General features: G+C 40.0%; 42 protein-coding genes and 1 tRNA gene (2 of these 43 running past the window's edge). 37 read left to right on the forward strand and 6 right to left on the reverse strand.

Annotation, left to right across the window (positions count from 1 at the left end; all coding sequences use genetic code 11):
* The 6 genes from glgP to Epro_RS00730 form a co-directional block, all read left to right on the forward strand.
* Positions 1 to 1,238: the 3' portion of an alpha-glucan family phosphorylase gene (glgP, locus tag Epro_RS00705; protein WP_052569672.1), read on the forward strand. Its footprint begins 1,366 nt before the window's first position; only the last 1,238 of its 2,604 coding nucleotides appear in the window; the start codon falls outside the window, past its left edge; its stop codon occupies positions 1,236 to 1,238.
* Between the two features lie 120 nt (positions 1,239 to 1,358).
* Entirely contained in the window at positions 1,359 to 2,033 is a 675-nt protein-coding gene (locus tag Epro_RS00710) for an HAD family hydrolase (RefSeq protein WP_052569674.1), read from the forward strand.
* On the forward strand, positions 2,011 to 2,511 hold the full coding sequence (locus tag Epro_RS00715) for a TIGR03546 family protein (RefSeq protein ID WP_052569676.1): 501 nt from the start codon (positions 2,011 to 2,013) through the stop codon (positions 2,509 to 2,511). The genes Epro_RS00710 and Epro_RS00715 overlap by 23 nt, the downstream gene beginning before the upstream one ends.
* 11 nt (positions 2,512 to 2,522) lie before the next feature.
* Positions 2,523 to 4,427 carry a TIGR03545 family protein gene (locus Epro_RS00720; protein ID WP_052569678.1) on the forward strand — a complete coding sequence of 635 codons (1,905 nt, stop codon included), beginning with the start codon at positions 2,523 to 2,525 and terminating at the stop codon, positions 4,425 to 4,427.
* A 98-nt stretch (positions 4,428 to 4,525) separates the two neighbouring features.
* Complete coding sequence (locus Epro_RS00725) at positions 4,526 to 6,727, forward strand: heavy metal translocating P-type ATPase (RefSeq protein WP_193352839.1); 2,202 nt, start codon at positions 4,526 to 4,528, stop codon at positions 6,725 to 6,727.
* Positions 6,728 to 6,743: 16 nt separating this feature from the next.
* Positions 6,744 to 7,016 (forward strand): metal-sensing transcriptional repressor, encoded by a 273-nt coding sequence (locus Epro_RS00730; RefSeq protein WP_052569679.1) that lies wholly within the window; start codon positions 6,744 to 6,746, stop codon positions 7,014 to 7,016.
* Between the two features lie 28 nt (positions 7,017 to 7,044).
* On the opposite strand, the gene Epro_RS00735 is transcribed toward Epro_RS00730, so the two are convergent.
* Together Epro_RS00735 and Epro_RS00740 are read right to left on the reverse strand one after the other, a co-directional pair.
* Positions 7,045 to 7,569, reverse strand: a complete 525-nt coding sequence (locus Epro_RS00735; protein ID WP_052569680.1) for a DJ-1/PfpI family protein — start codon at positions 7,567 to 7,569, stop codon at positions 7,045 to 7,047.
* Between the two features lie 10 nt (positions 7,570 to 7,579).
* On the reverse strand, positions 7,580 to 8,086 hold the full coding sequence (locus Epro_RS00740; RefSeq protein WP_052571538.1) for a peptidylprolyl isomerase: 507 nt from the start codon (positions 8,084 to 8,086) through the stop codon (positions 7,580 to 7,582).
* Between the two features lie 237 nt (positions 8,087 to 8,323).
* Here Epro_RS00740 and Epro_RS00745 point away from each other — a divergent pair, with 237 nt between their 5' ends.
* The 25 genes from Epro_RS00745 to Epro_RS00865 all read left to right on the forward strand — a co-directional run bounded on the left by Epro_RS00745 (position 8,324) and on the right by Epro_RS00865 (position 49,202).
* The gene (locus Epro_RS00745; protein WP_052569681.1) at positions 8,324 to 10,978 is read left to right on the forward strand and encodes a valine--tRNA ligase; all 2,655 of its coding nucleotides are present in this window, start codon (positions 8,324 to 8,326) and stop codon (positions 10,976 to 10,978) included.
* Between the two features lie 29 nt (positions 10,979 to 11,007).
* Positions 11,008 to 14,556 carry a beta strand repeat-containing protein gene (locus Epro_RS00750; protein WP_052569682.1) on the forward strand — a complete coding sequence of 1,183 codons (3,549 nt, stop codon included), beginning with the start codon at positions 11,008 to 11,010 and terminating at the stop codon, positions 14,554 to 14,556.
* A 1-nt stretch (position 14,557) separates the two neighbouring features.
* Positions 14,558 to 15,157, forward strand: a complete 600-nt coding sequence (locus Epro_RS00755) for an XTP/dITP diphosphatase (protein WP_052569683.1) — start codon at positions 14,558 to 14,560, stop codon at positions 15,155 to 15,157.
* A 56-nt stretch (positions 15,158 to 15,213) separates the two neighbouring features.
* A tRNA-Pro gene (locus tag Epro_RS00760) sits at positions 15,214 to 15,287 on the forward strand.
* Between the two features lie 152 nt (positions 15,288 to 15,439).
* On the forward strand, positions 15,440 to 15,658 hold the full coding sequence (locus Epro_RS07080) for a hypothetical protein (protein WP_158408972.1): 219 nt from the start codon (positions 15,440 to 15,442) through the stop codon (positions 15,656 to 15,658).
* A gap of 436 nt (positions 15,659 to 16,094) precedes the next feature.
* On the forward strand, positions 16,095 to 23,882 hold the full coding sequence (locus tag Epro_RS00770; protein WP_052569685.1) for an OmpA family protein: 7,788 nt from the start codon (positions 16,095 to 16,097) through the stop codon (positions 23,880 to 23,882).
* A gap of 457 nt (positions 23,883 to 24,339) precedes the next feature.
* The gene (locus tag Epro_RS00775) at positions 24,340 to 24,972 is read left to right on the forward strand and encodes a septation protein SpoVG family protein (protein WP_144412016.1); all 633 of its coding nucleotides are present in this window, start codon (positions 24,340 to 24,342) and stop codon (positions 24,970 to 24,972) included.
* Positions 24,950 to 26,305 (forward strand): GGDEF domain-containing protein, encoded by a 1,356-nt coding sequence (locus Epro_RS00780; protein ID WP_052569687.1) that lies wholly within the window; start codon positions 24,950 to 24,952, stop codon positions 26,303 to 26,305. Before Epro_RS00775 ends, Epro_RS00780 begins: the two co-directional genes overlap by 23 nt.
* Positions 26,298 to 27,641, forward strand: coding sequence for a GGDEF domain-containing protein (locus Epro_RS00785; protein ID WP_052569688.1), 1,344 nt, complete (start codon positions 26,298 to 26,300; stop codon positions 27,639 to 27,641). Before Epro_RS00780 ends, Epro_RS00785 begins: the two co-directional genes overlap by 8 nt.
* A gap of 116 nt (positions 27,642 to 27,757) precedes the next feature.
* Positions 27,758 to 28,861 carry an ABC transporter ATP-binding protein gene (locus Epro_RS00790; protein ID WP_052569690.1) on the forward strand — a complete coding sequence of 368 codons (1,104 nt, stop codon included), beginning with the start codon at positions 27,758 to 27,760 and terminating at the stop codon, positions 28,859 to 28,861.
* 100 nt (positions 28,862 to 28,961) lie between these two features.
* On the forward strand, positions 28,962 to 30,302 hold the full coding sequence (locus Epro_RS00795; RefSeq protein WP_052569692.1) for an NAD(P)-dependent malic enzyme: 1,341 nt from the start codon (positions 28,962 to 28,964) through the stop codon (positions 30,300 to 30,302).
* Entirely contained in the window at positions 30,299 to 31,138 is an 840-nt protein-coding gene (locus Epro_RS00800) for a fumarate hydratase (RefSeq protein WP_052569694.1), read from the forward strand. Before Epro_RS00795 ends, Epro_RS00800 begins: the two co-directional genes overlap by 4 nt.
* Positions 31,135 to 31,656 carry a FumA C-terminus/TtdB family hydratase beta subunit gene (locus Epro_RS00805; RefSeq protein WP_052569696.1) on the forward strand — a complete coding sequence of 174 codons (522 nt, stop codon included), beginning with the start codon at positions 31,135 to 31,137 and terminating at the stop codon, positions 31,654 to 31,656. The genes Epro_RS00800 and Epro_RS00805 overlap by 4 nt, the downstream gene beginning before the upstream one ends.
* Positions 31,657 to 31,669: 13 nt before the next feature.
* Complete coding sequence (locus tag Epro_RS00810; protein ID WP_052571541.1) at positions 31,670 to 32,446, forward strand: type III pantothenate kinase; 777 nt, start codon at positions 31,670 to 31,672, stop codon at positions 32,444 to 32,446.
* 20 nt (positions 32,447 to 32,466) lie between these two features.
* Positions 32,467 to 33,249, forward strand: coding sequence for a hypothetical protein (locus tag Epro_RS00815; protein WP_052569698.1), 783 nt, complete (start codon positions 32,467 to 32,469; stop codon positions 33,247 to 33,249).
* Positions 33,250 to 33,353: 104 nt separating this feature from the next.
* Positions 33,354 to 33,638, forward strand: coding sequence for a co-chaperone GroES (groES, locus tag Epro_RS00820; RefSeq protein WP_052569700.1), 285 nt, complete (start codon positions 33,354 to 33,356; stop codon positions 33,636 to 33,638).
* Positions 33,639 to 33,748: 110 nt separating this feature from the next.
* Entirely contained in the window at positions 33,749 to 35,377 is a 1,629-nt protein-coding gene (groL, locus tag Epro_RS00825; RefSeq protein ID WP_052569701.1) for a chaperonin GroEL, read from the forward strand.
* 127 nt (positions 35,378 to 35,504) lie between these two features.
* Positions 35,505 to 36,191: a YggS family pyridoxal phosphate-dependent enzyme gene (locus Epro_RS00830; protein WP_144412017.1), complete on the forward strand. Its 687-nt coding sequence runs from the start codon at positions 35,505 to 35,507 to the stop codon at positions 36,189 to 36,191.
* Positions 36,178 to 36,990: a pyrroline-5-carboxylate reductase gene (proC, locus tag Epro_RS00835; protein ID WP_052569705.1), complete on the forward strand. Its 813-nt coding sequence runs from the start codon at positions 36,178 to 36,180 to the stop codon at positions 36,988 to 36,990. Before Epro_RS00830 ends, proC begins: the two co-directional genes overlap by 14 nt.
* 34 nt (positions 36,991 to 37,024) lie before the next feature.
* Positions 37,025 to 37,288, forward strand: coding sequence for a DUF167 domain-containing protein (locus Epro_RS00840; RefSeq protein ID WP_052569707.1), 264 nt, complete (start codon positions 37,025 to 37,027; stop codon positions 37,286 to 37,288).
* A 31-nt stretch (positions 37,289 to 37,319) separates the two neighbouring features.
* On the forward strand, positions 37,320 to 40,109 hold the full coding sequence (gene ileS, locus Epro_RS00845) for an isoleucine--tRNA ligase (RefSeq protein ID WP_052569708.1): 2,790 nt from the start codon (positions 37,320 to 37,322) through the stop codon (positions 40,107 to 40,109).
* Positions 40,106 to 40,576 carry a signal peptidase II gene (lspA, locus tag Epro_RS00850; protein ID WP_052569710.1) on the forward strand — a complete coding sequence of 157 codons (471 nt, stop codon included), beginning with the start codon at positions 40,106 to 40,108 and terminating at the stop codon, positions 40,574 to 40,576. The genes ileS and lspA overlap by 4 nt, the downstream gene beginning before the upstream one ends.
* Positions 40,576 to 41,349: a prolipoprotein diacylglyceryl transferase gene (gene lgt, locus Epro_RS00855; protein WP_052569712.1), complete on the forward strand. Its 774-nt coding sequence runs from the start codon at positions 40,576 to 40,578 to the stop codon at positions 41,347 to 41,349. Before lspA ends, lgt begins: the two co-directional genes overlap by 1 nt.
* Before the next feature lie 11 nt (positions 41,350 to 41,360).
* Positions 41,361 to 42,260: an RluA family pseudouridine synthase gene (locus tag Epro_RS00860; RefSeq protein WP_052569714.1), complete on the forward strand. Its 900-nt coding sequence runs from the start codon at positions 41,361 to 41,363 to the stop codon at positions 42,258 to 42,260.
* 360 nt (positions 42,261 to 42,620) lie between these two features.
* A complete protein-coding gene (locus Epro_RS00865; protein ID WP_082121447.1) occupies positions 42,621 to 49,202 on the forward strand; it encodes an OmpA family protein in 6,582 nt (2,193 codons plus the stop codon).
* A 264-nt stretch (positions 49,203 to 49,466) separates the two neighbouring features.
* Here the strand turns inward: Epro_RS00865 and rsmG are convergent, their stop codons facing one another.
* Genes rsmG through mnmG form a run of 4 tightly spaced genes read right to left on the reverse strand, consistent with a single transcriptional unit; the run spans position 49,467 to position 53,139 of the window.
* Positions 49,467 to 50,276 (reverse strand): 16S rRNA (guanine(527)-N(7))-methyltransferase RsmG, encoded by an 810-nt coding sequence (rsmG, locus tag Epro_RS00870; protein ID WP_052569717.1) that lies wholly within the window; start codon positions 50,274 to 50,276, stop codon positions 49,467 to 49,469.
* 4 nt (positions 50,277 to 50,280) lie between these two features.
* On the reverse strand, positions 50,281 to 50,589 hold the full coding sequence (locus tag Epro_RS00875) for a SemiSWEET family sugar transporter (RefSeq protein ID WP_052569719.1): 309 nt from the start codon (positions 50,587 to 50,589) through the stop codon (positions 50,281 to 50,283).
* Positions 50,571 to 51,371, reverse strand: a complete 801-nt coding sequence (locus Epro_RS00880; RefSeq protein ID WP_052569721.1) for an EFR1 family ferrodoxin — start codon at positions 51,369 to 51,371, stop codon at positions 50,571 to 50,573. Before Epro_RS00880 ends, Epro_RS00875 begins: the two co-directional genes overlap by 19 nt.
* The gene (gene mnmG, locus Epro_RS00885) at positions 51,352 to 53,139 is read right to left on the reverse strand and encodes a tRNA uridine-5-carboxymethylaminomethyl(34) synthesis enzyme MnmG (RefSeq protein WP_052569723.1); all 1,788 of its coding nucleotides are present in this window, start codon (positions 53,137 to 53,139) and stop codon (positions 51,352 to 51,354) included. The genes Epro_RS00880 and mnmG overlap by 20 nt, the downstream gene beginning before the upstream one ends.
* A gap of 168 nt (positions 53,140 to 53,307) precedes the next feature.
* On the opposite strand from mnmG, the gene gmk reads away from it, so the two are divergent.
* The 6 genes in view from gmk to priA are tightly spaced (at most 9 nt apart) and all read left to right on the forward strand, a layout consistent with a single transcriptional unit that may run on beyond the window.
* Complete coding sequence (gene gmk, locus Epro_RS00890; protein ID WP_052569724.1) at positions 53,308 to 53,907, forward strand: guanylate kinase; 600 nt, start codon at positions 53,308 to 53,310, stop codon at positions 53,905 to 53,907.
* Between the two features lie 9 nt (positions 53,908 to 53,916).
* A complete protein-coding gene (locus Epro_RS00895) occupies positions 53,917 to 54,195 on the forward strand; it encodes a hypothetical protein (RefSeq protein WP_052569726.1) in 279 nt (92 codons plus the stop codon).
* 2 nt (positions 54,196 to 54,197) lie between these two features.
* Positions 54,198 to 54,740: a flavoprotein gene (locus Epro_RS00900; RefSeq protein ID WP_052569728.1), complete on the forward strand. Its 543-nt coding sequence runs from the start codon at positions 54,198 to 54,200 to the stop codon at positions 54,738 to 54,740.
* A 1-nt stretch (position 54,741) separates the two neighbouring features.
* Positions 54,742 to 55,407, forward strand: a complete 666-nt coding sequence (locus Epro_RS00905; protein WP_052569730.1) for a phosphopantothenoylcysteine decarboxylase domain-containing protein — start codon at positions 54,742 to 54,744, stop codon at positions 55,405 to 55,407.
* On the forward strand, positions 55,355 to 56,134 hold the full coding sequence (locus tag Epro_RS00910; protein WP_082121448.1) for a uracil-DNA glycosylase: 780 nt from the start codon (positions 55,355 to 55,357) through the stop codon (positions 56,132 to 56,134). The genes Epro_RS00905 and Epro_RS00910 overlap by 53 nt, the downstream gene beginning before the upstream one ends.
* Positions 56,131 to 57,671, forward strand: partial view of a replication restart helicase PriA gene (priA, locus tag Epro_RS00915; protein WP_052569732.1) — the 5' portion only. The gene runs 445 nt beyond the window's last position; 1,541 of the gene's 1,986 nt are visible here — the first part of the coding sequence; it begins with the start codon at positions 56,131 to 56,133; its stop codon lies off the right edge, out of view. The genes Epro_RS00910 and priA overlap by 4 nt, the downstream gene beginning before the upstream one ends.

The following is a 57,671-nucleotide window of genomic DNA, read 5'->3' on the forward strand; positions in this document are numbered from 1 at the left end:
CGGATCATACAATATGGCAGAGAGTGGCTCATATTCCCGATGCGGAACTTTGGAGAAGTCATGAAAGAAGAAGAGAAAGGCTTGTGTCTTTTGCCAGAGCGCGCCTTAAACACCAGCTTAAGCGCAGAGGTCTTTCCGAAATTATGTCAAGTTACGCCGACGAAGTTTTAGATCCGGAAGCGCTCACAATAGGTTTTGCGAGAAGATTTGCTTCCTATAAACGCGGCAATTTAATTTTTAAAGATTTGGAAAGAATTAAAAAAATTATTACCAGCAAGGAACACCCCGTCCAAATTATTATCGCCGGAAAAGCGCATCCGCAAGACGGCGTTGGAAAAGAAATAATAAAACAGATAGTAAGCCTTGCAAACGATCCCGAACTTAAATATAAAGTAGTGTTTTTGGAAGATTACGATATGAATGTGGCGCACTATCTTGTGCAGGGCGCCGACATATGGCTTAATAATCCTCTGCGTCCGGAAGAAGCGTCGGGAACGAGCGGTATGAAAGCCGCGGTTAACGGAGCTTTAAATTTCAGCGTTTTAGACGGCTGGTGGTGCGAAGGATATAACGGTGACAACGGTTGGACTATAGGTTCTATAGACGAATATTCCGACAGAGAGTATCAGGACGAAGTTGAAAGCAAAGCCATTTACGACACTCTTGAAAAAGAAATTGTTCCGCTGTTTTACGCCAGAGGCATAGACGGCATTCCAAGAGGCTGGACAAAGAAAATGAAAATGTCCATGCAAACGCTCGGACCCGTTTTCAACACAAACAGAATGATTGAAGAGTATGCTAAAAAGTTTTATATAACTTCGGCGCTTTCGCATGAAAAATTGAAAAAAAATAAATTTGAAGCGGCTAAAAAGAAAGCCCAGTGGCTTATAAACGTGCGCAACAACTGGAAAGACGTTCACGTCGTAAAAGTTGAAGATAACATAAACGGCGAAATAAGCGTTTTCGGCGATATGTCTGTTACAGCGAGGGTTTATATAGGCTCTTTAAATCCTGAAGACGTCAGCGTTCAAATTTTCAGCGGTTTTATAAATTCAAAGCAAGTTGTAAGCTCTCAAGAAACTTATGAAATGAGGCTTGTTTCAAAAGAAGGCAACGATTTTATTTTTGAAGGGAAGGTTTTTGCCGACAAAGTCGGACGCTGCGGATATACCGTTAGAATTCTTCCGCAATGCGGCGGAGAAGTGCAGTATATATCCGAACTTATAAAATGGCAATGAAAAAGAAGATGAGATGTTAGGAAGATAGGAAGTTAAGTAACGGCGAGCTATATGGAGTAGTAAGGAGTAAATTTTGTTAATTCCGCTTTTTACTATTTATATTTCACTTTGTGTTTAAAAATGAGCTATGAATTTTTAATATTTGATTTAGACGGGACGCTTGTAGATTCGCAATACGATTTGACTACGGCCGTAAATTTAATGAGGAAAGATTTTGGACTTGCGCCTTTTCCCGTTGAAAAAGTCAGTTCGTATCTCGGAAGCGGCGTGAATGCTTTAATAGCAAAAGTTTTGCCTGAAAAGCCAGATAATGTAAATGAAGCGCTAAGGCTTTTTACGGAGCATTACAAAAAGCATTTGCTTGACACTACAAAACTTTACGATGGCGTTAAAGAAACTCTTGAAAAATTAAAAGATAAAAAAATAGCGTTGCTTTCAAATAAAACAGAAATTTTTTGCAGAGAAATTTTAACCCGTTTGGACATTGCAAAATATTTTTGCGAAATTTTCGGCGGAGATAGTGCCGGCGTAAAAAAACCAGATCCGAAACCTATTTTAGATTTAATAAAACTTAGCAACGCAGATGCGCGTAAAACGGTTATGATAGGCGACAGTGCGAACGATTTTAAGGCGGCAAAATCTGCAAACGTAGATTCTATAGCGGTTTCATACGGATATTTAAATTTAGAGGGAATAAAAACTTTTTCTCCGACCTACATAGTTAATAAGTTTGACGAAATAATAAAAATAACAGAGAAGCAAGGAGGGAAGAGTGTTTATAGTAAAAATACTTAAAGATATTTTTAAAGTTCTTCAAACCGACGTGTCACCCAATCAGGTTGCGTTCGGCGCGGCGTTAGGAATTTTTCTCGGTTTTGTTCCCGGAGTTTTGTGGAAGTGCATATTTTTCTTTTTAATAATGATACTGCGCGTAAATATCGGCGCGGCGTTTGTTTCGTGGACGGTGTTCGGGCTTGTAGGTCTTTTGTTAGATCCGATAGCGGATAAAATAGGGTACTTTATTTTAAATTTAGGTTTTCTTTTTAATTTATTTACTTCGCTTTATAACGCAGATATTGTTCCGTTTACAAAATTCAACAACACGGTGGTTATGGGCAATCTTGCCCTTGGCGTTATTCTTTTTTACCCTGCGTATTTCTTCTCGAAAAAATTCATACTTTATTACAGATCTCACTGGCGTGAAAAAATTGCCAAATGGAGAATAGTAAAACTTCTTACGGCAAGCTCAATTTCTTACACGATTTTTAAATAGGCGGTATAAAAATGAAAATATTCAGAACGGCTTTTGTAATTCCTGCTGTTATAATAGTAGTTTTAGTGTGGGTTTTCTTCGCGTTTTATTTTGATTTCTATTTAAAGAAAGGAATTATTGCCGGCGGCGAAGCGGCGTTTGGCGCGAAAGTTGAAATAGGCTCTCTTAACACTACGTTTACAAAACTTTCAATAAATATAAACGCAATGAAAATAGGCGATAAAGACGACGAGTTTAAAAATCTTGCCGATATTGACAATATAAATTTTAAAGTCAGATTTATTCCTCTTTTGTCAAAGAAAGTGATAATAGACAACATGAGCGTTAGCGGGTTTAAATGGTCAACCGCAAGGAAAACTTCGTGCAAGCTTCCGGAAAAAAAGAAGAAGAAGAAGTCCGATGAAAACAGCTTGCTTGCCAAAACCATGAAACAGATAAAAGATAAATCCGAAGCGGAATATAACGCATTGCCGTCAGTGCAAAAATTCGGCGAAATACAAGAGCAGATAAAGGATTTTTCGCCGGAAGGCGCTATAGATATGGCGGGCATAAAATCCGTCGGCAAACTTAAAGATTCTTATGTTGGCTTAATGGGTAAATACGATTCTTACTCAAAAACCGTAAACGGTCTTGACACTCAAAAGCAGATTGATTCCGTAAAAGAATCTATAGATAAACTTTCAAAAATAAGCGTTAAAACTCCGGCGGACATTGCTGTTTTGCGCGAAAATATTACGCTTCTTAACGAACAAAGAAAATCGCTTGAAACCACATATAACGATTTAAAAAATGTGCAAGCAGGTTTGTCAAAAGATATTGCAGACCAGCAGAAAGCGCTTAAAGATGTAAATGCGCTGATAAATCAAGACGTTGACAATATAGCTTCAAAACTATCTATTCCGTCGCTTGATTTTAAAAATGTCAGCAGAACGCTTTTCGGCGATGTGTGGGTAAATAAAGTTGACTCTGTTCTCTATTATATGAGTATAGCCAGAAAGTATATGCCGCAAAAATCCGAAGAAGATAAGAAAAAAGCTCAAGCGCAGGAAAGATTAAAAGGAAGAGAAATAACTTATCCTTTGAAGGGAACGCTTCCGTCTTTTTGGATAGCAAATATTTCCATGTCGGGAACATCCGGCGGAGAAGGTAAAGATATTCCAAACCCCGTAAGCTTTAGAGGCGTTGTGCAAAATATAACTTCCGATCAAAAACTTATAGGTAAAGCCATGACTTTTGAGCTTTACGGAGATAATACAAACCAAACTTTTAAAATCAACGGCAAGTTTGACCGTCTTGGAAATGTCGCGCAAGATGTTATAACGGTTGTTATGGACGGCGTAGATGCCGCCGCTCTTGGGGTTGCGGATACGGATTATACGCCTTCGTTTGCAAAAGCGAAAGCTAAAATTAATGCGGAATTTGCTTTGAAAGGAAACGATTACACAACTAAAGCCGGAGTTGTTGTTACGGGTTTAACTTATGACGCGGCTTCTAAAAATTTTAGCGGCGCCAACGCAGCTACCGTAAAATATGTAAACGCTTTGTGGAACGGCATAGATTCCGTAAGCGTTCAGGCGAAAACGGAAATTATTGAAAATAAAGGTTTTAACATGAGTTTCACTTCCAACATAGATTCTCTACTTGGTTCAAGATTTTCAAATATTATAAACTCTGCCGCAGGAGACGTAAAAGATAAAATAAGACAGGAAGTTACAAGCTATGTAAACGATCAGAAAAAAGTTCTTCAGTCTGATGCGGATAAATATAAATCCGGACTTCAGTCGGAACTTGAGCCGAAACTCAGAGATGTTCAGAAACAAATTGACGATGCGAAATCGTTGATAGCGCAGAAAGAAAACGAGATTAAAAAACAAGCCGTTTCTTCTTCAGGGCTTGGGTCTTTGTTTTCAAAATAAACGGCAGACTTTATAAAACGGGGCGTCTTTGAAGAAAGACGTCCCGTTTTTTTTATTTACTCTTGATACCCCAATGGGGTATATACTATAATATAATCATGAAAGAAAAATATAACATAACGGGAATGAATTGCGCCGTTTGCAGCGGGCATGTTCAAAAAGCCGTATCAAAACTTATCGGGGTTAAAAACGCCAAGGTAAACTTGTTGCAAAATTCCATGTCTGTGGAATATGACGAAAGTAAAACCGGAAAAGAAATTATAATACAAGCTGTTAAGAAAGCCGGATATGGCGCTTCTTTGCAAGCTTATGTTTCCCAAGCCAATACTGTTGAACTTGCCGAAACCGAGAAAACAAAAAAACAGCTTGTATGGTCCGTAATATTTTTAATTCCGCTTTTATATTTATCTATGGGGCACATGGTTGGGCTGCCGGAATTGAATTTGCTCTCTTCGCATCATAATTTTTTGTATTTTGCTCTTGCCCAGTTTTTGCTTGCGCTTATCATAGTTTTTATAAATAGAAATTATTTTCAAAGAGGTTTTAAAAGTTTAATAAATTTAAATCCTACGATGGATTCTCTTATAGCTATAGGTTCGTCGGCGGCTGTAATTTACGGAATCTATTCTATTGTAAAAATATTCGCAGATAATGCGGCGGCTCATTTTGATTTGTATTTTGAATCTGCCGGAACAATTCTTACTTTTATTACAATCGGCAAATTTTTTGAAGCGCGTTCAAAAGTAAAAACCAACGACGCTGTGAAAAGTCTTATTAAACTTGCGCCTAAAACCGCGCTTTTGGATAAGGGCGGGAAAGTAATAGAAATAGCCGCTGAAGATATATCTGTAGGCGATATTCTAATAGTTAAGTCGGGAAGCGCCGTTCCGGCGGACGGCGTAATTACGGAAGGTTCGGCTTTTATAGACGAGTCGTCTATTTCCGGAGAAAGCGTTCCCGTTGAAAAAATAAAGAGCGGTAAAGTAACCGGCGCAACAATAGTTAAATCCGGATATTTTAAAATGAAAGTTTTGCGCATAGGCAAGGATACGGTTTTGTCTCAAATTATTAAGCTTGTTGAAGAAGCGGGTTCAAGTAAAGCAGACATAGCTAGACTTGCAGATAAAGTAAGCGCGGTTTTTGTGCCGGTTGTAATTGTAATTGCATTGGCGGCATTTGCCGCATGGCTTATAATCGGCGCGGGTATAGAGTTTGCAGTTTCCATAGGAATTGCAGTTTTGGTGATAAGCTGTCCTTGCGCTTTGGGGCTTGCAACTCCTACGGCTATAATGGTGTCTATGGGCGTAGGCGCCAAACGCGGAATTCTTTTTAAAAACGCGCAAAGTCTTGAAACCGCCCGCTTAATAAACGCTGTAATTTTAGATAAAACGGGAACTCTTACCGACGGCAAATTAACCGTAAGCGGAATTTATCCGTATGAAAAAACATCGGCTAAAAAACTTTTATCCGTTGCGGCGTCCGTTGAAAGTTTGTCCGAACATCCTCTTGCAAACGCCGTAATGCGTAAAGTTGCAAAACTTAAAATTTCTTATGCAAAGGCGCGCAAATTTTTTCAAATTCCCGGAAGAGGCGTTAAAGCTGTTGTCGGCGGAAAAACTGTTCTTGCCGGAAATGCCGCGTTTATGAAAGATGAAAAAATAAAATTTAAAAATGCAGCCGATGTAAAGGGAACGTCTTTATTTTTTGCGGAAAATAAAGTTTTTCTCGGAGTTATAACTTTTTCGGATTCCGTTAAACGCGAAAGCGCAAATGCCGTTAAAAAACTTAAATCTTTAGGATTAGACGTAGTTTTGCTTACGGGAGATAACAAATACAGCGCAAATGCCGCTGCAAAGCAGGCGGGTATAGATAAAGTAATTTACGGGGTTTTGCCGGCAGATAAAGAAAAATATGTGAGAAGTTTGCAGGCTGAAAATAAAAAAGTTGCCATGGTGGGCGACGGAGTAAATGACGCGCCGGCGTTAACTGCCGCGGATTTGTCAATAGCCATAGGCGCGGGTACGGATATTGCAATAGACAGCGCGCAGGTTGTTCTTATAAAAAACGATTTAAACGATGTTGCTGCAGTTATAACTCTTTCAAAAGCAACTGTAAAAAATATAAAGCAGAATTTGTTTTGGTCGTTTTTTTATAATGCATGCGGCATTCCTCTTGCCACCGGAGTTTTTTACGGCGTTTTGGGATGGAAATTAAACCCTATGTTTGCGGCGGCAGCTATGAGCTTATCTTCAATATTTGTAGTTACAAACGCGCTGCGTTTAAGATTTTTTAAATCATAAAAATAAGGGGAAATAAATGAAAGCCGATAAAAAGAAAGTGCTGCGTCTTTTAAATACCGCCCGAGGGCAAATAGACGGCGTAATTAAAATGATTAATGACGATAAGTATTGCGTGGATGTGGTAAATCAAATTATGGCAAGTTCGGCGATTTTAAAAAAAACCGCAAAAGATGTTTTGGAAGGACATTTAACTTCATGCGTTGCGGAATCTTTTAAAAGCGGGAAACAAAGCGACAGGGAAGAAAAGATTGAAGAGATAATAGATATTTTTTCAAAATTAAGTAAATAAACGCTGTAAAACAAAAGAGCCTGAAACTTTAAAAAGTTTCAGGCTCTTTATTTATAGCTTTAAGAAGCGTTTTGCCAAACTCTTCTGCAGTTTCGTAATTTGCCGCTGTTATAATGTTGCCGTCTGTTTCAACGTTTTTTTTGCTGTAAATTGCTCCGCCTTTTTTTAAGGCTTCTATTCCGTCAGGGAAAACCGTAGCTTTTTTGCCTTTCAGTATTCCTGCATTTGCAAGTATTGTAGGAGCTATGCAAATTGCGGCTGTAATTTTTTTATCAGTATAGAAACGGTTTGCAAGTTTTAAAGCGCTGCCGTCTTCAAAAAAAACGCTTGCTCCGCTACCGCCTATGTAAACTATAGCGTTAAAATCTTCCGGTTTTACGTCTTCAAGAAGAATATCGCTTTTAGCTTTTAAACCGAATTTGCCCGTTATTTCCCCGGTTTTATTGCTTGCCGTAATTACTTTAACTCCGGCATCTTCAAGAATCTTTTTAGGTATGTCGTATTCTTCGTCTCTGAAAACTTCAGGGGCGGTTATAAAAACTGCTTTTTTCATAACTGCGTCCTTATTTTTTCTCTATAGTTACGCTTTTCAATATTATAGGTTCTATAGGTTTGTCCGAAAAATCAACTTCGGCTCTTGCAATTTTTTTAACAACTTCAAGGCCTTCTACAACTTCTCCGAAAATGGTGTGGTTGCCGTTAAGCCATGGTGTTGAAACTTCGGTTATAAAAAACTGAGATCCGTTTGTGTTGGGACCTGCGTTTGCCATTGCCAAAAGTCCGGGTTTGGTAAACTTGAGCGCTGGGTCTATTTCATCTTCAAATTTGTAACCCGGTCCGCCGGTTCCCGTGCCGAGAGGGTCTCCGCCTTGTATCATAAATTGGGGTATAACTCTGTGGAAAATAAGTCCGTCGTAGAATTTCTTCTTTGTTTGCTTGCCTGTTTTCGGGTCTGTGAACTCTCTTGTTCCTTCGGCAAGCTCTACGAAATTTGCAACAGTTTTAGGCGCATTTTCGGGAAACAGCTTAATTTTAATGGTTCCGTAAGACGTGTTAAAAATAGCAAACATTGCTTTTTTCTCCTTAGAAGCATCTTGTTTTTTTGTCTGCGCAATTGCAGAACCTGCGAATGTAAAACTCAATACGGCTGCAAATAAACATAAGAAATATTTTTTCATTTTTTTATTATACAAATCTATCGCGCATTTTGCAAAAGAGCAAGCCGTTTTATTTCAAAAACGAGCAAATTTTTGTATAATCTACAGATTGTTTTTTAATATTTTTTATAGTAAAGGAACAAAGGCAACATGGAAAAAGTTTACGATTCAAAAAGCGTGGAGCAGAAGTGGCGTAAGTATTGGATAGAAAACAAAACGTTTTCTGCCGTCTGCGATAAAAATAAAAAACCTTTTACAATAGTTATACCTCCGCCTAACGTTACGGGTTCTCTTCACATGGGGCACGCGTTAAACAATACTCTTCAGGACATTATAATAAGGTTTAAAAAACTTTCAGGATTTAATACGCTGTGGGTTCCGGGAACAGACCACGGCGGAATAGCCACGCAAAACGTAGTTGAAAAACTTCTCAAAAAAGAAGGTAAAACAAAATACGACCTTGGCAGAGAAAAGTTTTTAGAAACTATGTGGAAGTGGAGAAACGATACCGGCGACACAATTTTGCAGCAGCTAAAACAGCTTGGCTGCGGTCTTGATTGGGACAGAACCGCTTTTACCATGGATGAAAGCCGCTCAAAATCAGTAAAAAGAGCTTTTATTGACCTTTTCAATAAAGGTCTTATATACAGAGGCAAAAGGCTTGTAAACTGGTGTCCTCGCTGCGCGACGGCTTTATCCGATATTGAAGTTGAATACGCCGACGAAAAAAGCAATTTGTGGCATATAAAATATCCTTTCAGAGATAGCGAGGGTTATGTTATAGTAGCCACAACTCGTCCGGAAACTATGCTTGGCGATACTGCCGTTGCGGTAAGCCCTGACGATGAAAGATATGCAAACGTTGTCGGACAAACTATAAAACTTCCTATAGTAAACAGGGAAATAAAAATTGTTTCGGATTATATTGTAGAAAAGTCTTTCGGCACGGGCGCGGTAAAAGTTACGCCGGCTCACGACGCAACGGATAATGAAATATCTAAACGCAATAATCTTGAAATTATAGAAATTATAGACGCCGACGGAAAAATGATAAACGTTCCGGAAAAATATAAAGGGCTTTCGGTAAAAGATGCAAGACAAGCAGTGGTTAAAGATTTGGAAGAAGGCGGATTTTTAGTAAAAATTGAAGACTACTCTCATTCGGTGGGAAGATGTTACAGATGTTCTACAACCATAGAACCTTTGATGAGCGAGCAGTGGTTTTTAAATGTAGGCGACATGTCAAAAAAAGCCGTTTCCGCGGCAAATGAAGAGAAGACAAAATTTTATCCGTCTTCGTGGAAAAAACCTTACGTTTTGTGGCTTGAAAATTTAAGGGACTGGTGCATAAGCCGCCAAATTTGGTGGGGGCACAGAATTCCCGTTTATTATTGCGTTGACCAAAAAGGCAATAAAAATACAAATTGCAAACCTATAGCAGCCGCGGAAACTCCAAAAGAATGTCCTAATTGCAAGGGAATAAAATTTGTTCAGGATGAAGACGTTTTGGACACATGGTTCTCATCGGCGTTGTGGCCTATTAGCGTGTTTAATTGGGGAGAAAATCCGGATAATGAAGATTTAAAATATTTTTATCCTACTTCTGTTTTGGCTACAGGGCATGAAATTTTGTATTTGTGGGTTGCCAGAATGGTGCAGTTCGGGCTTGAATTTATGAAAGAAGTCCCCTACAGCCATGTTTTTATTCACGGAATAGTTCGCGATAAACAGGGCAAGAAAATGTCAAAATCGCTTGGCAACGTTATAGATCCGCTGACAATTATGGAGCAATACGGCACCGACGCGTTAAGGTTTGCTTTGGCGCAGGCGGCCGCTCCCGGAAGAGATATGCAGATTTCCGACGAGTCGTTTTTAGCCGCAAGAAATTTTGCAAATAAAATATGGAATGCGTCGCGCTTTATAATAATGAATTTGGAAGGCATTGATAAACTTGATGAAACCGTTAAACCGTCAGAGCTTGCCGACGAATGGATTTTGGCGGAATTTGAAAACGCGCGCAAAAAAATAAGCGCCGCTTACGAGTCTTACGATATGGACTGCGCCGCCAGAGAACTTTACGATTTCTTCTGGACAAAATACTGCGACTGGTATATAGAACTTTCAAAAATAAGAATGATGTCGGAAGATATTGCCGTTAAAAAACAGGTTCTTTCAATACTTATAAAAATATTAAAATCTGCGTTGCAGCTTATGTCGCCGGTAATGCCGTTTATTACGTCTGAAATATGGGAAATTTTAAATAAAAAAGATTCTGCCGTTATTGCGGAAACAACTTTGCAGGACGCTTTTGAAATTCCTAATAAAGAATCCGTCGTTGAAAAGATGTCGTTAATTCAGGACGTAATAACAAAAATAAGAACGTTGAGAAGCGAAATGAATATTTCTCCAGCGGTGCAGGTTGAGGCAATATTTAACATTTCAGACTCGTCAAAAGAAAATATTTTAAAAGATAACGAAAGCTACGTTAAACAGCTTGCAAAAATAAGCGCTGTAAAAATAGGTAAAAATTTAAAACGCCCTAATAATTCCGCGCTTGCGGTAGCGGGCGGTTTTGAAATATTTTTGCCGCTTGAAGGGCTTATAGATATAGAAAAAGAAAAGGCAAGACTTGCTAAAGAAATACTTGCTGCCCGTCAGGAAATAGACAGAACTAACGCGAAACTTTCCAATGAAAATTTTATAAAAAGAGCGCCTGCGGCGGAAGTTGAAAAAATAAATATAAGGCTTAATGAAGCAAAACTTAAAATAGAAAAAATAGAAGAAAGTTTAAAATTTTTAGGATAAAATTTAAAAAATAAATATTGCGGGGTAGTATGAAAAAAATTGTATTAGGCGTTTTTTTATTTCTTGCGGCTGTTTGCGCGTCGTTTGCCGACACGGTTATAGTTGACAGTTTCACTTATTTTAACGAGTCCGTAGCGGAGGCGGTAACGCCAAGAACCATAGAGCTGTCAACTTCAATAATTGCGGATTCCGCGTTTAATTATCAGGGCGCTGACGACCTGACAATTTTCGGAAACGGTTTTTTTATTGACGGCGCGGGTTTTGGTCTGTTTGTAAGCACCGGAATCGGAAAAAGCATAACTTTTTCAAGCGTTACCCTTTTAGGATTTGCAAACTCCGTTGCTGCAGATTCGGACTCTTATTCTTACGGCGGCGCGCTTTACGCAGGCGGTTTTGCAAATATTTTTGACGCTGTTTTTACAAGCAATACGGCTATAGCTTACATTACTTCAGGCACTGCGGTTGCATACGGCGGCGCAATTTACAATGCGGGCACAACTACAATTACAAATTCTTATTTTGCTTTTAACACAGCCGTAAGCAGCGGCGGAGGGCAGGCTTTTGGCGGCGCAATTTATAACGCTAACGGCTCAACATTATATGTGGTTGCCAACGGCACAAACACGGTTTTTGAAGGAAATTTTGCAAACGGAAGCAGAAATGCAATTTATAATTCAAGCGAAGCTTTGATATATTTAAACGCAGCAGCGGGAAGCAGCATTATTTTTAACGACGCAATAAATGGAAACGCGCAGGCGGGGGTTCACGGAGCGGTGCATATTAACAGCAACACAAACTCTCTTCCATACGGCGGAGATGTTGTTCTAAATAATTCTTTAATCGCCAACGATATCTATCTATATTCCGGCACATTAAAAGTTGGATTATTTAACGGAGTATCATATTACGACAATGTGGCAGAAACTACGGTAACCGTTATCGCTGGTTCAAGAGGTTCAATCGGCGCAAGCGGGCTTGAAAACAGAGGCACGTTGTTTTTAGGAAACGGTTCTGTGTTAGATATGGCAAACGGAGTAACGGGAGATACGGTTTATATCTCTACGCTTACGGTTGACGGAACGGCTAAAGTTAATATAGATGTAGATCTTGCAAGCGCCCGCGACGGTTATGTAAGAAATTTAGACATTATAGAATTTCCAAATTTAAATACTGACGGAACCGGAACTCTTGATTTTAGAGGCATAAAAATAATCTCTGATTTTACCTCGGGTATAACGACAAATTTTCAGGTTTTTAGATACGACCCTGCAACTGATTTGCTTGCCGGTACGCCGGACTTTTACACAAACAGAGGAAGCGCCACTTACTATGTAACAAGGTTTAGCAGTTCTATTTTCAATATCACCCTTGAAAGTTACAATCCTGACGTTTTCCAAAACTTTGTTTCAACGCAAACGGGAAACCGCGTTTACTGGTCTTCGTCAAGTTATTATACTCCTCTTCTATATAGCGGAGTAGTTAACGATGGCGAACTTTGGATTAACGGCGGCACGGACGCAAGCAGTAAAACTTTTTCAATAAACGGCGCAAATATAAACAGAATTTTTAATATTAACAGCGACAACGTGGTTTTGGAAATAAACGACATAACTCTTTCAAACGGTTTGTCGCCGGCTGGTTCGGCAATTTTGAACTCTTCGGGAACAGTCAGATTGTCAAATGTTACATTTCAAAGCAACGTGGCAAAATCTACCGAAGAAATTTCTTATGTCGGCGGCGGCGCGCTTTATAACTCAAGCTATACATATATAGTTAATTCTGCTTTTAACGGAAATTCCGCGGCGGGCATAGCTTTCGGCACTGCTGTTGTATCTGCATACGGCGGAGCAATTTACAACGACGTTGGCGCAGAGCTTACTATTATAGATACGTCATTTAAAGATAATTCGGTTTCAGGCAGCGGCTCTTTGGGCGGAGCAATTTACAACGCCGGAGAAATCAATATCATTACCGCGGGCAGAAATTCAGAGTTTGAGCAGAATTCGGCGCAGGGAGTTTCAAATGCAATTCATAATGCCGGACATGCAACATTAAATTTAAACGCCGGCGCAGGCGATATTATTTTTAGAAGCAATATCACTTCTTCGGGAAACGCTAACATTATAAATATTAACGCCAGCTCTACTTCGGTTGCAGGCGCGCCTGTAAACGGCAATGTGTTAATTGCCGCCGATATGTCCGGTTTTGGAAATATCAACGGGGAAATCGGAAACACTGTAAATTTTTATGCCGGCACGCTTTCTGTTGACAAAGGGGCTGTTTTGTTTGAAAACGCGCAGTTTAATATGTATGCCGGTTCAAGACTTAATTTGCAAAACGGATCTTTTGACAGCGTTAAGTTTTCAGATTTTAACTTGTCCGGTTCAGGCGATGCTTTTGTGGGTATAGACGTAAATTTACATACGCGGCAGTCGGATAATTTTGTTGGCAGCGTTTTAACTGCCGGCGGCGCAAATTTTGTAATAGATAAAATTTCAATATTGGAAGACGCGGGCAATCTTGATAAAGTTGTTAATATTCTTATAGCCGACAACGCTAATTTGCAAAACTCCATAACTCTTTCCGACGGCGTAAAAAAACTTATGGGACCTATTTTCGTATATGACGTTTCTTACAATAACGGAACGCTGTCGTTTGCATACACTCAAGATTTTAATCCTGCGGTTTTTATAGTTCCCGTTACTATGTATGTGGGCGGATACGTTGAGCAGCTTAATTCTTATAAACAAACTTTTGACGTTGTTGAAAACAGAGCTCTTGAGAAAACTCAAAGCTCTTTCTGGATAAGACCATACGGTTACCGCGAAGAAATTAATCTTTATAAAAATCTTAAAGTAACCCATGAAACTTACGGCGCTTTTATAGGATATGACACTCCCGAGTCGGAACTTTCGGGACTTAATCTTGCGTTTTCAATATTCGGCGGGCTTAATTCTTCGTCGCAAAAATACGACGGAGCGCATATAGATCAAATCGGCGGTATTGCAGGCGCAACGGCTGTATTATACGGGGAAAATTTTTGGACTGCGTTAAGCGCAAACTTGGGCGTAACCAGCGAGCACGGGGAAGGTTCTTACGGCACTGAAACTTTTATGATGTACACAAAAGGAATAGCTTCTAAAACAGGGTACACGTTCTCGCTTGATTTTGATAACAAATATAAACTTGTGCCTGCGTTGATGCTTGCCGCTTCGTTTATAGATATGGCGCCCTTTGGAGAAGATCAAAACGTAACCGTAACATCCGACGGGGTTTATCCCATAACGGTTGAACCTTCCGTAAAATTTCTTGCCGATGTAAGCGAAGATTTCAGCGCGTATGTAAATTTAAATTTTGTTTATTCTATTCTTAACGACCCTAACTTTAAAGCCAACCATGTAATTTTGCCGAATTTTTCAATAGACCCTTATGTTCAATACGGATTTGGCTGCGTTAAAAAGCTCAGCGATATTGTAAGCGCAAGAGCCGAGGTTTTTGGAATAAGCGGCGGCAGAAGCGGCGTTGGCGGACAGCTTAACGTTCAGTTTAAATTGGGCGGCGGCAGCGAGAACAATTAAAATGATAGACGAAATTATAATAGCTACGGGCAACAAACACAAAGTTGAAGAGATAAGCGCAATTTTAAAAGATTTAAACATTAAAGTTATCCCCATGTCCGAATTGCAATCTTTTCCGAAAACCGTTGAAGACGGGGATACTCTTAAAACGAATGCCGAAAAAAAAGCTAAAGAAGCGGCGGCGTTTTTTAAGAAATGGGTTATTGCCGACGACACAGGTCTTGAAGTAGATTATTTAAACGGCGCTCCGAGCGTGTATTCGGCAAGATATGCCGGAGAAAATTGTTCTTACGACGATAACAATAAAAAATTATTGGCGGCTCTTAGCGATGTTCCTCAAGAAAAAAGAACTGCAAAATTTAAATGCGTTATAGCTGTTGCAAGCCCTGAAGGCAAAACTTATTTTGCAGAAGGTGAAATTTTTGGTATAATAACCAATGCTTTATCAGGAACAAACGGTTTCGGTTATGATCCGGTTTTTTTTGTTCCTGCTCAAAACAAAACTTTTGCAGAACTTAGCGCAGATATAAAAAATAAAATCAGCCACAGAGCCCAGGCTCTGCAAAAAGCAAAAAAAATTATTGAAGCAATTAAAAATTAAATTTGTCGGTTCCTTTAATTTCTCATTTCTAATTTCTAACTCATAATTAGTTAAACCGGGGAGTAGCGTAATTGGCTATCGCGCCTGCTTTGGGAGCAGGAGGCTGCAGGTTCAAGTCCTGTCTCCCCGAAATTTGTGCAATTTGGCTTTGTTGAAATTATTGATGGAAAACTGACGGAAAGTATTGAAAACGTTCTAATTTTTAAAAAAAATAAGTAACATTTCATATCATATCTTGTAAAATTTATTTTAAAACAGCAGAGGGCAAAAGAAATGTTTCCAATGATATTTAATCAAATATATTTGACAGCTAAACCGGAAATATTTGAGCATTTAAATATTAATGAAATAAAGACTTGTTTGCCGCTAAGCAAGCAAGCAAGCAAGCAAGCAAGCAAGCAAGCAAGCAAGCAAGCAAGCAAGCAAGCAAGCAAGCAAGCAAGCAAGCAAGCAAGCAAGCAAGCAAGTATAACAATAACTCTATCCTTAAAACTTCTTTAAAAAAATTTTTTTCAAAACATCTTCAAAAATTTTCCAAACAGCATAAATTTTTCCCCAATATCATTTGCTATTGCCCTGTCATATTATTTCATAACCCTAACCTTAATTCAGTATCTACCGCCGTTAAATTCCCCTTTTGCAAAAAGAGTGCGAGTGCGCAACAAATAAGAAGCACAAACCACCAACAAGCACAAAACGTGAACGCCGCCGTTAAATTCCCCTTTTGCAAAAGGGGTGGCAAGGTCAACAACCTTGACGGGGTATTTCCGTTGTTGCCTTTGCCGTTAATTTCAAACTCCTCATTTCTAATTCCTAATTGTATTCCAAATTATCAATATACCTGTAATTCAAACCCTCGTAACACTAAATACATTGCGGGGTTTTTTTATATTTCTTTACAGTTAAATAAAATACCAAACAAAACAGAGAGGAAAAAATGAAAAAACTATTTTTGTTGCTCATTCCATTGCTTGTGCTGTTGTTTACATTAAAAGCGAACGCACAAACAAACGTTTCAAGTTTTACATATTTAAATGCCCTTATTATGCAAAACAGCGCGCAAAATATAAGGTTGAATGGAACAATTATCTCAGGCGCTAACTATGGTGTAGTGGGTTCAGGTTTAAAGACTATTGACGGCAACAATGCTGTTCTTAATGGAAGTAAATTTGCCGGAATTAGAAGCAACTTGGCTGCTGCTAATACTATATTTACAAGTGGAATTACATTTCAAAATTTTGCAGCTTATGCTGGAGGAGCGCTATTAAGCGCTGGGAATATAAGCTTTAATAATGCAACGGTAAAATTCACAAGCAATACCGCTCAATATGGCGGAGGGTTAGGTAGTTATGAGTATGCAACAACAACGCAATTCATTAACAGCGCAATAACATTTACTAGCAATACGGCAGTACAAGGAGGAGCGCTATATTCAGGTGTAAATAATCAAATAATGAATTTTAATAATAATACTATTAATTTTGACCGGAATATTGTGAGATCTACTGCTACAAATGGCGATCCATCAGCAGGCGGCGCGATATTTACATGGAATGCTACATTAAATTTCAGCAGCAATATAGTAAATTTTACAAATAATGCCGCACAATCAATTGGTTTACAGAGCTACGGCGGCGCTCTATTTTTACACAATACAATAGCAAATTTCAGCAGCAGTACAGTATTGTTTTTTAATAATAATGCAGTGTCTGAAAATGCTGCCTACGGCGGCGCTATCTTTGTTGAATATTCTACGTTGAATTTTGTAAATAGCGATATAAATTTTACAAGTAATTCTGTAACTCAAAATATTGGTGATAGCACCGGCGGCGCAATATATGTTAAGTTTGGATTGGTCAATTTTAGTAGTGCAGTTGTGAAATTTGAAGGAAATAGTAGTATATCTGCCACTACCGATGGCGGTGCGGCGCTCTCTGTCCATAACTATAGTGTGTATAGTTCTAATAATAGCAGGATAGATTTTAAAAACAATATTACACAAAACACTACGGGTAATTTATATCTGGGAACAATGAACTTGGTTGCTTCAAGCGCAAGCTTTTCAAAAGATGTGGTTAATTTTGATGGAAATAAAGCAACATCCGTTAATAGTAATGCAGTAAACGGCAGCGGGTTTAGTGTTTTGGGGTCTCAAATTAGTTTTAACGACAGTGTGATAAATTTTATAAATAATAAAAGCGAGAGCACTTTAGGACAGCTTCTGGGAGGCGGATTTTATAATACACAAGCTATTTTCAATGCTAAAAACAGCACAATGACTTTTATAAGTAATGAGTTGATACAAACAGATCCAAGCAATATAAATACCGCAGAGGGAGCAGGGCTATATTTCTATACTTCATCTGCAATGTTTGAAAATACTTCTCTTAATTTTACAAGCAACGTTATAAATGCGGTAGATGTTGGCATGGGCGGCGGAATGTTTTTATTAGATAGCACTGTAACTTTTAAAGGCGTCAATGCAGATTTTACGGGAAACACCGTTAACAGTTTGTCAAACAGCGCATTCGGCGGAGGTATATCAACTTTTTTTAATCCGGCTACAATAGGCGTTACATTTTTCAACGTAGAAAACAGCACTATAAATTTTACGGCAAATAAGGTTGTTTCAGCATCAAATCATGGTATAGGCGGAGGAGCATTTTTTGTATTATCAGTTGTTAATTTTAACAATGTGGAAATGAATTTTACAAATAATATTACGTCTGGCGCCGTCGCCGCCGCCGGCGGGTTATATGCGCACCAATCTAATATAAACTTTGTTGATGGAAGAACAGTGTTTGAAGGTAATAAAGTATTTTCAACATCCGGCACAGGCAACGGTTATGCAAGAGCAGGCGCGGCAGAGGCATATCTATCTACAGTAGCTTTCATTAATAATTACACAGAATTTTCAGAAAACATCGCTCATTCAGGAGGCGCGTTATTTGGCAACATCGGGTCAACAATTATTTTTAGCAGCGGAACAACAAACTTTATAAATAATAAAGCATATGGCAATGACGGCGGAGCAATATTTTCTGTTGACGCAAATATAAATTTTAGTAGCGGCATTGTAAAGTTTGAAGGAAATAGCGTCATAAATAATACTACTTTTATAGGTGCTGGAATATATGGTGAGGGCGCTGCAATAGCTGATATGAATTCAATATATACCTTTAACAATAATACAATAGATTTTAAAAACAATTTTTCGCAAGGGTTTGACTATGCGCATGGTGCTGTCTTGGCACATAAGTCAATAATGAATTTTACCGGTAATATTATTAACTTTGAAGGAAATATCGCAAAAGATTCTGCAGCAGGCGGGTTAGGATCTGCAAGCGGCGGAGCGTTGCATGCCTATGCGTCATACTTAAGTTTTAGCAGCAATATAATAAATTTTACAAGTAACACTGCGCAAGGATCTAATGCTTCTTCCGGCGGAGCAATATATATAGGAGATAGTTCAACAATGAGCTTTACAGGAACAACGGTAACATTCCAAGGAAACAGCGCGCAGCAAGGGGCGGCAGTATCTGTTGTTAGAAATTCAAGCATGATTTTTACGGGCGGAGCAGTAGAATTCTTGTGGAACAATACAACAAACGGAAACGGGGTAGTGTATTGGGACACAAGTTCATACGTTGGGTTAGAGAATGCAAAAATAACAAAAGCAATAGGGAACCAAGCCAACAACGGCGGATTTTTATATTTGGTAAACCAAGGAACGTGGAGCTTTGCAAATATAGATATGTCGTCAAACACAGCGCGAAGCGGATACGGAGGAGCGTTGTATTTGAATAGCACAACAGTAGTATTTAGCGGAACAAATACAATTAGTTATAACACAGCAACAAACAACGGCGGAGCAATATATTTAGCAGATAGTTCAACAATGAGCTTTGCAGGAACGGCAACATTTGACGGCAATAAAGCAAGCGTAAACGGCGGAGCATTGTATATAACCGGCAATACAAGCCAGATAATTTTTGCAGATGGAAGCACAATAACGTTTACAAATAACAACGCGCAGCAAGGCGGAGCAGTATATGCAACAGCCGGAGCAAACGTGGTATTTACAACCGGAGCGCATTACGCAGTAAGCAACAACACGGCAACCTACGGCGGATTTATAGCGGTAAATAATGCAACAGCAACGTTTAAATCGGGAGTAGATTTTAGCTTAAGCAATTCAAGCGCAACTTACGGCGGATTTTTGTATGCAACAAATAATGCAATAGCCAATTTTGAAAATGTATATGCATCATCAAACAGCGCAGCGTTAGGCGGATTTATAGCAGCGGAAAGCGGAGCAATAATAAATATTACAGGCTCAACAATATCGGCTAACGTAGCAACAAGCAACGGAGGAGCAATATATTTAGCAGATAGTTCAACAATGAGCTTTGCAGGAACGGCAACATTTGACGGCAATAAAGCAAGCGTAAACGGCGGAGCATTGTATATAACCGGCAATACAAGCCAGATAATTTTTGCCGATGGCAGCACAATAACGTTTACAAATAACAACGCGCAGCAAGGCGGAGCAGTATATGCAGCAGCCGGAGCAAACGTGGTATTTACAACCGGAGCGCATTACGTAATAAGCAACAACACGGCAACCTACGGCGGATTTATAGCGGTAAATAATGCAACAGCAACGTTTAAATCGGGAGTAGATTTTAGCTTAAGCAATTCAAGCGCAACCTACGGCGGATTTTTGTATGCAACAAACAATGCAATAGCCAATTTTGAAAATGTATATGCATCTTCAAACAGCGCGCAGCTTGGAGGCTTTATAGCAGCAGAAAGCGGAGCAATAATAAACATAGGAAGCGCAACAATAACCGGCAACGTGGCAACCAGCAGCGGTGGAGCAATATATTTACAAACCAGCACAGCAACATTTGACAGCACGGGCGGTTTGATATTATTAACGGGAAACACGGCAAATGGAACGCCGAATGATATTTATGCTGAAGGTTCGTTTATAAATTTCAACGCAGAAAATAACCAAATAAGAATAGAAGACGGCATATACGTAGGAAATGCGCAAAACACAATAAGCAAAACAGGGCTTGGGGAATTGTATATAAGCGGAAATAATTATATGCAAGGCAACTTCAACGTAACGGCAGGAAGCGTGACAATAGAAAGAGCAACGTGGACATTTGAAAACGGAAATTGGAACGTAACAACATCGTCAGGGGTAAGAATAACAAGCTCGGTAGTAACGATAGCAAACAGCGTAACAAGCGCGTTTGAACAAAATCAAGGTTGGGCAACAAGTATAATAGACAGCACAATAACATTCAACGCAGCAGTGAGATTTTCAACAAACAGCGGAGCGATATCTGCATTAAATTCGCAGATAACGTTTAATGATAATATTGTTGTAGAAGGGCATAGCAATGCAATGGTAGTGACAGGCTCGTCAATGTCATTTAACGGAGCGCTAAAAATGTTTGTAGGAAGCGGAGTAAGTTCTACAGGGGTTGGCGGAGGAGCAATAAGTTCGTCAAATTCAGTAGTATTATTTAAAAACGGAACGAGTAATTTTATAAATAACAATAACAATGCGTCATATGCCAGCGGAGGAGCAATATATGCAGAAGGCTCAACAATAAGTTTTACAAATGAAAGAGTAACATTTACAAGCAACGCAGTCACAACCGGAGGCGGAGGAGCAATATATTCTGACGGATCTTTAGTAGAGTTTATAACATCAACGGCGATATTTGCAGGCAATAGAGGCGATTACGGAACAGGCGGAATATACGCGTATAATAACGCTATAGTAAGATTTATAAATAGCAACGCAGAATTTACCGAAAACAAAATAACTTCCGGCAGCGGCGGCGCAATGAATGTGCGAGGATTATTATATGTTGACGGCGGGAAAATAAGTTTTACAAGTAACACAGCCAACAATTATGGCGGAGCGATATATACATTAAATGACAGCTCAAATGTGTTTGTAAATACGGAAGTAAAATTCACAAGCAATAATGCAACAGAGGGCGGAGCAATATATGCCAATACGAGAAGCACAATAACATTTACAGCAGCGCCGGTAATATTTGATAATAACATAGCCGCAGTAAACGGAGGAGCAATCTACAGCAACTTGGCGAACATAACATTTAACAACGGCAGCGCAACGTTTACAAACAACAAAGCGCTAACGGGAAGCGGAGGAGCAATCTACGCGGTGGACGATTTAGTCTTTGACGGAGCAAACGTAGATTTCACCGGAAACGAAGCGTTGAGCGGAAACGGAGGAGCAATATTTGCCGACGACACAATACTAACAATAAAGAACGCAGTGATGACGTTCATGAATAATAAATCGTTGCTTGGCGGAGCAGTGTACGCAAGCAACAATTCAAACATAACATTGTCGGGAAGAGGAAACTTCACAGGAAATGAGGCAGCAACAAATGGAGCAGCGGTTTACGTAACAGGCGGCAGCACAGTAACAATAGAAGCCGCAAACGGCGATATAATATTTAGCGGCAACAAAGCCGCCGGAACGCCAAACGACATATACGCAGACAACAATAGCCGACTAAATTTAATAACCTCCGGAACCAACACAATAAGTATAGCAGGAGGAATATTAAGCAACACAGCCGGCACGGCAATAGAAGTAAACAAAACGGGAACAGGAACGCTCTTTATGGGCGGTGACAACGAAGTCTGGGGCGATTTCACAGCGACAGCGGGAAAAGTGGTGCTGTTGGAAAGCGCAACGTTTAAAGCAAACAACATAATATTTAACGGAGCCGAGTTAGACATGACCGACGCCGACCTGTATGATAACTTGCACGTAAACGTAGCAACGGCAACAACGATGTTTGCAAGCGATACAAGCTTGTTAATGGACATATTTGAAAACGGAAACAACGACCAAATATTTGCAAGCTCTGCGCAAATAGGAGGGAATTTGCAAATAAAAGCGCACTTTGGGGTGTATAACAATCAGGAATACCATTTGATAATGTCGAGTGAAAACGCGATAAACGGAACGTTTGCAAACGCAACGTTTGTATATGTAGGAACAGGAGCGTTTAGCTATCAAGTAAAGTATAACGATATAACGGATTGGACAGGCGTAGTGAGAATAATAGTAAACGGAATAAACAAAGGGGACTTCCAAAACTTGCCGAAGTTAACGTTCAACCAAAGCGAAGTGGCAAAAACGTGGGACGAATTATCAATAATTCTGCCGACAAACGACTTGAAAGAAATAATGGAAGCAACGGCAAACTTAAGCGACCAAGAAGAACAGAAAAGCGTGCTGGGGATAGCGTCAGGCTACTTCCACAGCAACGTAATAAAGTCAGCAGCATTAGATAATGACAATAACGAAATATACGACAGAATAAAAAACCACAGCACAAAGGAACACACAAACAGCGCAATATGGGCGCAAGTAACAGGAGCGCAAACAAAGTTAGGCGGCGACGAAAACAGCCTTGGCGAATACAAGGATAATAGATACGGAGTAATGGCAGGGTTTGACATATACTTTGGAAGCATGAGCAGCATAAACAAAACAATGTTGGGAATATATGTAAACTATAAAGACCAAAGCATGAACCAAGAAGCAAGCAAAGCAACGCTAAATAAAATAGGCGGCGGATTATACGGCGGCTACATAGAAGAAAAATACGAAATAAAAGCAATGATAAACGGAAGTAAGGATAGTTACGAAACAACAAGAAATATAGCAATAAGTCAGTATCTGCCGGTGCCGCCATACGCCGACAGAAACGCAAAAGCCAACTACGAAGGCTTCACGTTAGGAGCAGACGTGGAAGGCGCATTGAAATACAAAATAGGAAACAACACAAACTTCAGACCATACGCAGGAGCAGAATTAAAGAACGTAAGCTACGACGGCTTCACCGAAACCGGAGCAGAGGGACTAAACCTAAAAGTAGAAGCAGGCAACTATTTAAGAACAACCGCGCGAGTAGGAGCGGGAGTAAACTACGACGATAAGACATGGGCAGGATATGTAAACTTGGAAGGAAAATACTTATTAACAGGAAAGAAATACGAAATAGAAAGCGTATTTGAAGGAACGGAAGTGAAGTTCTTAAGCCGAGGCTACGAAGAAAACGGGTTGATATTAGGAGCAACATTAGGCGGAAGCGTGAGAATAACCGAAGGTCTAAAATTCTTCATAAACGCCAACGCCCACACAGCCGAAAAGTTCACAAACCTCTACGCCAACGCGGGTTTGAGATACAATTTCTGCGGAATAACGCATAAAGAAAAAGAAGAACCCGTCCCCGCGCCGGTGGTGGTGGTAGAACAGGCGAAGCCTGAAATAATAGAACAACCAAAGCCTGCTGTGGAAGCAGGCAAGAAGCAGATACAGCCATACAGATCAAGGGCAGTAAACTTTGACACAAACAAATATTTGTTGAAGAGCAATCATATAATGAGCATAAAAGAGCATGCGGAATATATAAAGCAGCATGAGTATAAGAAGATAACAATAGAAGGACACACAGACAGCACGGGAAATGAGAAAGTAAATCAGCCGCTGTCGGAAAGAAGAGCGCAGAGCGTGTATAATGAGTTGGCAAACAACGGAATACCAAAAGAGAAAATGGAAATAGTAGGACATTCGTCAAAGAACCCGGTTGATACCAACAAAACAAAAAAAGGAAGAGCCAACAACAGAAGAACAGAAATTGTTGTTGAATAACAAAAACGGCAAAGTGAAAAGCGACACGAAGTGTCATCCCGGAATGTCTTAATCCGGGATCCACGTTTGCTAAATATTATACGTGTTCATTATTTAACGGTGAAGTGAGAAGTGAAAATAACGGCAAAGACAATTACAAAAGACAAATCTCGCCGCGCCGCAGGGACGAAGCTGCAAAGACGGGTGAGAAGTGGAAATAAAGGCAAAGGTAATTAAAAATTATCAATTACCAATTAATGACAAAAACAAAACGGCAGATTAAGTTCACAAAGACAAAAACACAAAAGAGTCGCGCATATTATGCGCGGCTCTTTTGTGTTTTTGTAATTTGTAATTGTTGTTTAGCGGTTGCCGTTAATTTCACGTCTCACCCGCTTTCAGGGCTTCATCACTACAGCACGGCAGGCTTTCCGCCTGTCTTAAGGGATTTGCTATTGTCCCTACAACGAGGCAAGCTTTGTCGTTATGCTGCACAGCGCCTGTTATAGTTTTCATTGCAAAATCTGCGATTTTCAACTATACTCCTTGCATGTTTAGGATAATTTCAATACTGTTCTTTATTTTTGTTTTTGCTCAATTCGCGTTTGCGGATTTGAAGGTTACTTCCGTTTCTCAAAACGGCGGAAAGTATGCTGTTGTTTTTAATAATAGTATAAAAATTTCAAACCTTTCCTTAAATCAAAACATTGCCGCCCGGGTTGAATTTCCATCATATAAAGGCAAAAATAAACAATACAAACAGTTCTCGCTGTTAAAGAGAGATTACGCGTCTTATCTTGCCGGCGTTTTAAAATCCCGCTCTGCCGACGGTTCTGCAGACTTGAAAACGGATTTTAAAATTAATAAATTTGACGCGCTAAAAAAGAAATCTTCAATTAAAGCTTTTGCGTCGATAATATTTGAGGATACCGTTGAAGTTGAATGCAGAGTTATGGACTCCGGACGCGGGTTGTGGATTGCGTGGCCGTCCCGCAAAGAAGCGGGAAAGCGGGTAAAAGAGTTTGAGTTTACCGACAAAAATTTAAAAATAGAAGTTGAAACCGCTTTAGTAAGGCGTTATAAAGAAAATGATACAGCAAAAGAAAAATGATATTTTTTTAGATTTAATTTCAACGGTAATACTTCCGGTTGCAGCCGGAATATTTTTTATTGAATGGGCGTTTGACGCTTTAAACGGCTCGGATGTAATTTTTCCTTTGATAGGGCTTTTGGTGCTTCTGCTTTATTATTTTTCCGGAAGTTTTTACAGCGGAATTATTATGTTGGTTTCCGTAATATTTGCAGGTTTTACGGCTTTTGTAATTGAAGATTCTCCGAGAACATATATTGTTCTGCTTGAATGCGGCGCGCTTGCGTTCTTTTACGTTGTTTTGGAATCTTATAACGATTATTATTCGTCCGTTAGAAATTCAATGGAAGAAGAATACGATGTGCTTGACATGGAATCCACTATAAAAGATTCCGAAATAGCCGAAAACAAAAGAGTTTCTTCGGTAATTTCCGACAAAATGGACAACTTTAAAAAAATCGGGCATATGATGCAGAGCTTTGAATCTTCCCTTGATGAAGAAGATATAGTTTATAAATCCGGAGCGCTTGCATCGCAGTTTATGGGCAGCGGGGAATGGAATCTTGTGAAAAATTCCAAGGGCGACGAGTTTGCTAAATATGTTAAAACCACCGGTTTTCCTCTTGTGTCCGGCGATCTGTCGCAAGACAAACGCTTTAGCGGTAATTTTACAACGCAAATGTCCGTTATAGCCGTTCCCGTTGAAATTGACGGAAATTTTTGGGGAATCATCAGAGGAACAAGTTCGGCAACCGACGCTTTCGGCGATGCCGATTTGAGACTGCTTTCAATTTTGTCGGGCGTTGTTTCAAACGTTATAAATAACGCGAATTTATATAAAAGAGTTCAGGGGCTTGCCGTTACCGACGTGCTTACCGGACTTTTTACGCAAACTTATTTTAAAGAACGAGTCCGCGACGAGGTAAAGCGCGCGCATACCGGCAAATTTTCTCTATCGGTCGCTATTTTAGACGTGGATTATTTCAAAAAAGTAAACGATACTTACGGACATCAGGCGGGCGACGCAGTTTTGCGCCAGATAGGCGCTATTTTGAAAAAAAGATTTAGAGAAACGGATTTAATTGCAAGATACGGCGGGGAAGAGTTTGCTGTTTTAATGCTTCACACGGGCTGCAAAGAGGCTCGCGTTGTTTTAGAGCGTATAAGAACTACAATAGAAAATGAACAGTTTACTGTTTCTTTGGGGGAAGCCGTTTTGCAAACAACTACAATTACAGTAAGCATAGGCGTGGCTTGCGCCTGCGAAGAGACGGTTATACAAAAGGCGGACGCGGCGTTATACGAAGCTAAAAATTCAGGCAGAAATAAAACCGTAGAGTATCGCGATGATTAGAAAAATAAACACAATTCTTATTGCCGCCATAATACTTTCCGTTTTATATTTTTTCTTAAGCGGAGGGAAGCATTTTATTGTGTGGGCATATTTCCTTGCCGTTTGCGGACTGTATCTTTCCAAATGGTTTAAACATATAGTTTTAATAACAAGCGTCGCCGGCATATTCATAGCTTTGAGATTTTTTTACGTAACTCCGGCGGAAACGGCTCTTGCCGTAGTTTTGTTTATTTTCATAATTCCCGTTCCCTATTATCATTCCTACGAAGCGAAGAAAACCGCTAAAGAATTGCGCGAAAAAAATAAATTTGCAAAAGACAAATATGCGCAGATTATTTCCGAGCACGCTTTATCTTTTGACGAAAGAAAAAAGCGCGAAGAAGATATTGAAAAAATAATGCAGCTGTATATAATAGGAAGAGAGCTGTCTAAAAAAATGTTTTTTGAAGATTACGCAGACACAATTATAAGAGCGCTGTCCAACAGAAACGGCGTAATATCCGTAACCGTTTTTGACAGAACTAACGGTTTTTGGAAAACAATAGCTTCTTCAAAAACTTTTCACCAAAACGGCTGGCAGGAATATGTTGCGGCGGATAATTCGCTTGAGGCAATGAACTTGTGCGCAACGGTTAAAAACCCTGTTTTTATAGGCGATGAAGAAAGCACTGTTTTTTGGCCGTTAAAAATTGAAGACGAACTTCTTGGCGCAGTTGCCGTAGTGTGCGGCAAAAAATTTGCCGGCGATTATGTAAAAGAGGGCGCCATTTTTGCGCCTCAAATAGCTTTAAACGCAAAAAGAGTTAAGCTTTTCGTAGAGGTTAACGAGAAATCAAGAAACGACGGGCTTACAGGGCTTTTGCGCAGAAGTTATTTTTTGGACAGACTCGGGTATGAAATACGAAGAGAAAAAAGATATTCCGGCGGATTTTATATTTTAATGCTGGACATAGACTTTTTTAAAAGCGTCAACGATAAATACGGACACCTTGAAGGAGATAAAGTTTTGCATTCCGTAGGCGGCATTTTGTCGGATTATGCGCGCCGTGAAGATTTGGTTGCAAGATACGGCGGGGAAGAGTTTATAATATTTATGCCTCAAGTAAAGCGCTACGAAGCAATTTCTGCCGCCGAAAATATAAGAAAAGCCGTTGAAAAACAAAAATATTACGTAAAAGATTCGGAATTTTCCGTAACTATCAGCGTTGGAATAAGCGGATATCCTGACGATGATTCGTCTCTTGAAAAAATAATTAAGGATGCCGACGACGCTTTGTACAAAGCCAAGCAAAACGGCAGAAATCAGGTTGCTGTTTACGGCGATAATCCGGCGTAGGCTTGAGGTTTGCATATTTCTTGACTTAACCCTTGTAAAAGTGATAAAATAGAAAAACTGATTATAAGTTGAAAAATAAATATATTTCATATTGAAAATTTACGTTTGGGGGAGCAATGGCAAGCATAGTTTTAAAAAATGTATGGAAGCGTTACGGTGACTTAGATATCGTTAAAAATTTTAATATTGAAATTCCGGATAAATCTTTTTGTATTCTCGTAGGTCCTTCCGGATGCGGCAAAACCACCACTTTAAGAATGGTGTCCGGTCTTGAAGAAGTTTCCGACGGCGAAATATACATAGACGGAGTTAAAGTAAACGATATTCCTCCTAAAAATCGCGACATAGCCATGGTATTTCAAAGCTATGCGCTTTATCCTCATATGACCGTTTACGACAATATGGCTTTTGGTCTTAAATTGCGCGGATTTAGCAAAAAAGAAATTCAAAAACGCGTAAATGAAGCGGCGGAAATTCTTGGCATAGGGCACCTTTTAGACAGGCGTCCGAAACAGCTTTCCGGCGGACAAAGACAAAGAGTTGCCGTAGGAAGAGCCATTGTAAGAAAGCCTAAAGTATTTTTATTTGACGAACCGCTCTCAAATCTTGACGCAAAGTTAAGAGGGCAGATGCGCACGGAACTTAAAAAAATTCACGCAAAACTTCAAAGCACAATGATATACGTTACCCACGACCAAACGGAAGCTATGACAATGGGCGACCGCATCTGCGTTATGAAAGAAGGCATAATACAGCAAATAGCAGGCCCTATTGAACTTTACGATAATCCCGCCAATAAATTTGTCGCAGGTTTTATCGGCAGCCCCGCAATGAACTTTTTTGACGTTGAGATAATCAATAAAAACGGCGCGTTGTATTTAAACGAAGGCGCTTTTGAAATAGTTGTTCCTAACGAACTCAAAAGCAAAGTTGCTCCTTACGTAGGTCAGAAACTTACGGTTGGTATAAGACCTGAAGATATATTTGATAAACTTTTCTACAACAGACCCGATAAAGACGTCAACAGTTTCAGCGCTACCGTAGAAGTTGTAGAACCTTTGGGAAGCGAAATTTACCTGCATCTTAACACGGGCAAAAACGAATTTGTCGCAAAAGTTGATTCTCAAAACAGAGCAAAACCTAATCAGGTTATAGAGCTTGTGTTTAACATTGCAAAAACGCATTTGTTTGACTCTAAAACAGGCGTCAAAATTATATAATTAATTCTGCCGGGGGAAAGTTTTGTTTGCTTTTCCCCGGAGCATTTAAAGTTTTATCTTAAAAGATAAAACTTTTTTTATTTAACAGAGGATATACAAAATGCCCAAAGCAAACGTTAAAAAACTTTTAAAATCGGCAAATGTCCCGTCCGCGCTTGCAAGAAAAATGCATCCTTTTTACAAAGGAAAAATTGAAGTTGTTCCGAAATGCCGCGTAAAAGATTTTAATGATTTCTCAATTTGGTACAGCCCGGGAGTAGCCGCGGTTTGCACCGATATCTATAAAAACCCCGAACTTGTTTATGAATATACCAATAAAGGAAACAGCATAGCCGTAGTAAGCGACGGCACAAGAGTTTTAGGTCTTGGCGATATCGGTGCAGAGGCTTCAATGCCGGTTATGGAAGGCAAGGCTCTTTTGTATAAATACCTCGGCGGCGTGGACGCATATCCTATTTGCCTTGGCACAAAAGACGAAAAGGAAATAATACAAACCGTAAAAATTTTACAGCCGTCTTTCGGCGGAGTAAATTTAGAAGATATATCGTCCCCGAAATGTTTTAACGTTTTAGACACTTTAAGAAAAGAATGCCGCATTCCCGTTTGGCACGACGATCAACAGGGAACCGCTCTTGTAACTTTGGCGGGTCTTATTAATGCTTTAAAGGTAGTGGGTAAAAAAATATCAAAAATTAAAATTGCAATGGTCGGCGCGGGCGCGGCAAACGTGTGTATTGCAAAACTTCTAATGCGCTACGGAGCAAACCCCGGAAATATTATTATCTGCGATTCAAAAGGAACTTTGCACAAAGGCAGAGAAGATTTAAAAAATAGCAGTCATATTCAGCAGTGGAATTTAGCCAACGAAACAAATTCTCAAAATATTCAGGGACACATAAAAGAAGCTATGGAAAACGCGGACGCGCTTATAGCGTTGTCGGCGCCGGGTCCCGGAACAATTAAAAAAGAATGGATAAAGGGCATGGCAAAAAATTCTATAGTTTTTGTATGCGCAAATCCTGTTCCTGAAATTTGGCCTTGGGAAGCCAAAGAGGTCGGAGCCGCAGTAGTTGCAACCGGTAGAAGCGATTTTGAAAATCAGGTAAACAATTCTTTGGGTTTTCCCGGAGTTTTTAGAGGCGTTTTGGATGTTCGCGCTACGGCAATTACGGATGATATGTGTATAACTGCCGCTGCGGAACTTGCGTCTTGCATTGCCGGTAGTAAAATAAGACCGAACCAAATTCTGCCTACAATGAGCGATTGGGAACTGTTTCCGAAAGTTGCCGCCGCTGTAGGCGTAAAAGCTATAAAAGAAAAAGTTGCCGCAAAAAAATTAAGTTATGATAAACTTTACGCGCAGGCAAAAGAAATAATAAAACGCAGCCGCGCAATTACCGAAACAATGATGAGCCGCGGTTACATAAAAAAATACAAATGAGAATAATCAAATCATCACAAATTACCAAAGCCGTAGAGCGTCTTTGCGCCGAGGCAAACTATAATCTTCCTCATGACGTTTTAAATGCCGTTAAAAAAAGCGCCGCCAAAGAAAAAGGCGTTGCAAAAAATATCCTTACGGAAATTATTGAAAATGCAAAAGTTGCCTCCAAAGAAAATATTCCGCTATGTCAGGATACCGGCACGGCAAACTTTTTTATAAATCTTGGGTCAAGCGTTAAAATTTCAGGCGCAGATATTTATAAAGCGGTTAACGACGGCGTCGGTAATTCTTATAAAAAAAATTATTTACGCAAATCTATAGTTTCAGACCCGCTGACAAGAAAAAACACCTGCAACAATACGCCCGCAAACATATATATAAATATAGTTAGCGGCGATAAAATAGAAATAACTTTTTTGCCCAAAGGCGGAGGCAGCGAAAACGCAAGCGCGTTAAAAATGCTTGCGCCGTCGGCAGGCTGGCAGGGCGCAAAAGATTTTATTTTGTCGGCAATTAAAGAAAAAGGCGCAAACGCCTGCCCCCCTTTAATTATAGGCGTTGGCATCGGCGGAGATTTTGCATCCGTAGGAAAACTTGCCAAAGAATCGCTTCTTAGAAAAATCGGTTCTAAAAATAAAACGGCGTTTTACGCAAAAAAAGAAAAAGAGCTTTTGGAAGAAATAAACAATTTAAATATAGGCCCTATGGGGCTTGGCGGCCAAGCTACGGCGCTTGCGGTTTTTATAAGCGTTAAGCCGTGCCACATTGCGTCGTTTCCGGTGGCGGTAAGCATTCAATGCCATTCAAACAGACGTAAAACCGTGTTAATATGAAAATAACAAAAGACGAATTAATAAAAAATATAAATAATGTCCAAGCCGGCGACAAAATTTATTTGTCGGGCGTAATTTATACCGCGCGCGACGCGGCGCACAAAAGAATTGTCGCTGCGTTAAATTCCGGCGGGGAAACTCCTTTTGAATTAAACGGCGCCGCAATTTATTATTGCGGACCTTCTCCGGCGCGCCCGGGTTCGGTTATCGGCGCATGCGGACCCACAACGTCGGCAAGAATGGACGCTTTTACTCCGAGAATTCTTGCCGAAGGCGTAAAAATTTTAATAGGCAAAGGCGCTCGCTCAAAAGAAGTTGCGGAAGCTATAAAGAAAAATAAAGCCGTTTACCTTATAGCTACGGGCGGCGTTGCGGCGCTGCTTTCAAAAACCGTCAAAAAAGCAAATCTTGCGGCATTTAAAGATTTAGGACCTGAAGCCGTTTACAAACTTGAAGTGGAAAACATGCCGCTTACGGTTGCCGTGGATGCAAACGGCAAAAATATTTTTAATCGTTAAATTTGGAGCATTTATGTTTTTAGCCATAGACATAGGCAACACAAATATTACCCTCGGACTTTTTGACGTAAAAGGCAAGAAAATTTTATCCGGCGCAAAAAAAGTTTGGAGAATGTCCACTATAAAAGGACAAACTTCCGACGAATACGCCACAATGCTTATGGACATGTTTTACTATTCCGGTTTTGACGCAAAAAAAGTTGAACAGGTTGCAATAGCAAGCGTTGTTCCGTCGTTAAACAGAGTTTTTACGGAACTTGTTGAAGATTATTTTCATAAAAAAGCTTTTTTTGTAAACCATATAAACAGCGGCGGTTTAAAGTTTGGAAATGTAAACCCTAAAGAAGCCGGCGCCGACAGAATTGCAGACGTTGTTGCAGCTGTCGCGCTATACGGCGGCGGGTGCATAATTATAGATTTTGGAACAGCCACAACTTTTGACTGTGTGGACTTGCAAGGAAAATACGTCGGGGGAGCAATAGCTCCGGGGCCGGCAATTTCAGCGCAGTCTTTAAGTTTAAAAACCGCCCAGCTTCCTCAAGTTGAAATGAAAAAACCCGCTAAAGCAGTAGGAACGTCCACGGTGGAATGCATACAATCCGGTCTTTATTTCGGCTATATCGGGTTGATAAAAGAAATTATCGCAAGAATTAAAAAAGAAATGAAAATAAAAAATATAATTTCTACCGGCGGGCTTGCGGGGCTTATGACGGAAGAAATTAAAGAAATAAAAATTAACGCTCCCGATTTAACGCTTGAAGGGATAAGAATAATTTTTGAGCGGCATTAAAAAAAAGGTTTGGGGAAAAAATGAAAAAAATAATAATCTCTTTTGTTTGTCTGTTTGTTTTTGCGGTATCTGCGTTTGCTCATCCTTATGAAATGGTTAATTTCTTTATGAATAAAGCCGTTACCGGCGACGCGCAGGCAAAAAGTTTGCTTTCTGAATTTGCAAAAGACGTAGGTCAGGCTATCTCCGGAGGCGCTTACGGCGTCGGTGGAAATTTAGATACGTTTGGTTTTACTTTGAGCATAAAAATGTCTTACCAGCAGCTTCTAACAAATGACTTAATAGCCACAAGGCTTGGAGATTCCGCGATAAATTACCCTATAATCCAAGGCGAATTTTTGCTCTCTGAAAACCTTACGGGAATAGGACGTATTTCTTACTCAAACGATTCTTATGTTATCGGCGCCGGCGCAAGATATTTGGCGTATGAAGGCTACGACTATATACCTACAATTTCGGTGCAATCTGTTTTTAATTATATGATAGCGAACGTTCCCGTTCAGGACGCGCGCGCGTATGTTCCAAATCAAGGCAGGGTGGAATTTCACTCGTGGAATTTAAAAACAGCGCCGACATTTTATTTTCAGGATGTTCCTTACGTGCAGCCTTATTTCTTTGTCAGCTTTGACGTAACGGAGCTTAATCTTTTAAGTTCGGACAGAAGCGGCCTTTCAACTTACGCTTACGGAGTAGGCTACGGTTTGGGGGCGCAGGCAAAAATAGAGCCTCTCAATCTTTCTTTTACATTGTCGGTTTATGAATCCAGACTAAATTATAACTTCGGCGTATTTGTGGGTTTCTAACATACTTGACAAAAAAAGGCAGTAGTAGTATAATTGGCACTCAGCAGGTTTGAGCGCCGATTTTAAAAAATAGAAGAAATAAAAAAAATAGGAGGGCAGAAAAAATGATTAGACCGTTAGGCGACAAAATTTTAGTTAAGCCTTTAGAGGCTAAAGAAGTGGTTAAAGGCGGAATTATTATTCCCGATACCGCAAAAGAAAAACCGCAGGAAGGCGAAGTTATAGCCGCAGGCAAAGGCAAAACAACCGAAGACGGAAAAGTTATAGCTTTAGACGTAAAAAAAGGCGACAAAGTTCTTTTCGGAAAATATTCCGGAACGGAAGTAAAAATTGATAACGTTCAATATCTTATAATGAGTCAAGACGATATTCTTGGCATCATTGAATAGTTATTAAGTTGTCGCCTGTATCCATGTTTAATAAAAACGGATTCCGATTTTCATCGCAATGACAAGCGATGCAACATAAAGAAAACTTACACTAACACAGGAGAAAGAATATGGCAAAGCAGTTAATTTATAATGATGAAGCGCGCAAGGCTATGAAAGCAGGGGTTGATAAACTTGCAAACGCCGTAAAAGTAACTCTCGGACCCAAAGGCAGATTTGTGGTTTTAGATAAAAAATTCGGTTCGCCTACCGTAACTAACGACGGCGTAACCATTGCAAAAGAAATAGAACTTGAAGATCCGTTTGAAAATATGGGCGCTCAGCTTGTAAAAGAAGTTGCGTCAAAAACAAACGACATTGCCGGAGACGGAACAACAACTGCCACGGTTTTGGCTCAATCTTTAATTAACGAAGGTCTTAAAAATATCACAGCCGGCGCAAACGCAAACCACATAAAAAAAGGCATTGAAAAAGCGGTTGCCGCAGTTATTGAAGAAGTAAAAAAGATTTCAAAACAGGTAAAAAATAAGGAAGAAATAGCGCAGATTGCTTCAATTTCCGCAAGCGATAAAGAAATAGGGACGCTTATCGCCGACGCAATGGAAAAAGTCGGAAAAGACGGCGTAATTACCGTTGAAGAAGGCAAATCTTCAGACACAACTTTAGACGTTGTTGAAGGCATGCAGTTTGACAGAGGCTACATCTCTCCGTATTTTGTAACCGATACCGAAAGAATGCAGGGAATTTTGGAAGATCCTTACATAATAATAACCGATAAAAAAATAACTTCTATGCAGGAAATTCTTCCGTTGCTTGAAAAAGTTGTGCAGACAGGAAAAGCGTTTATTATAATTTCGGAAGATATTGAAGGCGAAGCGCTTGCAACTTTGGTAGTAAATAAAATTCGCGGAACGCTTAAAGTTATGGCGGTAAAAGCTCCCGGTTTTGGCGATAGAAGAAAAGATATGCTTCAAGATATTGCAATTCTTACCGGCGGAACGGTAATTTCGGAAGAAACCGGACTCAAACTTGATAAAGCGGAACTTGATATGCTTGGTCAGGCAAAAAGAGTTGTTGTTGACAAAGAAAACACAACTATAGTTTCAGGTCTCGGCGATAAAAAAGAAATTGAAGCCAGAATTTCACAAATAAGAAAACAGATTGAAGAAACAAAATCAGATTACGATAAAGAAAAACTTCAGGAAAGACTTGCAAAACTCGTCGGCGGAGTTGCGGTAATTAACGTAGGCGCGGCAACCGAGTCTGAAATGAAAACGAAAAAATTTAAAGTTGAAGACGCGTTAAACGCAACAAGAGCCGGAGTTGAAGAAGGCATAGTTGCCGGCGGCGGCGTAGCTCTTCTTAAAGCGCAAAGCGTTTTGGAAAAAGTTAAAGCCAACGACGCGGACGAAGCTACCGGAATTGCAATAGTTCTTAAAGCTCTTGAAGGCCCTGTAAGAATGATAGTTGAAAACGCGGGAATTGAAGCTTCCGTAGTTGTAGAAAAAATCAAAGCTTCAAAAGACGCGGCTTACGGATATAACGCCGACACAAACGAATATGTAGATATGATAAAAGCGGGCATCGTTGACCCTGCGAAAGTTACAAGAACCGCGCTTGAAAACGCAGCTTCAATAGCGGGTCTTATTCTTACAACCGAAACGCTTGTAACGGATATTCCCGAGAAAAAACAGGCGGCGCCAATGGGCGGCGGAATGCCTCCGATGCCGGAATATTAAAAGATAAACGTTATTTTATAAATAGCAACGCAAGGCTTCGGCAAATTCAGCCGGAGCCTTGCGTATTTATACGCATAAATTAGTATTCCAAAAAAATCAAAAATATGCTACAATTACAAGCAAAATTATGATATCGGAAAATATCAATTTTATTAGAAAATCAATAGATGCGGCAAGCTCTGTTTACGGGCAAAATGTAGAACTTATAGCGGTTACAAAAACGTTTCCTTATACGGATGTTTCGCAGGCTTTAAAATGCTCAATTAAACATATAGGCGAAAGCAAAATTCAAGAAGCTATTCCAAAATTTGCCGCGCTTAACGGCGAGCTTAACGGTATTTGGAAACATTTTATCGGACACCTTCAATCCAACAAAGCAAAAAAAGCCGTAGAAAATTTTGATTTAATACACTCTCTTGACAGTTTAAGCCTTGCCCAAGACATTAACAGACACGCGCAAAATATAAATAAAGTTCAAAATTGTCTTATAGAAGTTAAAGTTTCAAAAGAAGATACCAAAACCGGAGTTCGCCCCGACGACGTTGAAAGTTTTTACAATAGCTGTAAAAATTTATCCAACGTTTCTATAAAAGGGCTTATGGTTATAACGCCGCTTGGCTCAACGCCGGAAGAGTCAAGAAATTATTTCAGAAGCATTCACTCGTTATTTAAAAAACTTCAGTTTGACAACGCAAATTTCGGAATTCTTTCGATGGGAATGTCTGACGATTATATAACAGCGGTAGAGGAGGGCGCCACTATGGTTCGCGTAGGTTCGGCTATATTCGGCAAAAGAGATTATGGAAATAAGTAAAAAACTTTTTTTTATCGGTTCGGGAAATATGGCGCAGGCAATTATTTCGGGGCTTGTTCAGTCTAAACTTGTGCGTCCTGAAAACATTGTTTGCAACGACGTAGTAAAAGACAAACTTGAAGCCGTCGCGCAAAAATTTGCAGTTGCAATAGCTGAAAATAAAGGCGAAGCAATTATTGGTTCCGACATTATATTTCTATCGGTTAAACCGCAAAACATGCCGCAAGTTTTTGAAGAAATTAAACATTTTGTGAAAAAAGGCGCAATAATAATTTCTATAGCCGCCGGAATTACCACAAAATTTATTGAAGATTCCATAGCCAAAGAAGTCGGCGTTATACGCGCAATGCCAAACACTCCCGCGCTTGTTTTAGAGGGCACTACGGCGCTTTGCAAAGGCAGATACGTTTCCGACGAGCAGCTTATTAAAGCCAAAACGCTTTTTGAAGCTATCGGCAAAGCGGAAATTTTGCCGGAAGATAAATTTGACGTTATCACTGCGTTGTCCGGCTCCGGCCCGGCTTATGTTTTTTATCTTTGCGAACTTATGCAGAAAGCCGCCGAGAAATTGGGTCTTGACGCCGCAACCGCAGAAAAATTTGCCGTGCAAACAATTTACGGAGCCGGCAAAATGTTAGACATAACAAAAACTCCCGCTGCAAAATTAAAAGAAATAGTAAAATCTCCAAACGGCACTACGGAAGCGGCGCTAAAGCATTTTGAAGCGCAAAAACTTGAAGAGATAGTTGAAAAAGCAATGTCCGAGGCCGTTAGAAGATCCAAAGAATTAAGCAGGTAGCACAAAAGGCACTTTGCCTAAAGGCGGCACAGCAATGATTATAAAAGTCAGAGTTATTCCAAACTCCAAAAGAAACGAAGTAGTAAGCAGAATCGGTTCAATATTAAGAGTAAAAATTTCACCTCCCGCGGTGGAAGGCAAGGCTAACGAAGAGCTTTGCGAGTTTCTTTCCGATTTTTTTGACGTAAGGCGTTCAAATATTTTCTTAAGAAAAGGCGAACGCGGACGCGAGAAAACAATTGAAATAACAGGGCGCAGCGAAGAAGAGCTTGAAGAAGTGTTAGACACAATACCGTAAACTGTAATTTGTTAACCGAAAGGATGCGAAAATGTCAGAAACCGAGAAAAAAGATTTTTCACAAACCGTAAATCTTCCGAAAACAGATTTTCAAATGAAAGCCAATCTCTCTCAAAGGGAACCGGCTTTTGTTGAAAATTGGCAAAAGGAAGATATCTATTCTAAAATTTGCGAGAAAAATAAAAACAATAAAAAATTTATTTTTCACGACGGGCCTCCTTACGCCAACGCGCACATACATATAGGCACGGGTTTAAATAAAGTTTTAAAAGATTTTATTTTGAAGTTCCGCTCAATGAACGGCGACTACGTTCCGTTTACGCCCGGCTGGGATTGCCACGGGTTGCCCATAGAACAGCTTGCTTTAAAAGAACTTAAGACGGATAAAAATAAAGTTGACAGAATGGTTTTTAGAAAACAGGCGGCGGATTTTGCGAGAAAATTCGTTGAAATTCAAAAGAGCGAATTTAAACGTTTGGGCGTTTTTGCCGACTGGAATAATCCGTATTTAACGCTTGACCCTAAATACGAGGCGTCAATAATAAAAGTTTTCGGCGATCTTGCAAAAAAAGGTTATATATATCGCAAGAAAAAACCGGTTTACTGGTGCCCCACGTGCGAAACCGCTTTGGCTGACGCGGAAGTAGATTACGCAGACCACGCTTCCGATTCTATAATTGTAAAATTTAAAATAAATTCTATTCCTCAAACGCTTAAAGATAAAGAAAATCTTTTAAGCGGTTTTTCGGTTTTAATTTGGACAACCACTCCGTGGACGCTGCCCGCAAACGTGGCGCTTGCGTTTAACGGCGAGTCTGATTATATTGCCGCCGTTTATAAATTAGAAGACGGCAGAGAAGAAAAACTTATAGTTGCAAAAGCTCTTGCCGACAGCATTAAAGAAAAAATAAAAGCTGTTGAATATAAAACCGCAGCAGAGGCTAAAGGCGCGGATTTTGTAAATCTTGAAGCGCAAAACCCTTTGGTAGAAAGAACGTCGCGCGCTATACTTGCGGATTTTGTAAGCATGGAAGACGGCACGGGAATTGTTCACATAGCTCCCGGTCACGGACAGGAAGATTATCAGGCCGGTTTAGATTACGGTCTTGAAGTTTTGTCCCCCGTAAACGACAGAGGACTTTTCACAAAAGAAGTTCCGGAGTTTGAACACGTTCATATATTTAAAGCAAATCCTTTGATAATAGAAAAACTTGAAAAAGAAGGAAAAATTCTTGCGAAGTTAAAATTAGAACATTCTTATCCTCACTGTTGGAGATGTAAAAAACCCATAATATTCAGAGCTACGCCGCAGTGGTTTTTAAGCGTTGAACACAACGACTTAAGAGACAATCTTTTAAAAGCCATAAAAACTGTTAACTGGATACCAAAATACGGCGAGAACAGAATAACTTCAATGATAGAAAACCGCCCGGACTGGTGTTTAAGCCGCCAAAGACTTTGGGGCGTGCCTATACCCGTGTTTTATTGTAAAGATTGCGGCGAAGCTTTAATAGACTCTGAAATAATCTATCACATATCAAAACTGTTCGCGCAAAAAGGCTCGGACGTTTGGTTTGAATTAAGCGAGCAGGAATTGCTTGCCGGCGCCGGCGCAAAATGTTCGTCGTGCGGTTCTCAAAATTTCAGAAAAGAAGAAGATATTTTAGACGTTTGGTTTGATTCCGGAGTTTCGCAGGAAGCCGTTTTATCAAGCGGAAATTATAAAGACTTGCAGTTTCCGGCGGATTTGTATCTTGAAGGAAGCGACCAGCACAGAGGCTGGTTTCAAACTTCTTTGATACCGTCCGTAGCCGTAAAAGAAAAAGCGCCTTATAAAAATGTTTTAACTCACGGATTTGTTGTGGACGGCGAAGGCAAGAAAATGTCTAAATCTCTCGGCAATTTTATTTCCGCCGAAGATATGATAAAAAAATACGGCGCGGATATTTTGCGCTTGTGGATAGCGTCAAGCGATTACAGAGAAGATATAAGAATATCCGATGAAATAATAAAAGGCTTAAGCGACTCTTACAGAAAAATAAGAAACACCGTTCGTTTTCTTTTAGGCAACGTCGGAGATTTTAACGTTAAAACCGCTCCCGCTTACAAAGATTTGCAAGAAATAGATAAATACGCGCTAAGCCGTCTGCAAGATTTAATAAGCCAGACCGCGGCGGCTTATGAATCTTACGAGTTTCACAAAGCTGCAAATGCCGTAAATAATTTCTGCACGGTGTTTTTAAGCGGATTTTATCTTGACGCGTTAAAAGACGTTCTTTATTGCGATAAAAAAGACTCTGCGCAAAGAATAAGCGCGCAAAGCGCAATGCTTGAAATATGTTCCGTAATAATACGGCTTGCGGCGCCTATTCTTTCGTTTACGTCGGAAGAAGCGTGGAAAGAAATATCTAAAATAATCAAAGACGCGCCTAATTCCGTATTTTTAGCGGAGTTTCCTCTTGTAAACGAAAAATATATTTTGCCTGCGGAAATTATTTTAAAGTGGGAAAATATTCTTTTTGTCCGTCAGGAAATTTCTGCGGCTAACGAGCTTTTGAGAAAAAATAAAGAGATAGGTTCAAACCTTGAAGCCGCTCTTAAAATTAAATACGGCGTAAAATACGCAAACGTTTTTGAAAACAAAGCGTTGCTAAATCTTGCGCTTGGCAGCTGGGATATTTCTTACGAAGCGCTAAAAGAACAAGATTTGCTTGAGGTGAAGTCCTCAAAATCACAATACTTAAAATGCGCAAGATGCTGGCGCCATATAGAAAACGTTAAAGAAGATTTATGCCCCAGATGCGCTCAGGTAGTAAAATGAAAAAACCTTTTATTGTCTGCGCCGTTATTCTTGCGCTTGACCAGCTTATGAAGTTTTTGGTTGAAAAATTTATTCCGTTAGGTTCTGCGGTTAAAGTAGTCGGTTTGTTTGATTTTTTTAATATTACGCATGTTACAAATACCGGCGTTGCGTTCAGTTTTTTTCAGGGCAAAAATTTTCTGTTTGCGTTAATAATTGCCGTATTTTTAATTTGCGTTTTAGCTTGGGTTATTAAAAATAAAGAAAAAATTACAACTTTGCAAAAATACGCTTTTTGCTTAATTATTGCCGGCGGCGCGGGAAATTTAATAGACAGAATTTTCCGCGGCGCAGTGGTAGATTTTTTGGATTTTGGAATAAACTCTTTAAGATGGCCGTCGTTTAACGTGGCGGATTCTTGCGTGTGCGTTGCTGCCGCGCTTGTGTTTGTTGATATGTGTAAGTCTTTTAAAAAAGGGAATAAATAATGTATCCTATACTTATAAAAATCGGAGAATTCTCAATATACTCTTACGGTTTTTTTGTGGCTCTTGGCTTTCTTTTTGCGGTATTGTATCTTTCAAAAGTTATTAAGAAAACAAAAATTATTTCCAAAGACGAATTATATTCGCTTGCCGTTTATTTAATTATTGCGGCAGTTGTAGGCGCAAGAGTTTTATACGAACTTGTAGAAAATTTCAGCGGTTTTATTTCAGACCCGTTAGACGTTTTTAGAGTTTGGCAGGGCGGTCTTGTTTTTTACGGCGGCTTAATAGCTGCGGTTTTAGTTTTTATTTTCTACGCGGTTAAAAATAAAAAACCTCTTTTAAAGTTAAGCGATATTTTTGCCCCTGCCATAGCTTTGGGACACTTTTTCGGAAGGCTCGGCTGTTTTTTTGCCGGCTGCTGCTACGGAAAACCTACAAGCCAACCGTGGGCTGTAGTTTTTACAGATCCTGAAACTTTAGCGCAGCCTGTTGCAGGGCTGCACGTTCACCCTACGCAGCTTTATGAAGCGCTGGGAAATTTTGCGCTGTTTGCAGTTCTTGCGCTTTACAATAAAAAAGAGCATAAAGCCGGAAAAACGCTTGCGTTTTATCTTACAGGGTATGCCGTTTTAAGATTTATAATTGAATTTTTCAGAGACGATTACAGAGGCGGAGATTTCTTGGGGCTTTCCGTATCGCAGATAATTTCAATATTTATGTTTGCTGCGGGAATTGCCGTTTTGTTGAAGTTAAGATTTAAAAATAAAAAATAAAGAAGTTTGTCATGATAAAAAAATCTGCGCAAAAAATAACATATGAAAAATTTGAAAGGGAACGAGTAGATTCTTTTCTTGCGGAAACTTTTAAAGATTACTCCCGCTCGTATTTTCATAAGCTTATTGTCGGCGGAAAAATTTTTGTCAACGGCAAAACTGTTTTGCCAAGCGCTAAATTAAAACATGGCGACGTAATTGAATTTGAGTTTGCAAAAGAGCAAACGTCGGGCTTTATAAAGCCTGAAAAAATTCCTCTTGATATAATTTTTGAGGATGCCGATATAATAATTGTCAACAAACAGCCCGGTATTGTTGTTCACCCGTCTTACGGTCATGAATCGGGAACGCTTTTGAATGCTTTAACGGCTCACGCAAAAGGAAAATATAATCCGTATCTTGTTCACAGGCTTGATAAAGACACGTCGGGGCTTATAATTTTTGCAAAAAATGAAAAAGCAAAAATAAGCATTTCAAAACAGCTTCAAAACAGAGCCGTCAGAAAAATATATAATGCCGCCGTTAAAGGCACCATTGTTGAAAATCAGGGAAGAATAGAAGCGCCTCTGGGGCGTTCTCCGCAAAACAGAAAACTAATGACGGTAAATCCTACGGCAAAAAAAATGGCTATAACCGAGTTTAAAGTTATTGCCCGCAGAGACGGATACACTCTTGTAGAAGTTCATATTATTACCGGAAGAACGCATCAAATAAGAAGCCATATGAAATATATCAACCACCCCGTAATAGGCGACGCGCAATACGGCGGTCCGGAAACTGTTGACGGCAAAACATATAACAGGCAAATGCTTCACGCTTATAACGTAACTTTTACTCATCCCCGCACATGTAAAACCGTTAAGTTTTTTGCTCCTTTGCCAAAAGACATAAAAGAAATTTTTGATGCCTAAAAGTACTTTGTATTAAATTTATTTTTTTGTATAATCTTTATGTGAAAATATTAGCTAATTTTGCTATGAAGAAGCGCTTGAGAAAAACAATGAAAACACAACACAACACAACACAACACAACACAACACAACACAACACAACACAACACAACACAACACAACACAACACAACACAACACAACACAACACAACACAACACAACACAACACAACACAACACAACACAACACAACAATACTCCCTTAAATGCTGCTGTAAATTTTTCATATACAACAATAGAAAGCTGATTGCATTTTTAATGCAACCGGCTTTTTTCATTTATAAAACAAAAAGTAAAAATACAATTTGAAAGAGGAAAAAAATGAAAACAATTTTGCGTGCAGTCATTACATTTTTTGTATGCGTCTGTCATACCGTGCTTGACACGGTATCCATGTTAAATAAAAAATGGATTCCGATTTTCATCGCAATGACAAATAAAAGGTCTGTCACCCTGAGGGCAATTGCCCTTCAGAATATGCTGTTGTTGTTTGCCATTATTGCGGGGAAGCTTGCCGCGTTGAAGCATATCGGAAACAGGAAAGCCGTTACTTTATCCTTACTCCTTGCTACTTTTTCCTTGTTTTTGGCAGCGCCAAAAACCAATGCCCAAACATCTGTAAATAACTTCGCGGATTTTATAGCAATAACCACTACAACAAATAATTACAACATATCCTTAACCGGCGATATCTTCTTTTCCGGCGGTAATTTTAATGTTTTAAGCGGAACAATTACCGGAAACGGATACGTGTTAGACGGGCAAAATGTAAATGCCGGAGTTCTGCTTACTTCCGGAAATAATTTATTTTTTTATGGCCCCATAACATTTCAAAACTTTTCAAAAGCATCAGTTAATTATGGACAAGCATCGCAGGGAGGAGCGTTATTTGTAGCCGGAGCATATAATGTGTATTTAAATAGCACAACTATATTAGATTTTGCATCGTCAATAATAAACTTTACAAGCAATACGTTAACGAGCGGAAGCGTTGGCGGATTAGCAATACAAGGCGGAGGGCTATTTGTAGGCGGTGCGGTCGCAGCCGGAGCAGCAGCTGGCGTAGTCAACAATTCCAGCGGAGCAACAGCGATATTAAACTTTGCATCGCCAATAATAAACTTTACAAGCAATACAGTAATGAGTATAGGCTCCGGCGGAGTAACAATACAAGGCGGAGGACTATTTATAGGCGGTGCGGTTGCAGCCGGAGCATTTAATGCCGGAGCAAACAATTCCAGCAGCGGCACAGCGGTAGTAAATTTCACATCGTCAACAATAAACTTTACAAACAATATGGTAACGATGAGCGGAGGTGCCGGAACAGCAGCACAAGGCGGAGGACTATTTGTAGGAGGAGCGGTTTCTGCCGGTGCGTATATGGGTAATGGAGCAAACAATTCCGGCAGCGCAATAGCGGTAGTAACCTTTACATCGTCAACAGTAAACTTTGCAAGCAATACGGTAGCGAGTGGAGCTAGTGGAAACGTAGCGCAAGGCGGCGGGCTATTTATAGGCGGTGCGGTTGCAGCCGGAGCAGGAAGTAATGTAGTCAACAATTCCAGCAGCGCCACAGCAGTAGTAAATTTCACATCGTCAACAATAAACTTTACAAGCAATACGGTAATAATTGGAGGTTATGGAACAGCCGCTCAAGGCGGAGGGCTATTTGTAGGCGGTGCGGTCGCAGCCGGAGAAAATAGTTCGAACAATGCCAGCAGCGCCACAGCAGTAGTAAACTTCACATTGTCAACAGTAAACTTTGCAAGCAATACGGTAAGAAGTGGAGGTTATGGAACAGCCGCACAAGGCGGAGGACTCTTTGTAGGCGGTGCAGTCTCTGCCGGTTCAGCTTACGGAGTAAATGATTCCAGCAGCGCAATAGCGGTAGTAACCTTTGCATTGTCAACAGTAAACTTTACAAGCAATATGGTAGTGAGTGGAGACAGAGCAACAGTAGCGCAAGGCGGAGGACTGTTTGTAGGAGGAGCGGTTTCTGCCGGGGCATATGCTTCCGGAGGAACTAATTACAGCAGCAGCGGCACAGCAGTAGTAAACTTCGCGTCGTCAACAATAAGCTTTGCAAATAATACAGTAACGAGTGGAAATAATGGAACAGCTTCGCAAGGCGGAGGACTCTTTATAGGTGGAGCAGTCTCTGCCGGCGTACATAATTCCGGAGCAGCTAATTACAGCAGCAGCGGCACAGCAACAGTAACTTTCACAAATTCAATAGTTAACATAGGTAACAATGCAGCGCAAGACGGCGGCGGGCTATTTGTAGGCGGCTCTGTGTCAACAGGCGCATATACTAACGGTGTAAACACAGCCACCAATGGCATAGCACAAGTAACGTTTGCAGGGTCAACAATAACAATAACAGGCAACACCGCAAGCGCCAGCGGCGGAGGAATATATATAGCGGGCAACTATGGCAACGGCGCCAGCGGAGGGCAAGCAAGCCTAATATTTGAAAACGCAAACGTAACAATAGCAAGCAACACGGCAACAAACGGAAGCGCAATATACGCAGTAAACGGAGCAAGCGTAGTATTTAATAACACAAACATAGAATTTTTATGGAACAAAAGCGCCGGAAACGGAATAGCGCATTGGGACGCAAGCTCATATGTTGGGTTGGAGAATGTAAAAACAATAAAAGCAATAGGGAACCAAGCCAATAACGGCGGATTTTTGTATTTGGTAAATGGCGTTACAGTGTTTACCGGCGAGGCAATTTTTGACGGCAATAAAGCAACTACAAACGGCGGAGCATTGTATATAACCGGCAATACAAGCCAGATAATTTTTGCAGATGGCAGCACAATAACATTTACAAATAACAACGCGGCGCAAGGCGGAGCAGTATATGCAACAGCCGGAGCAAACGTAGTATTTACAACCGGAGCGCATTACGTAGTAAGCAACAACACGGCAACCTACGGCGGATTTATAGCGGTAAATAATGCAACAGCAACGTTTAAATCGGGAGTAGATTTTAGCTTAAGCAATTCAAGCGCAACTTACGGCGGATTTTTGTATGCAACAAACAATGCAATAGCCAATTTTGAAAATATATATGCGGCAACAAATACGGCGGTATCAGGCGGATTCTTGTATGGGGCAGCCGGAGCAATAATAAATATTGCAGGTTCAACAATAGCGGCAAACGTAGCAACAAGCAACGGCGGAGCATTGTATATAACAGGAAATACAAGTCGGGTAATTTTTGCAAACGGAAGCACAATAACGTTTAAAGGAAATAAAGCAACGCAAAACGGCGGAGCTATATACGCAACAGCGGGAGCAAAAGTAGTATTTTCCTCAGGCATGGGGCAGTTAGTAGTTGCCGGAAACACAGCGGCCAGAGGCGGCTTCATAGCGGTAGATAACGCAACGGCAACGTTTGACGGCGGGAATTTTAGTTTCAGTAATTCAACGGCGTCGGTATCCGGAGGCTTCTTGTATGCGGCAAACAGAGCAAGAGTAAATTTCGGAGGAAGCCTATACACGTCGTCAAACAGCGCGGCATTAGGCGGTTTTGCAGCAGCAGAAAGCGGAGCAGTAATCAATATAGGAAGCGCAACAATAACCGGCAACGTAGCAACATCTTCCGGAGGCGCAATATATTTGCAAACCAGCACGGCGAATTTTAACAGCGCAACCGGCGCAATAGTATTTGCAAGCAACACGGCAAACGGAAAAGCGAATGATATTTACGCAGCGGGTTCGTTTATAAATTTCAACGCGGTAAATAATCAAATAAGTTTATTTGACGGAATATATGTAGGAGCCGGCGGAAATAATAGAATAATCAAAACCGGCGCCGGAGCATTGTATATAAGCGGCAACAATTATATACGAGGAACATTTAATCAAACAGCAGGAACAACGTTGATAGAGACAGCAACGTGGACATTTGAAACCGGAAGTTGGAACGTAACAACATCGTCAGGCGTCCGTGTAACGACGTCGGCGGTAACAACTACAAACACGGCTGTGAAGTTTGATAAAAACATAAATACCGACGGAGGCGCGTTGTACGCTTATGCGTCAACAATAACATTTAACGGCAACACAGTAATATTTGAAAGCAACACAGCAAGAAATTTCGGAGGAGCGCTATACACAGAAAATTCAAGCGTAACGTTTAATAATGCGCAAATAAATTTCACAAGCAACGCCGCAGTAAGCGGAGGAGCAATCTACAGCAACTTGGCGAACATAACATTTAACAACGGAAGCGCAACGTTTACAAATAACAAAGCAACAACAGGAAGCGGAGGAGCAATCTACGCAGTAGATGATTTGGTATTTGACGGAGCAAACGTAGATTTCACCGGAAACGAAGCGTTAGCTGGAAACGGAGGAGCAATATTTGCCGACGACACAATACTAACAATAAAGAACGCAGTGATGACGTTTATGAACAACAAAGCATTGCTTGGCGGAGCAGTGTACGCAAGCAACAATTCAAATATAACGTTGTCGGGAAGAGGAAACTTCACAGGAAATGAAGCAGCAACAAATGGAGCGGCAGTCTATGTGACAGGCGGCAGCACAGTAACAATAGAAGCCGCAAACGGCGATATAATATTTAGCGGCAACAAAGCCGCCGGAACGCCAAACGATATATACGCAGACAACAATAGCCGACTAAACTTAATAACCGGGGGAACCAACACAATAAGTATATCCGGAGGAATATTAAGCAACACAGCCGGCACGGGAGTAGAAGTAAACAAAACCGGAACAGGAACGCTCTTTATGGGCGGGGATAACGAAATATGGGGCGACTTCACGGCGACAGCGGGAAAAGTGGTGCTGTTAGAAAGCGCAACGTTTAAAGCAAACAACATAATATTTAACGGAGCCGGGTTAGACATGACCGACGCCGACCTGTATGATAACTTGCACGTAAACGTAGCAACGGCAACAACGATGTTTGCAAGCGATACAAGCTTGTTAATGGACATATTTGAAAACGGAAACAACGACCAAATATTTGCAAGCTCTGCGCAAATAGGAGGGAATTTGCAAATAAAAGCGCACTTTGGGGTGTACAATAATCAGGAATACCATTTGATAATGTCGAGTGAAAACGCGATAAACGGAACGTTTGCAAACGCAACGTTTGTATATGTAGGAACAGGAGCGTTTAGTTATCAAGTAAAGTATAACGATATAACGGATTGGACAGGCGTAGTGAGAATAATAGTAAACGGAATAAACAAAGGGGACTTCCAAAACTTGCCGAAGTTAACGTTCAACCAAAGCGAAGTGGCAAAAACGTGGGACGAATTATCAATAATTCTGCCGACAAACGACTTGAAAGAAATAATGGAAGCAACGGCAAACTTAAGCGACCAAGAAGAACAAAAGAAAGTGCTTGGTATAGCGTCAGGCTACTTCCACAGCAACGTAATAAAGTCTGCAGCATTAGATAATGACAATAACGAAATATATGACAGAATAAAAAATCACAGCACAAGGGAACACACAAACAGCGCAATATGGGCACAAGTAACAGGAGCGCAAACAAAGTTAGGCGGCGACGAAAACAGCCTTGGCGAATACAAAGATAATAGGTATGGGGTAATGGCAGGGTTTGACATATACTTTGGAAGCATGAGCAGCATAAACAAAACGATGTTGGGAATATATGTAAACTATAAAGACCAAAGCATGAGCCAAGAAGCAAGCAAAGCAACGCTAAATAAAATAGGCGGCGGATTATACGGCGGCTACATAGAAGAAAGCTACGAAATAAAAGCAATGATAGGCGGAAGTAAGGACAGTTACGAAACAACAAGAAATATACCAATAAGTCAGTATCTGCCGGTGCCGCCATACGCCGACAGAAACGCAAAAGCCAGCTACGGAGGCTTCACGTTGGGAGCGGACGTAGAAGGCGCATTGAAATACAAAATAGGAAACAACACAAACTTCAGACCATACGCAGGAGCCGAGCTAAAGAATGTGAGCTACGACGGCTTCACAGAAACCGGAGCAGACGGATTAAACCTAAAAGTAGAAGCAGGCAACTATTTAAGAACAACCGCAAGGTTAGGAGCGGGAGTAAACTACGACGATAAGACATGGGCAGGATATGTAAACCTTGAAGGAAAATACTTATTAACAGGCAAGAAATACGAAATAGAAAGCGTATTTGAAGGAACAGAAGTGAAGTTCTTAAGCAGAGGCTACGAAGAAAACGGCTTAATATTAGGAGCAACATTAGGCGGAAGCGTGAGAATAACCGAAGGCCTAAAATTCTTCATAAACGCCAACGCCCACACAGCCGAAAAATACACAAACCTCTACGCCAACGCGGGATTGAGATACAATTTCTGCGGAATAACACACAAAGAAAAAGAAGAACCCGTTGTAGAAAAAGCAGCCCCCGCACCGGTAGTTGTAGAGCAACCAAAACCGGAAATAGAAGAACAGGCAAAGCCTGCGATAGCGGAACCTGCAATAGCGCCTAAAGCAGAAGAAACAGCAGAGATAAAAGAAGAAGAGCAACAAAAGAAAGAAGCGTTGGCAAGAAGAGAACGCCCGATGATAAAGAAGTTTGATATGAAAGCGGCAAGCTTTGCCTTAGGGAAAGCAACGCTAACGCCGAGAGCAAAAGCAGATATAGCGAACATGGCAAACGAAATGAAGCAATACAAATATACGTCGATAACAATAGAAGGACACACAGACAGCACAGGAAAAGCAAGAACAAACAGAACATTGTCAAAAGCAAGAGCAAAAGCAGTGTATGACGAGTTTGTAGTCAACGGAATAAGCGCAGCAAAAATGTATTACATAGGCTTTGGTCACACAATGCCCACCGACACAAACAAAACAGTACAAGGTCGAGCCAACAACAGAAGAGTAGAAATATTTGTAGAATAACTAAAACGGCAAAGTGAAAAGTGGAAAGTGAAAAGTGAAAATAACGACAAAAACAAAACAGCAAAGTGAAAAGTGACACGAAGTGTCATCCCGGAATGTTGTTTATAAGAAGTTCTTCCACAGCAGCCTGCACCGTAGTGTCTAAATACGGTGGGATCCACGGTTGCTAAATATTAGATGTATGCATTACATCTTTAAAAGTGAGAAGTGAAAATAAAGGCAAACAAAAAACCGGAAGGGTTAAAACTCTTCCGGTTTTTTTATTTAAAGCGGTTTCTTTTCTGGGATTCCGGTTTTTCTTGGGTATTGCTGCGGGGTGTTTTTGTGTTTTTTAAACACCAAAAGGCAGTAGTCTAATTCTTGATTTGGCAGTTTGTAAGGTATAACTTTTTCTAATTTTGCGCCTAATTGTTTTAAAGCATTCTCTACCGATGGTAAACCTTCCTCTAAACTTTCAGCGGAATTTTTTGTTTTATGAACTATAAAATATCCGCCTATTTTTAAAAGCGGAATTGCAATTTCAAGATTGGGGGAAAGTTTGCTTACCGCGCGCGACAAAACAAAATCTATTCTCTGGCGGTAATTAGGGCTTTGTCCTATTTCTTCGGCACGCAGATTTAAAACTTTTATGTCAAAACCGAGTCTTTTATTTGCGTCTTCAAGAAACGTGCATTTTTTCGTTATGGATTCCACAAGAGTCATATTTAATTGCGGCAGTGCAATTTTTACAGGTATTCCCGGCATTCCCGACCCGCTTCCCAAATCTACGACTTTTATAGATTTAACCGTATTAGAAACTGCAGATTTTGAAGCAAGGGGCAATAACCCTTGTTTCAGAGCCTGTTGTTTGCTCAATATTTCTGTTATCACTTTTGCGCTGTGCAAACTGTCTGCGAAATGTCTGTAGAGCAGTTCTTCATCCGTTTTAAAATGGATAAGATTAAATTTTTCATTCCATTCTTTAAGAGCGTCAAAATATATTTTGAATTTTTCAGTCTGCTGTGCCGTAAAAGCAGACAGTATATTCTGCTGAACATAGCGCTCAAAATCGTTAAATAGTTTAGTGTTTATCATTATTTCACTTTCCACCCGCTTTTGAGCGCGGCAAGCTTTTTACTCTTGGCTTTGTAGTTTTATCGTATTTTATTTTTAAAATAATTTGAATAACGGCAAGCGCAAATATTACGCCGTTACTTATAAATATTGAATACTTGCCAAAAATTATTCCGTATGTAATCCATAAAATTGTTCCCGTTCCAAAAATTATAAACATGGGCATAGAAACGTCTTTTGCGGATTTTGTTTTCCATGTTTTATAAACTTGTGGAACGAAGGCTATTGTTGAAAACGTTCCGGCGGCAAAGCCGATTATTTCAAGAGAAAACATTCGCTGACCTCTTTGTTATTTAACGCTTTGTAAACTTTTTTCCCTGTTACAAGAGAGTTTAGCGCTCTTGCGGGACAGTAAGAAAAACATCTTAAACACAGCTGACATTTATTTTTATTAAAAACAGGATATCCGCCGGCAATAGTTATTTGTCCAACGGAGCAAATTTTTGCGCACAGTCCGCATTTTGTGCATTTTGTTTTATCGGTTTTAAATCTTATTATGTTTTGCCAAAATTTAGTTTCCCATAGAGAAGTTATGGCGCTTGTCGCAAGAAAACAAAAATTAAAAAATAAATTCGTTTTTTGCGCATAAGCCGAGGAGTGCGCAATATCTAACGCAAAGTTTTCAATTTTTCGCAAAGCTTTCTCTTTTTTTGCGGCATTTTTTTCTTCGCTTTGCACGCCAAGCCAATTGTTTGGCATTTTAAACCCTTGCGCGGCAATAGGAACGTAACCTTTGTTTTTTAGAATATCGGCAACGGTTTGCGCGGCTTTTAGCGACGAGTTGCCCATTGTGGTAAATACAAAAACTTCCGCGCCGTTTCCGCTCGGCAGAGATTTGATAAATCTTCTTACAAAAGGGTAAGTGTTCCAGCATGCTATTGCAAAACCTAATCCTATAGTTTTTGATAAATCTATATTTTCAGGTTTTGTATTTTCAATATTTGCAAGACGGACTTTATGCTCGTGCTGCGTTAAAACTTCCGATATTTTTTTTGCGGCAAGATAGGTGTTGCCCGTGCCCGTAAAAAAATAAATATCAACGTTTTTGTTTTTCATTTTTCTTCTCTTTTCTTTGCTTCTCAAGATATATTGTAAGTATTGCAATATCCGACGGTTTTATTGAATGTATCCTTGACGCCTGCCCTATTGTTTGCGGACGAACTTCGCTTAAACGCGCTTTTGTTTCGGCGGATAAAGAGTCAAGTTTGTCGTAATTAAAATCTTCGGGAATTCTGCGGTCTTCATTTTTTTTCATTTTAGCTGCCATCTTTTCCTGAATTTCAATATAGCCTTTATACTTGTTGTAAATTGCAACTTCTTCTTTAACTTTTTCCATAGACCACGGATTAAGTTCTTCGTCGGTGGGAAGGGCTTCGGTGTTTCCCTCGTAAACGTCCGTTAAAGTTTTTCTGTAAAGTTCAAACTTTTTATACGCGGCGTCGGAAATAAGCCCTATTGAACGACCTGTGTCCATAAGGCGCAAATCGGTGTTATCGTTTCTTATTGAAAGTCTGTATTCCGCTCGGGATGTAAACATTCTGTACGGTTCGTCCATGCCTTTGGTGGTTATATCGTCAATAAGAATGCCTATGTAAGATTCATTGCGTCCGAGTATAAGCGGGTCTCTTCCCAGAACTTTTAAGCCTGCGTTTACTCCGGCAACAAAACCTTGCGCCGCCGCTTCTTCGTATCCCGTTGTTCCGTTAATTTGTCCGCCTAAAAATAAGCCCTCGGTAGTTTTTGTTTCAAGAGTTTTTTTAATTTGCAGCGGGCTTGAGTAATCGTATTCTATGGCGTAGGCGTATCTTATAATTTTGCAATTTTCCAAACCTTTAATTGAGTGAAGCATTTGATCTTGCAATTCAAACGGAAGCCCCGTGTATAAACCGTTTAAATAAACTTCATTTGTGTTGTATCCTTCCGGTTCAACAAAAATGTGATGGCTTGTTTTTTCGGGATAGCGTTGAATTTTTTCTTCAATTGCCGGACAATATCTTGGGCTTTTGCTTTCGCCGTTGCTTATCGGTATGGAGGATAAATCTATATTGTCTGCTATAACTTTGTGAGTTTGGGCGTTTGTGTAAGTTAGCCAGCACGGCAGCTGTTTAAGATTTCTTCTCCATTTTTCAACTTCCGTAAAATGTGAAAAAGGTATAGGGTTTTCGTCGCCGGGCTGTATTGCTATTTTTGTGTAATCTATGGAGTTTGAATTTATTCTCGGAGTAGTTGTGGTTTTAAATCTTCCGAGCTTTAGTCCGCAGTCTTCAATTAAAGATTTTGAAAGATGCGCCGCTTCTCTTTCGTTAAATCTGCCGCCGCTAAAAAAGAATTTTCCAAGATGTATTGTGCCTTTTAAAAAAGTCCCCGTTGTTACTACAACGGCTTTTGCTTCAACCGTTTCTCCGGTTAAAATTCGGACTCCGCAAACTTTTCCGTTTTTTACTATTAACGACGTCGCTTCGGATTGTAATATGTCAAGATTTTTTTGGTTTTGTAAAGTTTTGGACATTAGCACGGAGTAAAGCTCTTTGTCGCATTGAGCTCTTGGCGACCAAACTGCGGGGCCTCTTGAGCTGTTTAAAATTTTAAACTGCAGCCCTGCATGGTCTGTATTCCAAGCCATTTCTCCGCCCATGGCGTCTATCTCGCGCACCATTTGACCTTTGGCTATTCCTCCGACGGCGGGGTTGCACGGCATTCTTGCTATAGAATCTACGTTTAAAGTTATAATAAGCGTTTTTAAACCCATTCTTGCCGTTGCAAGACATGCTTCGCAGCCCGCATGTCCGGCGCCTATAACTACAACATCGTATGATTTTTCCATAAAAGCCCCTTATGTTTTTGTAAATTTTTTATTTTTTCAAGTGAATTTTACCTTTTTAGACGGTTAATTGCAAGATTTTGCCTTTAAAGATGATACGGAATTTAAGAAGAATAAAACATTTATATTTTGCTTTACTTTTCAGTCGTGTTTTTAATATAATGTAACGCTATGAAAAATACCCAAAACAAGGGAAATATTATAGTTGTGTCCGCGCCCTCGGGAGCCGGCAAAACCAGCATTTGCGACGCTACGGTTAAAAAATGCGCAAATGCCGTTTACTCTATTTCTTATACCACAAGAAAACCAAGAATAGGCGAAACCGACGGGAACGAATATTTTTTTACCGACGACGTTTCTTTCAAAAAAATGGTTAAAGCCGGCAAATTTGCGGAATGGGCTAAAGTTCACGGGCATTATTACGGTACTCCGAAATCTTTTCTTGAAAAAACTTTAAACGCGGGGAAAAATGTTATTTTAGACATAGACGTTCAGGGCGGATTAAAAATAAAAAAACATTATCCGCAAGCGTGCATGATTTTTGTAATGACTCCGGATTTAAAAACGCTTGAAAAACGTCTTACCGGAAGAAATAAAGACAGTAAAGAAACTATAGCAATACGCATGCAAAACGCCAAAAAAGAATTAAAATACCTCTCCAAATACAACTATCTTGTAATAAACGATAATTTGCAAGACGCAATATTTTCAGTTAACGTAATAATAGAATCTTTAAAATACAAGATACAAAAAGACAAAAAATATTTTTAGGAGAATGAAATGGCACTAACGCAAGCGCAGTTGGCACAAGCCGTAGCAACGTCAAAAATCGGCAGATACGAATTAGTAAAATTGGCGTTAGAATGGGTAGAAGTTAAAAAATACGACGAAGAATACAGAAAACTTTCTCAAGCCGAATTAATATCTAAAGTTTTGGACGATGTTGTTGAAGGCGTAGCGACTTCGGCTGCAATAGAAGAACTTAAGAAAAAAAATAAAACCAGAGAAAATAAAGCGGCGGCAGAAGAAGGCGGCGCTGCGTCAGAGGCAAAAGCGTAATAATGAGTTTGAAAGGCAAAAATATTATCGTCGGCATAACCGGTTCTATTGCGGCGTATAAAGCCTGCGACGCCGTGCGCGCGCTTGTTAAACTTGGCGCTAACGTAGAATGTATTCTTACAAAAAACGGCGCGGAATTTATTACCGCGCTTACGCTTCAAACTTTATCAAAAAATAAAGTTCACGCTTGTATGTTTGAAACTCCAAAGGAGTGGGAAATAGACCACATATCGCTTGCGAAAAAAGCGGACGTTATCGCCGTTGTTCCCGCCACTGCGGATATTATAGCAAGACTTGCCGTAGGAAGAGCCGACGATTTGCTTTCGTGCGCAATTCTTGCGTCTAAAGCCAAAATAATAATTTGCCCCGCGATGAATTCTAATATGCTCCGTCACAAAGCCACAAAGAAAAATATTGAAACTTTAAAAAGCTACGGATATAAATTTGTAAACAGCCAAGAAGGCGAACTTGCCTGCGGAGACAAAGGCGACGGACGCCTTGCTCCGGTTGACGAAATAATTAAGGTTATATTAAAGGAAGCGTAATATGACTTCCTCTAAACGTTTAACTTTCCTAATAACTTCAGGACCTACGAAAGAATATTTAGACCCCGTCAGATTTATAAGCAACGACTCGTCCGGCAAAATGGGCGCGGCTCTTGCCGAGGCTGCGTTAAAAAAACATCATAACGTAATTTTTGTTACAGGTTGCGCAAGTATTAATCCTCCAAAGGCGGCGCGAGTTGTAAATGTTGTAAGCGCCAATGAAATGTTTAGCGCCGTTAAGAAAAATTTTAAGAAAGCCGATGTTATTATCGGCGCTGCGGCGGTTGCGGATTTTGCGCCTGCGGTTTTTAGTAAAAATAAAATTAAAAAAAGCGGCAAACTTCCCGTAATAAAACTGAAAAAAAATCCGGATATAATAGCTTACTGCGGTAAAAATAAAAAAAATCAAATTGTCGTAAGTTTTGCTCTTGAAACGGAAAAGCTTTTAGAAAACGCCGCTTTAAAATTAAAAAATAAAAATACGGATTTTATAGTTGCAAATTCCAAGACGTCAATTTGCGCAGATAAAAGTTCGGCGCATATAATTTTTGCAAACGGGTTGAAAATAAATTTAAAAAAATCGGACAAAAAAATAATAGCAGGGAAAATTATAAATGAAACAATCGGATTATTTGAAAGTATTAAAACTCGCAAAAAGAACTCTTGAAGAATCTCAAAACTGGGGCGAAGACGAACTTTATAAAGCTCCGGTTAAAAATATTTCTTTGCCCGTACAACCGCAGGCAACGGAATTGAAAAATAATAATAAACTTTCCGTAGAAGAATTAAAAAATAAAGTGTTAAATTGTAAAGATTGCGCGCTCGGCAAAACTCGTTTAAACGCAGTTTTCGGCGAGGGGTCTTCTTCTGCCGAAATTATGTTTGTCGGCGAAGGTCCCGGCTTTGATGAAGATCATCAGGGCAGACCTTTTATCGGCAAAGCCGGACAATTTCTTACAAACCTTATTGAGCTTATGGGCTACAGCCGCGACAGCGTATATATTGCAAATATAGTTAAATGCCACCCCATGAAAGATCCGTCAAACCCCGAGCTTCGCGGAAACGACAGACCTCCCACGGATTTGGAAGTGTCGGAATGTTCAAAATATCTTGAAGCGCAAATTGCCGCAATTAATCCTAAAGTTATAATAACTCTGGGGAAACCGTCCGCGCGTTATTTTCTTAAAACAGACATGGCTATGGGCGCAATACGCGGACAATTCAGAGATTATAACGGCATAAAACTTATGCCCACTTATCATCCGTCTTACCTTATAAGAAACGGCTGCGTTTTCGGCAAAAAAGATCAGGGGCAGGAAGTTACAAAACTTAAAAAAGAAGTTTGGACGGATCTAAAAAAAGTAATGGACTATCTTAAAACAGGCAAGATATGATTGTCATAAACGTTGCGGTTGCGGTACCTTTAAATAAAACGTTCTACTACCTGCCTCCTGAAAATATTTCCCCGCAAGACGTGGTCGGCAAAAGAGTGCGCGTGCAGCTTGGCGGGCGCTTTATTACTTCTTATGCGTTAGAAATTACGCAATCCGAAGATTCAAACCTTAAATTAAAACCTATAACGGAAGTTATTGACGACGACGTTGTTATAACTGACGAGTCTGTCGCGCTTGCAAAATATATTTCCGAAAATTATGTGTGCACGATAGGAGAGGCTCTTGCCTGCGTAATACCGCCCGCAATGAAAAAACCTAAAAGAAAAATAAAAGATGTTGAAATAATAAATGAGGAAAGTTTGCCTTACGGCTTTTCTTTAACTGCCGCCCAAAAAAATGCCGTTGATAAAATAAATAAATCAGTAAACTCAAATGCCGCAAAGACATTTTTACTTTACGGCGTAACGTCTTCCGGAAAAACAGAAGTTTATCTTCATGCTATAGAAAACGCTTTTAAACAAAATAAAAGCGCAATAATGCTTATTCCGGAAATATCTCTTACCGCGCAGTTTGTTGAAATAGTTACAAAAAGATTCGGCTCCGCCGTAGGCGTTTGGCACAGCGGTATAAGCGCTATAGAAAAATACAACCTTTTTATGAAAGCAAAAAGCGGCGAGATAAAAATTATGCTCGGCGCGCGTTCGGCAATTTTTACTCCGTTTAAAAATCTCGGATTAATAATAATAGACGAAGAACACGAGCATACTTACAAGCAGGAACAAAAACCGTCTTACGACGCGCGTGAAATTGCTTTTTGGCGCGCAAAACGCAATAAATCTTCGGTTGTTTTGGGTTCCGCCACGCCGTCGCTTGAAAGTTATAAAGACGCTTTAGAAAATAAAACAGAGCTTATAAATCTTCCCGAAAGAATAGATAAAAAACCAATGCCGAAAATTGAAATTTTATCTTTAAAAAACAAACCTTTCGGCGGAAGTTTGTTGACCATTGAAACAATAAGAGCCATATCAAACGTTCTTTCAAAAAAAGAGCAGGTTATAGTATTTTTAAACCGCCGGGGATATTCTCCGTCTATAATGTGTAAAAACTGCGGAAGCGTTTACCAATGCCCTAATTGTTCCGTTTCAATGTCTTATCATAAAGCTCCGGAAAGTTTGAGATGCCATTATTGCGGCGAAACAAAAAAGCTGCCGGCGGTTTGCCCTGTATGCAAAAGTAAAGAAGTTTCGGTTTTCGGCGCGGGAACGCAAAAAGTTGAAGATGAGCTGGGGAAACTTTTTCCGAAGGCAAAAATTTTTAGATTAGACGGCGACACGGCGTCGTTAAAAGAAAATTACGTTAAAGCTTACAAAGGCGTTAAAAACGACCGGTACGATATTTTGGTAGGCACGCAAATGATTGCAAAAGGTTTTGATTTTCCGCGCGTAACGCTTGTGTGCGTTGTTGACGCCGACACGTCTTTATATCTGCCCGATTTCAAATCTTCGGAAAAAACTTTTCAGCTTATCACGCAAGTCTC

Origin of the sequence: Endomicrobium proavitum (assembly GCF_001027545.1) — a bacterium.
GTDB lineage: Bacteria > Elusimicrobiota > Endomicrobiia > Endomicrobiales > Endomicrobiaceae > Endomicrobium > Endomicrobium proavitum.

What these genes read in the sequence shown, in the direction of transcription:
- Epro_RS00710 (WP_052569674.1), top strand. Translation starts at nt 1,359, where the DNA reads ATGAGCTATGAATTTTTAATATTTGATTTAGACGGGACGCTTGTAGAT.
- Epro_RS00720 (WP_052569678.1), top strand. Translation starts at nt 2,523, where the DNA reads ATGAAAATATTCAGAACGGCTTTTGTAATTCCTGCTGTTATAATAGTA.
- Epro_RS00725 (WP_193352839.1), top strand. Translation starts at nt 4,526, where the DNA reads ATGAAAGAAAAATATAACATAACGGGAATGAATTGCGCCGTTTGCAGC.
- Epro_RS00730 (WP_052569679.1), top strand. Translation starts at nt 6,744, where the DNA reads ATGAAAGCCGATAAAAAGAAAGTGCTGCGTCTTTTAAATACCGCCCGA.
- Epro_RS00735 (WP_052569680.1), bottom strand. Translation starts at nt 7,569, where the DNA reads ATGAAAAAAGCAGTTTTTATAACCGCCCCTGAAGTTTTCAGAGACGAA.
- Epro_RS00740 (WP_052571538.1), bottom strand. Translation starts at nt 8,086, where the DNA reads ATGTTTGCTATTTTTAACACGTCTTACGGAACCATTAAAATTAAGCTG.
- Epro_RS00745 (WP_052569681.1), top strand. Translation starts at nt 8,324, where the DNA reads ATGGAAAAAGTTTACGATTCAAAAAGCGTGGAGCAGAAGTGGCGTAAG.
- Epro_RS00750 (WP_052569682.1), top strand. Translation starts at nt 11,008, where the DNA reads ATGAAAAAAATTGTATTAGGCGTTTTTTTATTTCTTGCGGCTGTTTGC.
- Epro_RS00755 (WP_052569683.1), top strand. Translation starts at nt 14,558, where the DNA reads ATGATAGACGAAATTATAATAGCTACGGGCAACAAACACAAAGTTGAA.
- Epro_RS07080 (WP_158408972.1), top strand. Translation starts at nt 15,440, where the DNA reads ATGATATTTAATCAAATATATTTGACAGCTAAACCGGAAATATTTGAG.
- Epro_RS00770 (WP_052569685.1), top strand. Translation starts at nt 16,095, where the DNA reads ATGAAAAAACTATTTTTGTTGCTCATTCCATTGCTTGTGCTGTTGTTT.
- Epro_RS00780 (WP_052569687.1), top strand. Translation starts at nt 24,950, where the DNA reads ATGATACAGCAAAAGAAAAATGATATTTTTTTAGATTTAATTTCAACG.
- Epro_RS00785 (WP_052569688.1), top strand. Translation starts at nt 26,298, where the DNA reads ATGATTAGAAAAATAAACACAATTCTTATTGCCGCCATAATACTTTCC.
- Epro_RS00790 (WP_052569690.1), top strand. Translation starts at nt 27,758, where the DNA reads ATGGCAAGCATAGTTTTAAAAAATGTATGGAAGCGTTACGGTGACTTA.
- Epro_RS00795 (WP_052569692.1), top strand. Translation starts at nt 28,962, where the DNA reads ATGCCCAAAGCAAACGTTAAAAAACTTTTAAAATCGGCAAATGTCCCG.
- Epro_RS00800 (WP_052569694.1), top strand. Translation starts at nt 30,299, where the DNA reads ATGAGAATAATCAAATCATCACAAATTACCAAAGCCGTAGAGCGTCTT.
- Epro_RS00805 (WP_052569696.1), top strand. Translation starts at nt 31,135, where the DNA reads ATGAAAATAACAAAAGACGAATTAATAAAAAATATAAATAATGTCCAA.
- Epro_RS00810 (WP_052571541.1), top strand. Translation starts at nt 31,670, where the DNA reads ATGTTTTTAGCCATAGACATAGGCAACACAAATATTACCCTCGGACTT.
- Epro_RS00815 (WP_052569698.1), top strand. Translation starts at nt 32,467, where the DNA reads ATGAAAAAAATAATAATCTCTTTTGTTTGTCTGTTTGTTTTTGCGGTA.
- groES (WP_052569700.1), top strand. Translation starts at nt 33,354, where the DNA reads ATGATTAGACCGTTAGGCGACAAAATTTTAGTTAAGCCTTTAGAGGCT.
- groL (WP_052569701.1), top strand. Translation starts at nt 33,749, where the DNA reads ATGGCAAAGCAGTTAATTTATAATGATGAAGCGCGCAAGGCTATGAAA.
- Epro_RS00830 (WP_144412017.1), top strand. Translation starts at nt 35,505, where the DNA reads ATGATATCGGAAAATATCAATTTTATTAGAAAATCAATAGATGCGGCA.
- proC (WP_052569705.1), top strand. Translation starts at nt 36,178, where the DNA reads ATGGAAATAAGTAAAAAACTTTTTTTTATCGGTTCGGGAAATATGGCG.
- Epro_RS00840 (WP_052569707.1), top strand. Translation starts at nt 37,025, where the DNA reads ATGATTATAAAAGTCAGAGTTATTCCAAACTCCAAAAGAAACGAAGTA.
- ileS (WP_052569708.1), top strand. Translation starts at nt 37,320, where the DNA reads ATGTCAGAAACCGAGAAAAAAGATTTTTCACAAACCGTAAATCTTCCG.
- lspA (WP_052569710.1), top strand. Translation starts at nt 40,106, where the DNA reads ATGAAAAAACCTTTTATTGTCTGCGCCGTTATTCTTGCGCTTGACCAG.
- lgt (WP_052569712.1), top strand. Translation starts at nt 40,576, where the DNA reads ATGTATCCTATACTTATAAAAATCGGAGAATTCTCAATATACTCTTAC.
- Epro_RS00860 (WP_052569714.1), top strand. Translation starts at nt 41,361, where the DNA reads ATGATAAAAAAATCTGCGCAAAAAATAACATATGAAAAATTTGAAAGG.
- Epro_RS00865 (WP_082121447.1), top strand. Translation starts at nt 42,621, where the DNA reads ATGAAAACAATTTTGCGTGCAGTCATTACATTTTTTGTATGCGTCTGT.
- rsmG (WP_052569717.1), bottom strand. Translation starts at nt 50,276, where the DNA reads ATGATAAACACTAAACTATTTAACGATTTTGAGCGCTATGTTCAGCAG.
- Epro_RS00875 (WP_052569719.1), bottom strand. Translation starts at nt 50,589, where the DNA reads ATGTTTTCTCTTGAAATAATCGGCTTTGCCGCCGGAACGTTTTCAACA.
- Epro_RS00880 (WP_052569721.1), bottom strand. Translation starts at nt 51,371, where the DNA reads ATGAAAAACAAAAACGTTGATATTTATTTTTTTACGGGCACGGGCAAC.
- mnmG (WP_052569723.1), bottom strand. Translation starts at nt 53,139, where the DNA reads ATGGAAAAATCATACGATGTTGTAGTTATAGGCGCCGGACATGCGGGC.
- gmk (WP_052569724.1), top strand. Translation starts at nt 53,308, where the DNA reads ATGAAAAATACCCAAAACAAGGGAAATATTATAGTTGTGTCCGCGCCC.
- Epro_RS00895 (WP_052569726.1), top strand. Translation starts at nt 53,917, where the DNA reads ATGGCACTAACGCAAGCGCAGTTGGCACAAGCCGTAGCAACGTCAAAA.
- Epro_RS00900 (WP_052569728.1), top strand. Translation starts at nt 54,198, where the DNA reads ATGAGTTTGAAAGGCAAAAATATTATCGTCGGCATAACCGGTTCTATT.
- Epro_RS00905 (WP_052569730.1), top strand. Translation starts at nt 54,742, where the DNA reads ATGACTTCCTCTAAACGTTTAACTTTCCTAATAACTTCAGGACCTACG.
- Epro_RS00910 (WP_082121448.1), top strand. Translation starts at nt 55,355, where the DNA reads ATGAAACAATCGGATTATTTGAAAGTATTAAAACTCGCAAAAAGAACT.